The organism is Brevibacillus sp. GCM10020057, assembly GCF_042683565.1.
Lineage (GTDB): Bacteria > Bacillota > Bacilli > Brevibacillales > Brevibacillaceae > Brevibacillus.
In genome coordinates, this window is sequence record NZ_JBHUJW010000023.1 from 227,406 (window position 1) to 285,076 (window position 57,671).

Consider the following 57,671-nt stretch of genomic DNA (forward strand, 5'->3'; position numbering starts at 1 on the left):
CCAGCACTTCACGCTCGTTGTTGAGAATGGTGAGCAAGATTTCCAGCCGCTCCTGAATGTTGGTCGTCTCCAGAATTTCCTGTTTGTCCTTCATTTTCAGCGGCAGATGGGACGCGATTACATCCGCGAAACGGCCCGGCTCCTCAATGTCCTGCACGGAAGTGAGCGTCTCCGGGGATACCTTTTTCGACAGCTTGATGTATTGCTCGAAATGGCTGAGGACAGACCTCATCAGTGCCTCGACTTCGTTTTCCTCGGCCTTTTCTTCCTGCAAATATGTAATGGACACGACGAAGTAATCTTCTTTTTGAAGATATTCCTCGATTTTGGCACGCTGCAGGCCTTCCACCAAGACACGGATCGTGCCGTTTGGCAGCTTCAGCATCTGTTTCACGCGCGCAACGGTCCCGATGCTGTAGATTTGCTCTGCATCAGGTTCTTCTATGTGTACTTCTTCCTGCGTCGCCAGCAAAATCTTGTTATCGTCCACCATGGCTTGCTCCAGAGCGCGAATGGACTTTTCGCGTCCGACGTCCAGATGGAGCACCATGGTTGGGTACACAAGCAAGCCGCGCAGCGGGAGAAGCGGTAATTCTCTTCTACCGGAACGTTCGCCCAAGCGGATGCACCTCTCCTTGTTGATCTATCCCTCTTGCCAAGAGTTTCTGCTCATGAGAAAACACGGCTGCCACGTCGCAGTCGCAGCCTTCGCAACGCTTCTATACTATCGCCTGTCACATACGCGTGAGCTTTTTTGGATAGTACATGCAAAAACGGCCTGCGATAGCCGTTTTTGCCCCCGCACCGCGCTCCCATAGCAAAGTGAGCCTGGCGGGACGGCTCCTCTACTCTTTGCAAGCAGAAGCTTTTTTCCATTGTAGCGCAAACAGATAGCGATGTCTAATCTGCGTGCGCTGGCGAGTGTTACAAGGAAAACGGCGACGAAGCCAAATCATCGGCAGGCAACTGCAGCATGAATCCGGCCGTCTCTGCCTCGCGCTCTGCCGCTTCCGGCATGGCCAGCTCGATGACCTGGGCAACCGTCGAGACCGGAATGATCTCGATTCCTTTCATCTCCGCAAAAATGCTTTGCCAATTCTCCTCCGGGATGAGCACGCGGGTCGCTCCGGCCTGCTTCGCCGCCTCGACCTTCGCCACGACGCCGCCCACCGGCTTCACCTTGCCGTGGATGCTCACTTCTCCGGTCATCGCCAGCAGGTTGTCCACCGGAATGCCGCGAATCGCCGAGTAGATCGCCGTGGCAATCGCGATCCCGGCGGAAGGGCCGTCAACGGGAATACCTCCCGGGAAGTTGATGTGCAAGTCGTAATCATACAGTTGCAGCCCCATGCGCTGCAGCACGGTGAGAACGTTTTCCACCGAACCTTTCGCCATCGACTTGCGGCGGATCGTCCGGCTGCGGCTGCCCACCTCTTCTTCTTCTGCCATCCCGGTAATCGACATGCGCCCCTGTCCCGGCACCATCGCAGGCGTCGCGGTCACTTCCAGCTCCATGACAGAGCCCATATTCGGGCCGTAGACCGCGAGACCATTGACGAGACCCACTTGCGGTGTGTCATGCACCTGCTTTTCTGGACGCGGAGATTTCTGGCTGCTGTGCATCACCCACTCCACGTCCGAGGCAAGGATGTTTTTCCGTTCCTCGGTCAAGGCGATCCCGGCAGCAATCTGCAGCGTGTTGATCGCTTCCCTGCCGTTCGTGGCGTAGCGCTCGATTACGGAGACGGCATCATCGTCGATGGTCAAATCCATCTTCTTCACAGCGGTGCGTACGATGCTGCCGATCTCACTCGGTTTGAGCGGGCGGAAAAAGATTTCCAGGCAGCGTGAACGCAGAGCAGCCGGCAGCTCCTCCGGCAGCCGCGTCGTCGCCCCGACCAGGCGAAAATCAGCAGGGAGCCCGTACTTGAACACATCGTGAATGTGCGACGGAATCTGGCTGTTTTCTTCGCTGTAGTAGGCGCTCTCCAGCATGACTTTGCGGTCCTCCAGCACTTTCAGCAGCTTGTTCATCTGCACGGGATGCAGCTCGCCGATCTCATCGAGAAACAGCATCCCGCCATGCGCCTTGGTAACCGCTCCCGGCTTTGGCTGGGGGATGCCTGCCTGTCCGAGCGAGCCTGCCCCCTGGTAAATCGGGTCATGGACGGAGCCAATCAGGGGGTCCGCTATGCCCCGTTCGTCAAACCGCGCAATCGTCGCATCAATCTCGACGAATTTGGCATCTGCGGTGAATGGAGACAATGGATTCTTCTTGGCTTCTTCCAGCACGACCCTCGCTGCTGCCGTCTTGCCGACTCCCGGCGGTCCGTACACGATCACATGCTGCGGATTCGGCCCGCACAAGGCTGCCCGCAGCGCCCGCAAGCCGTCCTCCTGACCGACGATCTCCTCCAGGGTAGTCGGTCTCGTCTTCTCCGACAACGGCTCTGTCAAGGCGACCATCCGCATCCGACGAATCGTATCCAAATCTTTCCGCGCTTCCTTTTCCGTAGACGTTTTCGTATTCCGCTGCGCTCTCAGCAAGTTCCAAAAATAGGTACCAATTACGATCCCAACGACTACCTCAATGACGGCAATAACCAGTGTCGTATAGTCCATTTGAATCCCTCCCATTGCCCCTATGTACAAGCGTCTCTGAACTATATCCTGTAGTATTGCCCCGCAATCGTAGACGTAAACCATTGACCCTGGTGCCGCCAGCCTTGGCGTGCCCGGCTGAAAAGCGAGCGTTGACGCCTCTCTCGCCGTCCGGACGTGAAAAAAGACTGCCCCGATAGCCCGGAGCAGCCTTTTCCCAAAACTTGCTTATGCCGTTTCCCCGCGAACTTCCCGACCTTCCTTGGTCATGAGCTGCGGCTTCACTTTGTCGCGTACGGTTTCTTCTGTAATGACGCACTTGCTGACGTCATCGCGTGACGGCAGTTCGTACATCATGTCGAGCATGATCTGCTCGATGATGGCACGCAGACCGCGCGCGCCGGTGTTGCGCTTGATCGCTTCCTTGGCGATCTGCAGGAGCGCTCCCTCGTCGAATTCCAGTTCCACGCCGTCGAGGCTGAGCAGCTTTTGATATTGCTTCACCAACGAGTTCTTCGGCTCGGTCAGGATGCGCACGAGCGTCTCCTCATCCAGCGGCTCCAGCGTAGCCAGAACCGGCAGACGACCGACGAACTCGGGAATGAGACCGAATTTCAGCAGGTCTTCCGGCAAAACGTGCTTCAAGTATTCGCCGGCTTTCAGATCGCCTTTGACACCTTCCGTGAAGTCGGCGCCGAAGCCGATGACCTTTTTGCCCAGACGGCGCTTGATGATCTGCTCGATCCCGTCAAAGGCACCGCCGCAAATGAACAAGATGTTGGAGGTGTCGATCTGGATGAACTCCTGATGCGGATGCTTGCGTCCTCCTTGAGGCGGAACGCTTGCCACCGTGCCTTCCAAAATTTTCAGCAAGGCCTGCTGTACGCCTTCTCCGGACACGTCGCGGGTGATCGAAGGGTTCTCCGACTTGCGCGCAACCTTGTCGATCTCGTCGATGTAGATGATGCCTTTTTCCGCTTTCTCTACATCGTAATCGGCAGCCTGGATCAGCTTCAGCAAAATATTTTCCACGTCTTCGCCCACGTAACCGGCTTCCGTCAGGGAAGTGGCGTCCGCGATGGCAAACGGCACGTTCAGGATGCGCGCCAGCGTCTGCGCCAGCAGCGTTTTCCCGCTTCCGGTCGGCCCGATCAGCAGGATGTTGGATTTTTGCAGTTCCACATCCTCGATCTTCGCCCCGGAATTGATTCGTTTATAGTGGTTGTACACCGCAACCGACAGCGATTTTTTCGCCAGATCCTGGCCAATGACATAGTCGTCCAGGATTTTGCGGATTTCAATCGGCTTAGGAATTTCCTTCATGTCGATTTCTTCTTCGGTGCCCAGCTCTTCCTGCACAATTTCATTGCACAGTTCGATACACTCGTCACAAATGTATACGCCTGGACCGGCTACCAGCTTGCGCACCTGCTCCTGGGACTTGCCGCAGAAGGAGCACTTCAGTTGGCCTTTGTCGTCGTTAAACTTAAACATGCGCTTCACCTCACAACGGGTCAGTTTTTGCGTTCAATAATCGCGTCAATCAAGCCATAGGCCTTCGCTTCTTCTGCGCTCATGAAATAATCGCGGTCGGTGTCCGCTTCTACACGTTCATAGGGCTGACCTGTCCGCTCCGACAAAATCGTATTCAACTGGCGCTTGGTTTTCAGAATCCAGTCCGCGTGAATGCGAATGTCCTCTGCCTGCCCCCGCACGCCGCCGAGCGGCTGGTGAATCATGACTTCACTGTTCGGCAAGGCATAGCGCTTGCCTTTTGCTCCTGCCGCCAGAAGGAATGCTCCCATGCTCGCAGCCATCCCTACACAAATCGTGGAGACGTCCGGCTTGATGTACTGCATCGTGTCGAAAATCGCCATCCCCGCTGTCACGGAGCCGCCGGGAGAGTTTATGTACAGAGAAATATCTTTGTCCGGATCTTCTGCCTGCAAAAACAGCAGTTGGGCAACGACCAGATTGGCGACCTCATCATCAATCTCTGTGCCCAAAAGAATAATCCGATCCTTCAAGAGGCGCGAGTAGATATCATAGGAGCGTTCGCCTCTGCTCGTTTGCTCAATGACTATAGGGATCAACATATGTATGTTCCTCCTTTGCCGAAAAGAACCTTGTCAAGGGATTTCGCGGCTGTGCGACCTCGTCTTTGCAGTGAGAAGGCGGATGAAACAGTCTCGGGTGGAAAAACAAGGCACGAGCGTATCGTGCCTTGTGATTTCCTCAAGATGGCAGCCAGGCGAACCCGGCGGCCGGTCAATCATTCACTCTTCCTAAGATTATGCACTTACTTTGTTTTCTGCAACCAGGAAATCTACTGTTTTGCGAATTTGCACGTCGCGGTACAGAGCAGCCAGGCCATCTTGCGCGGAGAAGATTTTGCGCAGCTCGTCAGCAGGGCGGCCATATACGCCAGCCAGCTTGTTCAGCTCTTCGTTTACATCTTCTTCGGTCGCAACGATGTTTTCTGCTTTACCGATTGCTTCCAGCGTCAGGGATGTACGCACGCGGGAGGTTGCGTCTGCACGCAGTTGGTCGCGCAGTTGGCTTTCATCCATGCCGGAGAACTGGTAGTACAGGTCCAGCGTCATGCCTTGGTATTGGAGGCGTTGGCCGAACTCGCTTACCATTTGATCCAGCTCGTGCTCGACCATGACTTCCGGCAGGTCGATTTCAGCGTTTTCCGCCGCTTTCAGAACGAGCTGCTCGCGTACGTATTGTTCTTTGTCTTGCGCTGCTTTTTCTTCGAGTTTTTTCTTGGTGTCCGCTTTCAGCTCTTCCAGCGTGTCGAACTCGCTCACGTCTTTGGCGAACTCGTCGTCCAAAGCAGGCAGGTTTTTGCGTTTCAGGCTGTTCAGCTTCACTTTGAATACCGCTTCTTTGCCTGCGAGGTTCGGAGAGTGGTATTCTTCCGGGAATGTAACGGTGATGTCTTTTTCTTCGCCTACGTTCATGCCGACTACTTGCTCTTCAAAGCCGGCGATGAATGTGCCGGAGCCCAGTTCCAGCGTATAGTCTTCCGCTTTTCCGCCTTCAAACGCTACCCCGTCCTGGAAGCCTTCAAAATCGATGACGGCCAGATCGCCGTTTTGCGCAGGGCCTTCTTCTACGGCAACCAGTTCAGCATGACGCTCCTGCATGCGCTTCAGCTCTGCTTCGAGCGCTTCATCCGTAACGGTGAAGTCTTTTGCTTCGATGCTCAGATTTTTGTAGTCGCCGAGCTTCACTTCCGGCTTCACGGTTACCGTCGCTTTGAAGATCAGGTTTTTCCCTTTCTCCATTTGCGTTACGTCCACTTCCGGACGATCAACCGGCTCGATGCCTGTTTCTTTCACAGCTTGTCCGTATGCAACCGGAAGCAAAATGTCGAGTGCTTCCTGATACAGCGATTCTACGCCAAAACGCGCTTCAAACATTTTGCGCGGAACTTTCCCTTTGCGGAATCCGGGAACCTGAACCTTGTTCACTACTTTTTTGAACGCTTGGTCCAGTGCTGCATCTACTTGCGAAGCATCTACTTCAACTGTCAGGACTCCCTGGTTATTCTCTACCTTTTCCCAATTTGCTGCCACGTAAACTTCCCCTCCTAGATTGGATCAAAGAACACCGTCAGCCGCACGCCGCTTGGGCACTGCGGGCTCGGACGATAATATTCTAGCCATTATAACCATTCTAGTATAGCATAAATCTTTTCTTTTTCAACAAGCAGCTCCATCAGCGCCGCAAAGTGTACGTCCCGCCCAGGCTCGGAACCGCGTTGCCGTGATGATCGTAGAACGCAACCGACACGGTGACGGTCTTCGCAGTCGCACCCGTCTCCTCCAGAATCGCGTAGGTCGGGACGTCAAAGCCGCGCGGCAGCTGCAGGCTGCCCGGGTTGAGGAACAGGATGTCGCGCTGCACGCCGCAGACCGGGACGTGGGAATGGCCGAAGACGACGACGTTCGCGCCCGTCTCCTCCGCACGGTAATGCAGCCGCAAGAGGGAGCTTTTTACCCCGAACAGATGTCCGTGGGTCTGCAAAATGTGCAGATCGCGCCATTTCGTCTGCTGCTCGACCGGCACGTCCCTGGCCGTATCGCAGTTGCCGCGGACGAGCGTCATGCGGGAAAACGGCTCGCGTGAATGGTCGACGCAAAAATCGCCGCAGTGCAAGATGCGATCCACCTGATGTCGGTCAACCGCCTGTTTGACTTCCCGCACCAGGCCATGGCTGTCGCTCATGACGAGAATCCCCATAGCACACTCACTCCCCTGATTTCTCTATCGACGAGAAGCTTTGTTCACCCGCGAAGGATCGCGAGCAATTGCTGCATGGCCTGCGCCCTGTGACTGATCCGGTTCTTTTCCTCCGGCGGCAGCTGGGCCATCATCTTGCCTAGCTGCGGCAGGTAGAACACGGGATCGTAGCCAAAGCCGTTCGTTCCGGCCGGCTCGCGGGCAATGACGCCTTCGCACGCCCCCGCAGCGATCACCGGCTCCTCGCCGGGTACGACGAACGCCAGCGCGCAGCGGAAGCGGGCGGTGCGCTCGGCATTCGGCACGGCATCCAGCTTTTGCAAAAGCTTGCGCCAGTTTTCCTCGTCCGTTGCGTCCTCTCCGGCATAGCGCGCAGAGTAGACGCCCGGCGCGCCATCCAGCGCATCCACTTCCAGACCGGAGTCGTCGCCGAGCGCAGGCAAGCCGAGATATGTAGAAATCGTCACAGCTTTTTTGACCGCGTTGGCTTCAAATGTGTCCCCGTCCTCCACCACTTCGGGCACTCCTTCATAATCGGCAAGGCTGATCCCTTCCCAGCCGAGAGGGGCGAACAGCCGGTTAAACTCTCTTACTTTTCCCTGGTTACGCGTGGCCAGGACCACCTGCTTGCGTTCAGACATGGCTCTCCTCCGCTACGCTGTCCGCAAATGTCAGCGGCACGTCTGCCAGCGCCTGCTTCTGGCTGGCGATGAGCTGGTCGATACCCGATTTGGCGAGCGCGATCATTCTCTGCAGCTGATCGGCGGAGAATGGGGCGTCTTCCCCTGTCCCTTGCAGCTCGACAAACTTGCCTTTGCCTGTCATGACGACGTTCATGTCGACCGTCGCTGTCGAATCTTCCTTGTAGTTCAAGTCCAGCAAAGTGTCTTCTCCGATGACCCCGACCGAAGTGGCAGCGAGAAAATCATGAAGCGGCAGCTGTTTCCATACGCCGCTGTCCACGAGCTTCTGCATCGCGTCGACCATGGCGACGAACGCTCCGGTGATGGACGCGGTCCGCGTTCCGCCGTCCGCCTGGATGACGTCGCAGTCGATCCAGATCGTCCGCTCGCCCATCGCTTCCAGATGAACGACAGAGCGCAGCGCTCGCCCGATCAGGCGCTGGATTTCCATCGTCCGTCCGCCCACCTTGCCTTTGGATGACTCCCGGGCATTGCGCGTTGCTGTCGCACGCGGGAGCATGGAGTACTCGGCAGTGATCCATCCCTTTCCGCCGCCACGCATGAACGGCGGCACCCGATCCTCCAGGGTTGCCGTGCAAATCACCTTTGTATCTCCTACTTCGATCAGGCATGATCCTTCGGCGTGTTTCATGTAGTTGCGCGTAATGGTAACGGGGCGCAATTGGTCATGGGCACGGCCATCCACTCTCATTCCAAGTTCCTCCTAAAATCACTATAATGCACTTTGCTCATTATACCAGACCAAAGAAACGCTCTGCCACCGAACATATGCCCATGCGCTATTTGCCTTTATTGCAAATATTCGCATGAATCGGCAGAAAAAAGCCACGCTCGCAAAACGAACGTGGCCTGGCCGTGCCCCGGGTCAAAACTGGAGCGGATTGAGTTGCACCGGACGGCTCACCGGCTTGGTGTAGTCCCCGTTGGACAGCGGCTTTCCTTCGACCAGCAGCTGGACATTCGGCACGCCGGTCGTCTCCGTCAGGGACAGGACGAGGGATTCGAGGGCGTCCGGGTTGGCTGCCTTGCCGTCGTCGTATTTGAGAATGTCGCTGCTCAAATTGACGGTGAGCAAATCTTTCTCCTGCTTCACATCGAGTACGCGGGTCGTGCGCAACAAGGAACTGAACAGCTGCGAGCCTTCCTTCGGCCCTTTGATCAGTTCCTCTACAGTCGCCTTGGCGATGTCAGCTGTAGCCGGGACCAGTCGGGTGACCGGCACGAAGTACGTGCGGGCATCGTCCAGCTGGCCCTGGAAGAACACGGTGACAGCCGACGTATTGCCGGGGGTGGCGCCATCGGCCAGCTCCAGGTTGATGCCGTGGGCGCGGTCCAGCTGCGTAATCGGCGTGCTCGCCGCCGGCATTTCCTTCAGCGGCGTACCGTTGACCCAAATCTGCACCGTCTTCACGTTGCCAAACTCGGTCAGAGCGCGGGTCACGGCATCGAGAATCCGTTTTTCATCCTGCGGGTCGTACGATTTGAACTCTTTGGAAAAGTCGACGGTCGCCACGCCGTCTTTGATGACGAGCCCTTTGACCTCGGTGCCCTGGGGCAGAACGGCCTTGAAGCCTCCCTGCAGCATGCTCTCCACCGGCCCGCCCTTGACCATGTAGCTCAGCACCTGTTTGGCAACGCCCTCTACTTTGGGCAATGTCAATGAGACAGGCACGACGTACCCGTTGGCATCCAGCAAATAGACCGTGCGCTCCACAGTTGTTGTCACGGCGGGCTCTGCCCCTTGCGCTGGGCTGTCATTCGGCTCGGCGGTATCCGGCAGACCTGCGGCTACTTGCGACTGTGGCGGAGCATCGATACTGGTCGCTTCCTTTTCCGGGCCAAAGAGACCGCAGCCTGACAGCAACAAAGCGCTGACCCCTAGCACAGCTGTCGCTTGGCTAATGCTTCGTATCTTCATTTCCCAGCCCTCCTCGAGACACTTTGTACTACCATGTATACGAGCAGGGCTTGGGTTTATGCGTTGAAAGTCGGAATTTGGCCGGATGAGGCGCAGCTGGCTTCTGCCCTTTACGGCTGATACGTTTTTTCCAGCAGCGAGTGTTGCTCTGCCTGCACCCGGCAGCCGAGCCATTCTTCCGCAATCGAACGGAAGCGGTCCGGGTCACCGCTCGTCACGAACAGGTGCTCCGGTGCCGCCACCCTGGTGCCGGACGGGACTGCGGCCGGTTGCGGCCCAAGCAGCTCAGCCAGTTCGCGCGCCGTCTCTTCGGCGGAGCTGATCAAGGTCACGCGATCCCCCATCACTTCCTGGATGACCGGCGCGAGCAGCGGGTAGTGCGTACAGCCGAGAATGAGCGTGTCCAGTTCCTCGCCTGCGAGCGGGAGCAGCGTTTCCCTCACCACGCGGCGCGCTTCCTCCGTGTCTGCCATATGGTTTTCGACCAGCGGGACAAAGGCCGGACAGGCGAGGCCCGAGACTGTCAAATCCGGGCGGACGCGCAGCAAGGCACGCTCGTACGCCCGTGTGCGGATCGTCGTCTCCGTGCCGATGACCCCAATATGACCGCTTCTGGTCGCCTTGACGGCAGCGCGCGCGCCAGGCTCGATAACGCCGATGACCGGAAGCGGCAAATACTCCCTGACATCTTCCAGGGCGACGGCGGTAACGGTATTGCAAGCGATGACCAGCGCTTTTAGCGGTGTTTTCATCACAAAATCAATCATTTGAAAACTGTAGGTACGAATTTCGTCCGGTGATTTGGAGCCGTACGGACAACGGGCATTGTCTCCCAAGTATACGATCCGTTCCTCGGGCAGCTGACGCATGACTTCCCTGGCTACGGTCAATCCTCCCACTCCTGAATCAATGACGGCTATCGCTCGCTCTCTACTCATGCAAATGTGTCTCCCCTGTTGTGATGAATATAGTACAGCATACCACTCTGACATGTGTGCTACTACCATATGCACAGTTTAAATTTCTTGTACTCCGCGAATGCCGCACACCCGCTGGGCACTTTTCATACGTTGAGAGGGAGAAAGACCTTTGGCAGGAGGAGTTTTCTTGGAAGAGCAAACGAGACAGCTGCTGGATTGGAGCCAGTGGGGCCGCCAATGGATTGAACAACTGCGCGACCGCAAACAATTGAATCGCGAGTTGGAGCGCCATTTGCACAAATTCGAGGAGACGTTTACCCAGTTGGGCAGAATGGCTGCCCGCCTCACCTCCGACAAAGAAAAGGAGGAGCTGCCCCTGTTGATCGCCCGGGCGGAAGAAATTCAGGCCCGGTTTCACCAGTTCCTGCGGCTCGCGCAGTTGCATGAACCGGATGCCGCAGACGCAGTCGCAACGCCGGTCTCATACCCGCAGCAGCGCGAACCGGTTCCCGTCGCCCGCCCGCTCGCTGCGGGAAGGCACACCCTCCCCCCGCTGCCGTACGACTACAACGCCCTCGAGCCGTACATCGACGCCGAGACAATGCGCATCCACCACGACAAGCTGCACAAAAAGTATGTGGACGATCTGAACGCGGCAGAACTGAAGCTGGCGGAGGCGCGGGCAAACGGAAATTTCGACCTGGTCCGCCACTGGGAGCGGGAGCTGGCCTTCAACGGAGCCGGGCATTACTTGCACACGATCTTCTGGCCGTCGATGAGCCCGAATGGCGGAGGGGAACCGGCGGGCGATCTGGCTGAGGCGATCAACCGCTACTTCGGCTCTTTCGCTGCATTTCGCAACCATTTTACGCAAGCCGCAAACAAGGTGGAAGGGCCCGGCTGGGCGATCCTCGTCTGGTCGCCGCGCGCACAGCATCTGGAAATCTTGACGGCGGAAAAGCACCAGAACCTGTCGCAATGGGACACGGTTCCCCTGCTCGCCCTCGACGTCTGGGAGCACGCCTATTTTCTCCCCTATCAAAACCAGCGCGACAAATACGTGGACGCCTGGTGGAACGTCGTGAACTGGCGCTACGCCGAGGAGCGTTTCGATAAGGCCCGCAAGCTGCGATGGCAGCCGTATTGAACGAAAGCCCCTGTCTCTCCTGCGGCCAGGATGGAAGGGGCCTTTTGCGTTCTGGATCAATCCTGCGCCCGATTCCATGTACTGGGCAAACGGGACGGCCGATGGTTTATACCGGCGCAAACCCTGCCTGGCTGACAAACAGCTGATCGGCGGAAAAGCAGCGCGACAGCCGCTCCAGCACGAGGCGGCAGGCCTGTGGATCGTACCATTCCCCCAGCCCCAGCTCCTCGTATTTTCGCTCAATGCCAAGGGTGCGCGTTCGTTTGCCGCCGCTGCCGTCGCCCATGAAATAATCGTCCACGCAGACGCGGCTGACGAGCGGAGCCAGCAACTCCGGAAAGGCTTCTGTGCTCGGCAGCAGCGGAGCGATGGTCGCCTGCGTCGGTATGCCAGCCTCTTTCAGGAGAGCGAGTGTGCGCAGCCTGGCGGCAATCGGGGGTGCCTTGGGAGAAAACTGTTTGCGGATGTCGTCGCGGTCCGTCTCCACGGTCATGCTGACCCGGACGCGATCGCCCAGCTGCTGCAGCAAATCGATATCACGAGCCACGAGCGGGCTGCGCGTCTGCACGAATAAAAAATCGGGCTGCTCCTCTGCCATGACCGCAAGCAGCGACCTCGTCACCTGCTCCCGGTACTCGACGGGCTGGTACGGGTCCGTGCTAGAAGACATGAAGATCGTGACTCTCCCCCTGGCCTTGGTACGGACCAGCTCATTGCGCAGAAGGGGGGCTGCATCTTTCTTGATGTCCACCCACGTCCCCCATTCCTCTGCCCGAAACAACGACACCGGCATCCGCCTCACGTAGCAGTAGGAGCAGCCAAATGTACAGCCCGTATACGGATTGAGCGAGTGGGTGTAGCCTGCCAAATATCCGGTTCCTTTGTTCAGCAGCGTTTTGGGGCGCTTTTCCCCGATCTGCCAGCGCATGCTTGGCTCCCTCACTCCGTGCCTGCCTCTCCCTGCTCAAGCCGCAGCAGCCTTTCCTTCATCGCCAACCCGCCGCGGTAGCCGGTCAACGCCCCGCCTTTCCCGAGCACCCGGTGGCAGGGCACCGCAATCAGCACCGGGTTCGCACCGATTGCCGCCCCGACCGCGCGCACGGCTGCCGGCTTCCCGATTTTCTCCGCAATCTGCGAATACGTCCGCGTCTGCCCGAACGGGATCGTGCAGAGCGCTTCCCACACGGCGCGTTGAAACGGTGTGCCGCAGACGTCGAGCAAAAGCGCCTGCGTATCCCGCTCCCCGCGCAAATACGCGAGCAACGCCGCGACATACGGCTTAAGCCGCTCGTCATCCCGCACCAGCAGACTGCCGGGCATACGGCGTGCCGTCCATGCGGCCAGTTCGTCCAGTGGCATGCCCTGCGAGCCGACGAAGCACAAGCCTCGCTCGGTCGCAGCCACGTGCAGGCTCCAGTCATCCTGATTCAGCACGGTCCAATAAACAGGCATTTTTTTCTCATTTTTCATGAACGAACACCTCTGCAGACGATTGTTTCTGGTTCATTTGGCGATACTCTGTAGGAGTACGCCCTGTAAATTTTTTGAACAGGGTCATGAAGTATGGCGTATTGTGCATCCCGACCATGCTGCTGATTGCAGCGACCGATTCGCCTGTACGCACGAGCAGTTCCTGCGCCGCACGTATTCTCGTCTGCTGCACGTATTCCACCGGCGTGACGCCTGTGATTCGCTTGAAGGTGCGATGCAAGTGGTAAGGGCTTCCGTGGCACGCGTCTGCCAGCATTTCCAGCGTCAGCCGCTCCCGGAAATGGTCGTCGATATACTGCGTGATTTGCTCCACCCACTCACGGTCTGGCAGGCGCTGTCCTGTCGGCTTGCACCGCTTGCACGGACGGAACCGGGCAGCCAGCGCCTGCCGGGCATTCGCAAACACCTGCACATTTTCCCTGTTCGGCGCCTTGGACTTGCAGGACGGCCTGCAAAAGATGCGCGTGGTCTTCACCGCATAAACGAAGCTTCCGTCGTATGCGGCGTCATTGCGAATAATCGCCTGCCATTTCTCCTCCGTCAGCTGCTGGGCCATGCTGTCTGCTGCTTCCATGTTCCTTCCACCTCCACCGTCAGTATAACCGCTGGAAGGGCACTCTGTACGGTTTTCTGGATGGATGAGCAAGATCGCGAAGCTGTGCCAATCCCGCGAAGCGTACCTTGCCGATGGACGGATGGCAAAACTTGCGCTATGTTAGGAAAGAGACAAGATGCTTCGACTCGATGCAGAAAATGAAAGGAATGATTGCCGAATGACAAAAATAGGCTCGCACGTATCGTTCTCGGGCAAAGGACTGCTCAATGCGGCAGAAGAAGCCGTATCCTACGGCTCGAGCACGTTCATGATCTATACAGGTGCGCCGCAAAACACGCGCCGCAAGCCGATTGAAGACCAGTTCATTGCAGAAGGCAAGGCAGTGATGGCCGAGCACGGCATGGATGAAATCGTCGTTCACGCACCGTACATCATCAATCTCGGCTCCTACAAGGATGACACGTACGAACTGGCCGTTTCCTTCCTGCAGGAGGAAATTCGCCGGACGCATTACCTTGGGGTGAAAAACATCGTGCTCCACCCCGGCGCCTACACGGACAAAGACCCGGAATACGGCATCGCGCGCATCGCGGAAGGGCTGAACGAGGTGCTCGGCGGTGTCAAGGATACGGATGTCAACATCGCGCTGGAGACGATGGCCGGAAAAGGGACGGAAATCGGGCGCAGCTTCGAGGAACTCGCTGCGATCATGGAAAAGGTAGACGTCAACCACAGACTCACGGTCTGCATGGACACTTGCCACATTCATGACGCCGGGTACGATGTCGTTAACAACTTCGACGGGGTGCTAGGCGAATTCGACCGGATCATCGGCCTGGACAAGCTCGCCGTCGTCCACCTCAACGACAGCAAAAACTTCCGCGGCGCAGGCAAGGACCGCCATGCGCCAGTGGGGGCGGGGCTGATCGGCTTTGATGCGATGAAGTACATCGTGGAGCACGAGAAGATCCGCCACCTGCCGCTGATCCTGGAGACGCCGTGGATTTCCAGGGAAAAAGGCAACGAACGCCCGATGTACGAAGCGGAAATCGCCCTCTTGAGCGGCAGGGCCGAAGAACGTTTCGGCAGCGATTTCCTCGATCATGTGGAGCGCATTGAGTTTTTCTTTCACAAGCAGGAAGTAGACCGCCGCGACTTCGTCGTGCAAACGTGGGAGCTGTTGAAAAACGACGCCAAAGCCAAGAAAGCGGACGGACGGGAGCCGATGGAGCGGCTGTACGACATGCTCACGGAAGCCAGACTCTTGGAAGGGCTCTCCGAGGAAGAAATCAACAAGCGCCTGATCGCATGGTTCGCAGGGAAGTCCGCTTTTTAAGCGACAGATGATGAAAGAGCAAAACGAGGCCGCCCCTGCTGCCTCGTTTTTTCTGCGTCACGGCGACTTTGCCACCCGCTGCAAATCCGCCTCGACCATCATGTGAATGAGCTGTTCGAGCTTTGTTTTCGGGGTCCAGCCCAGCTCCCGCTTCGCCTTCTCCGGATTGCCCAGCAGAACGTCCACTTCGGCCGGCCGGTACAGGGCGGGGTCGATCACCACATAGTCCTTGTAGTTGAGGCCGACGTAGTCAAACGCGATCTTGCACATCTCCTCGACCGTCGCTGTCTCGCCCGTGGCGATGACGAAATCGCCCGGCTTTTCCTGCTGGAGCATCAGCCACATCGCCTCCACGTAATCGCCGGCAAAGCCCCAGTCGCGCTTGGCAGAAATGTTGCCCAAACGCAGCTCCTTCTGCTGGTTGGAAGCAATGCGGGCTACGGCGTGCGTGACTTTGCGGGTCACGAACTCCAGCCCGCGCAAAGGAGATTCGTGATTGAACAAAATGCCGTTGCAGCAATACATCTGGAAGCTCTCCCGGTAGTTCTTGGTCATCCAGTAGCCGAACAGCTTGGCGACGGCGTACGGACTGCGCGGATAAAACGGCGTCGTCTCCGACTGCCGCGGCTCCTGAATCAGTCCAAACAGCTCGCTCGAAGAAGCCTGGTACATTTTGATGTCCGGATTCGTCTCGCGAATCGCCTCCAGCACGTGCAAAACGCCCATCCCCGTCGACTGCGCCGTCAGGATCGGCTGCTCCCACGAAGATCCGACGAAGCTTTGCGCCGCCAGATGATACACCTCATCCGGCCTGGATGCTTTAATCGCCCTGATCAGCGACGACACATCGAGAATATCCCCGTCCTTGTACTCCACGTCATCCGCAATGTTCAAGTATTCCAGCCGCCACCTGTCAACCGTGCTGCGGCGAGGCACCAATCCTACTACGTGATAGCCCTTCTCCAGCAAAAACTTCGCCAGATAGGCCCCGTCCTGACCGGTGATCCCGGTCACGAAAGCTGTCTTCACGACCACTCACCACCTTCGCGGCATGAAAATCCCTCTCTCCCCTGTATATTTTCCTGGACAGCAGATGGTTCCCCGCTGCGGCGCGGCTGTGGCGACCCTCGTCCCGCAGCTCGGACTGCCCGGGGAAATCAGCTGGATTTGCAGGTACGGACCGCTCCGGCGAGGGTGCCCTCCCTCGTCTGGACCGTAAGCGGGAGGATGATACGCCTGCTTTGGCGTCAATTCCGGAAAGCCGCAAGCGTCCAGCAAGACGCGGCGCACAAAAAAGGCATTGACCCCGTGCGAATCCGTCCCGATCAAGGCGTAGCCCAGCTGTGCCCCCCGCCCGGCCAGCGAGGTCAGGCTCGCCCCGAAATAGGAGGTGCCATCCCAGACGAAGACCGGATCGTAGGGCACGACCATCTTTGCCGGAGGCGGGAACGAGGCGTTGTACTCGATGACGGCGACGCGCGGCTGCCAATCTGACAATGCCCCCCAGACCCAGTAAACGTTGCCGTCGATGTCGATGGACAGAAAATCAAACGCTGCGGGCACGCTATTCGCGCGAAAGATCGCGGCAATGTTTTCCCGTTTGACGCGCTCGTGCACCAGGGACAAGCCCGACATGTGCCCAAACTGCTTGACGAGCTGTTCGTAATGGTACGGGTTTGCCTCGATCATCACACCCGACCAGCCGTGATGCACGAGAAAGTTGCGCGTCATGCACTCCGCCCCCGTAGAGACGCCAAATTCCACGAAAAATTTGCCGCTCGTCCCGATGCGAGCGAACAGTTCCTCGATGATGCCATCCTCACCATTTTGCGAGAATACTCGTTTTTCATAAAAAGACAACGCATCCAATTTGCCTCGCTCCCCTGTGACCCATGCTCTCTAACAGCATATGACTTCATCGGAAAAAAGCTTGGCGGTACTGTCCTCCCTGCGAGAAAAAGGCCATCCTGCTCGATCAGCGCTCCCCCCTTGGCACACGCCGTGACGTCCTCCCGCTGCGGCTCATATCCTGAATATGTTAAACACGACGCTACCCGAAGACGATCCTGTACTGTAGGAGGTTTTCGACCGATGAAAGCTCTGATTACCGGCGTCAGCGGATTTGCCGGAAGCCATCTCGCCGAATATTTGCTCTCCCGGGGAGATGTGGAGGTGTTCGGAACGTACCGCTCGCCGAACCGTCCAGCTTTCCTTGACGGGCTGTCCGAACAGATCCGGCTTGTCCCCTGCGAGCTGACCGACGCGGAAGCCGTCCTGCAGCTCATCCGGCAGATCAGACCTGACCTGGTCTTCCATCTCGCAGCGCAAAGCTTCGTCCCGACTTCGCTGCGCTCTCCGGCGGACACGCTGGTCAACAACCTGGTGAGCCAATTGAATGTGCTTGAGGCGATACGCCAGACCGACACGGATTGCAAGATTCAGATCGCCTGCTCCAGCGAAGAATACGGCATGGTCTTCCCCGACGAGATTCCGATCAAGGAAAGCAATCCGCTGCGTCCGCTCAATCCATACGCTGTGAGCAAAATTGCCCAGGACTTTCTCGGCTATCAATACTATCAGAGCTACGGGCTGAAAATTGTCCGCACACGCGCTTTTCATCATACGGGACCACGCAGGGGAGAGTGCTATGTGACGTCCAACTTCGCCAAGCAAATCGCCATGATCGAACAAGGCTTGCAGCCGCCTCGTGTCTACGTGGGCAACCTGCAAGCCATCCGGGATTTCACTGACGTGCGCGACATCGTACGCGCCTATTGGCTTGCGCTGGCGCTGGGCACTCCGGGGGAAGTCTACAATATTTCTTCGGGAACAAGCGTCACGATTGAGGAAATGCTCCAGACGCTGCTGTCTGTTGCCAACATCCATGTGGACATCCATGTCGACCCGACGCGGCTGCGGCCCTCCGATGTCGACATCGTGCTCGGAGACTCCACCGCTTTTCGGGCACAGACCGGATGGGCCCCGGAAATCTCGTTCCGACAGTCCATGGAGGACCTGCTGAATTACTGGCGCGATGTCATTTCCAGGGGAAAAATCGCGGGAGGTGAGCAGCCATGAGCGCTTCGTCCTTGCCACTGGTCAGCATCATCACGCCTTCATACAATCAGGCCGCGTTTATCAAACAGACCATCGACAGCATCCTGATGCAGGACTACCCCAACATCGAGCACATCGTCGTAGACGGCGCCTCCACGGACAGGACTGTAGCCATTCTCAAAAGCTACGAGTACCTGGGCGACCGGTTCCGCTACGTCTCCGAGCCCGACAGAGGCCAGGCCCACGCCATTAACAAAGGCTTGAAAATGGCCCGTGGTGAGATCATCGGGTGGCTTAATTCAGACGACACGTATTTTCCGGGAGCGGTGCGAAAAGCGGTGACAGCCCTGCTCGCCCATCCCGAATGGGGCATGGTGTACGGAAAAGGCATGCACATCGACGAGTACAACCGGGTCAAATATCCGTACATCTGGATGGAGTTCGATCGGCGGAAGCTGTTTCATCTCAATCTCATCTGCCAGCCCACGGCCTTTTTGCGCAAGCACGTCTTCGAGAGCGTAGGCGGTGTAGACGAGGAGCACGACTGGTGCATGGATTACGATCTGTGGAACCGGATTTCCTTGCATTACCAGATCGGCTGGGTGGAGGAATACCTGGCAAACTCTCGCCTGTACCCGGCCTGCAAAACCATCGCCAATGAAGTGGAGCCGGGGTTTGCGGAAATATTGCGAACGGTCGTCAAACATTTCGGCACCATCTCCAACGAGTGGCTCGGCTACTACGTGACGAAGCATTACAGCCAGGGCATCAACTGGTTCCTAAGCAAGATCAAGAAATACCACGCGTTCGGCCGCGGCCCCGTCCTGCTCACATCGAATCGTTACCCGGATTTATGGGCGCCGCAGCAGCTGCGTCTGTCCGTGGAGATCCCGCCGACTGCTCCGATGCGAGGACTGCTCTTGCACGGAAGAAGCACACTGCTGGACCAGCCGCTGCACTTTCACGTACTCGTAAACGGCACCCTGGCGCATCATTTCCAGATAACCCAGCCCTCCTTCAACATCGTCATTCCGATCATCGCCAGAGGCCCGAACTGCGAAGTGAGCATCATCTGCAACCGTCAAACCGTGAGCCAGCAACCGGATGGCAGCCTTCGCTCGGTCAGCTATCACGCGCTGGGCATCCATCCGCTCTCCTATGAAGAGCATCAATTTGTTCTGGCATTTCTCAAAGGACCCACCCACATCAGTGAGTGGGTAAACAACCGCAAGCCCGTTCCTCGCTACTAAATAGCAGAATGTGAAGGAAGGTGAACTCATGATGAATCTGGCTGAGAAGCGGATTGTCGTCACCGGCGGGGCAGGTTTTTTAGGCAGGCATGTCATTCAAAAGCTGCAGCAATTATCCTGTCAGCACATCTTCGTCCCCCGCAGCCGGGAATACGACTTGCGCAAAGAACAGGACATCTGCCGCATGCTCCAGGACTATCGCCCCGAGGTCATCATTCATTTGGCTGCCGTAGTGGGAGGAATCGGAGCGAATCAGAAAAATCCGGGGAAATACTTTTACGACAACCTGATCATGGGCGCACAGCTCATGGAGCAGTCACGCCTGTTCGGCCTCGAAAAATTCGTGGCCATCGGGACGATCTGCTCCTATCCGAAATTCACCCCCGCTCCGTTCCGCGAATCCGATTTGTGGGCCGGCTACCCGGAAGAGACGAACGCTCCGTACGGACTCGCGAAAAAGATGATGCTTGTCCAGTCCCAGGCCTACCGCGAGCAGTACGGCTTCAACTCCATCTTTTTGCTCCCGGTAAACCTGTACGGTCCCGGCGACAACTTCGACCTGGAAACTTCCCACGTCATCCCGGCCATCATCCGCAAATGCGTAGACGCTGTGCAAAACGGGGACGCATTCATCGTCCTCTGGGGAACAGGCGAAGTGACCCGCGAGTTCATCTACGTGGAAGATGCCGCCGAAGCGATCGTTGCCGCGACGGCCTGCTATGACGAGTCTGATCCGGTCAACATCGGTTCGGGGCAAGAGACCACCATCAAGGACCTGGCCGAGCTCATCAAATCGCTCACCAGTTTTCGCGGGGAGATTATCTGGGATGCAAGCAGGCCGGATGGGCAGCCGCGGCGGCTTCTGGACGTGAGCAAAGCCAAAGAGTGCTTTGGCTTTGAAGCGAAGACGTCCCTGCTCGCCGGACTTCAGCGGACGATCGACTGGTACCGCAATCATTCTCACGAGTGGAAGGGGGGCTCGGCATGAAAATCGGAGTGAGCCTCATCCCGGTCATTCCCGGCAAGATCGGCGGCATGGAGCAATATGTGCGAAACTTGCTCTCCTACTCGACAAACGCAAAGGATGGCCATACGTGGTATCTCTTTCTCGCTGCCCATAATTTCCATACTTTTCAGGCGCAAGGCAACGTCCAAAAGGTCATGATTATGCAAAACGCAAGCATCGATCAGCAACTACACCGCTGGATACAGGGGCTGAGGCTGGACCTGTGGTTTTGTCCGCTGCTGGTGCTCCAACCGGCGGACGTTACAATCCCGAGCGTCATCAACATTCCGGACATTCAGCACGAATACTACCCACAATTTTTTGAGCCAAACATCTTAAAATGGCGGCTGACCAACTACCGCTCCTCTGCCCAGCGCAGCAACGCCGTGCTGACCCTCTCCGAATACTCGCGGCAGACGATCCTGCACAAATTCCAGCTGCCTCCTCAAAAAGTACACACCATTCACCTGGACGCCTCCAAGGAATTTGCCTTGCCGTTCGATGCCGCGCAAAGCGAGCGTGTGCTCCAGAAGTATCAGCTCACTCCCGGCTACGGTTTTTATCCCGCCAATACGTGGCATCACAAAAACCACCTGAATTTGCTGAAAGCGCTCGTCCTGCTGCGGGACAATCACGGCTTGCGCATCCCGATGGTCTTTACCGGCTCCTCCCAGGAGGCGCATGAATCGGTAATGGCCTATATCAGCCAAAACCAGCTGTGGGATCAGATCAAATGGCTGAGCTACGTACCGCAGAACGAAATGCCTTACCTGTACCGCCACGCAGGATTTCTCTGCTTCCCGTCTCTTTTTGAAGGCTTCGGCATCCCCTTGGTCGAAGCGATGCGCGCGCAAATCCCGATCATCAGCTCCAACTGCGGGAGCATCCCGGAAGTCGTTGGAGACGCGTCGCTCCTGTTCGATCCGATCCGGCCGGACGACATCGCCGCCAAGCTCTCCGCCATCCAGCAGCCTGAGATCCGCGAAGACCTGATCGCCAAAGGAAACGCCCAGGCAAAGCGTTTTTCGTGGGAGAAATGTGCCCGCGACACGCTCGCCGTCTTTCGTTCCGTCGCCCGCAAATAGAGCGCCAAAAGGAGGTAGATTGAATGTCGAGATTGCAAGAAATCGTATCGTTCTGGAGAGCGGAGAAACGCATTCCGTACCTGCTGACCGAGCAGGAGACGTGGGATTTCTGGATGCACGAAATGCCGACGATTCAGTTCAAGGTGTCTACGGTGGAAATGCACGCGAGAGGACATGGCCTGCGCACCTTCATCGAAACCGGCACATACAAGGGGGATATGGTTCAGGCCGTCAAGCACCTGTTCACGCAGATGTATTCCATCGAGCTGGACGACGCGCTATGCGAAGCTGCACGGCTTCGCTTCGCCGATGACCCACATATCCAAATCGTCCACGGCGACAGCGGGAGCGTACTGCCAGCCATTCTCGATTCCATCACGGAGCCTTGCCTGTTCTGGCTCGATGGGCACTACGTCCCGCGCTCGCCGGAAACTGCCCGCGGGGACGTCGATACCCCGATTTTGCAGGAGCTGACCGCCATCCTGCAGCACCCTGTTCCCAATCACGTCATTCTCATCGACGACGCCCGCTGCTTTATCGGACCGAATCCGCTGCTGAACGACTATCCGACCATTCAACAGTTGCAGGAATTCGTCCGCAAGCTGCGTCCTGACATGAGCTTTTTCGTGCAAAATGACATCATCCGTATTCATCAATCCGCAGAAGGAGCGACACGCTCGTTGAAAAAAGTACAGTTCCACCTCCCCTTCGACCAAAAATCGTTTGCCGTCTACGGCAGCGAATCGGACGAAAGTGTGCTCCATTTTATCGAAACGGAAGGCGGCTACTATGAGCATTACGTCATCAACGGCTTGAAAAAAGTCGTCAAGCCGGACGCCATCTGCCTGGACATCGGCGCGAACATCGGAACCATCTCGCTCGCCCTCAGTTACCTGGCGGATCGGGGCAAGGTATACGCATTTGAGCCGTCCGCCGTCAATTACCCGTATCTGGTGAAAAACCTCGCCGAAAACCATATCACAAATGTAGAGCCGCTCCAGCTGGGCGTGTACAACCGCACCGGCAACATCCACTTTCACGAAAACGCCAGGGGCGGCGGATGGTCCTACATCCCCCAGGACAACAAGGCTGCGGCAGCATCCAACCAACGGATCAACTGCGTGCGTCTGGACGACTGGATGATCGATAACTCGATTCCTCGCGTGGACTTCATCAAGCTCGATGTGGAAGGCTCCGAGTATTCCGTGCTGGAGGGCGCCGAGAACACCTTGCGCACCTGGGACCCCGACCTTGTCGTCGAATTCAACCTGGATAGCTTGCGGAACAATTTCAACCGGCATCCGCTCGTCCTGTACGTGCTCCTGGAAAAGCTGTACTCCCATATGTACATCCTGAAACGGGACAATACGATCGTGCGAATCAACAATTACAATCAGCTGCTGGAGGAGATGAAGCCGTTCCACGCCGACCTGTTCTGCACGAACAAGACGTTTCTCGACTGACGCGCGAGCATCACGGACAGCGCGCTCCGTCAGCAAAAAGGCTTCAGCCGCACCGGACTGAAGCCTTTTTGTATTTGTCGTCATGCCTCCGTTATGCCATCCCTGCTCAACGCATCCCGGCGTTTCCGCGCAGGGCAGCCGAAATCTCCGGGCGCACCGCCAAAAAATTGCTGTACTGATAGTCCTCATAGGCTGGCACAAATTGCGGCAGCATCAGCAGCCCATCCGGGACAATTTTGTACACGTCGTAGCCATACCTCTGCAAAAAGGCGTACACTTCCTGCAGCGTCGTCCGCGCGTCCAGATAGGTGCCGCCGTATTCAAACTGGATACAGCTGATCCGCCCCTCTGCCAGCAGCGGCTCTGCTCCCCGCAGGACATCGAATTCCCCGCCTTCCGTGTCAATTTTCAGGAAATCGATGCGACCAACCTGCATGTGGCGGCAATAGTCCTGCAGAGTCAACGTGCGGACCGGGAAGGCGACCGGCGCCGGAATACCGTACGCCTTTTCTGCCTGCAGCCTGCGGTGGAGAGTGCTTAGCATCTTCGCGGACTCATAATGATAAAACATCTGCGTCCCGCCCTGGCGAGCAACTGCTGCATGGTTGAAAACCAGCTCGCAATCCGTTTGCGATGAGAAGAACTGCTCCACGAGCGTGCGGTAGGTGGCAGGCACCGGCTCGAACAGATGGATCACCAGCTTTTGTCCGCCGATATGGTTCAGCACTTCCTGCGTCCATCCCCCCACACACGCACCCACGTCAAAGACTACGCTGTCAGGACGTATCAGGTTCTGGATGACCAGCCGCTCTCCGTTGCTCTCGACGTGATGATCCGGCCCACCTGCAGGCAGGGTGCCATCCGGCGGGTACAATCTGATTTTCATGGTCTCTTTCCTCCTATGAACACCTTTTCGCGTAAAACGCATCTCCCCACGAGGAATGATAGGGTGTCGCCGTCTCGATCCGGGTAAACTGGCAGCTCTGCAAAAACGCGTCGATCTGCTCGATTCGCGCACAGTTTTCGTACAGCTCTTCAAAATTCACTTCCGTGTGGATGGCCTCGATGTGCGCAAGAAGGTTTGCCGCCCCCTGCAGAGCAAGCAGTTCCGCTCCCTGGATATCCATGATGAGTACGTTGTAATCGCCATCATTCAGTTGCAGCTCCGTACAGAGCGTGTCTAGCGTTTTGGTCGGGACCGTAATCTGATACTGCTCCGTGATCGACGGATAGATGTGTTTATGCCGCTTCAAGGGCAGTATAGAGCTGCTTTGATCGAAGGACATGACGCGGAGCTGGGCTTTTCCGTTTTGGTTGCTGATCGCTACGTTTACCGTTTTCACGTGCGGTGATGTGCTGACATTTTGACACAGCCGTTGATAGACAACCGGGTTGGCCTCGATGAAGAGGACACGACTGAAGCCGATCGCGTTGTAGCGGGCCAACTCCTGTCCTTCATGGGCACCTACGTGAATGACCCCGCGCGGCTCAATTCCGCACTCTCTGCACAACCTGCCGAGATCCAACATGTGTCGTTCCCTCCTCTCGCAACTTCGACGTACGTCGGTCAGAAATTGCCGCTTGCTGTCCTGTTCGTTCTTTTCCCATGCGATGCGCTCGTTTTTGACAAAGTATGGACATCTGTGCGCGAGCTGTGAAAAGCGGGGGTTCATCGCGCAGGAAAGACACAGTGACGAGTTCCCATCCATCTTCATACAAATATTAAGTCAGTCCCGATCGGGCGCTGACGGCTGATTCTTTTTACAGAAAGGTGAGCTCCGATTGTGATGAACACGCATCCACTGCCTCTGGTCAGCATCATTACACCTTCCTTTAATCAGGGTGCCTTTCTTACGGAGACCATCGAGAGCGTCCTCTCCCAAGACTATCCGTATATCGAGCATATTGTCGTAGACGGAGGCTCTACAGACGATACGCTGGACATCTTGCATCGCTATGCTCACCTCGGCGACGCTCGCTTTCGTTTCGTCAGCGAACCGGATCGCGGGCAGTCTCACGCCATCAACAAAGGGTTTCGCATGGCGGGCGGGCAAATCATCGGCTGGCTGAACTCTGACGACACGTATTTGCCCGGCGCTATCAGCCGTGCGGTCGACGCCCTCCTGCAGCACCCCGAATGGGGCATGGTATACGGCAAGGGGTATCACATCGACGAGCGCGGCGAGATCATAGACGACTTTCCGGTGCGGCCAGATGACGGGAAGGGTCTGTTTGATTTTTGTTTCATTTGCCAGCCTGCTGCTTTCCTGCGCAAGCACGTCATCGAGGCATTGGGCGGAGTAGACGAAAACCTTGACTTCTGCATGGACTACGATTTGTGGATCAGGGTCTCCAAACAGTATGCAATCGGCTATACAGACTGCAGGCTGGCGAATGCCCGCTTGCATCCCGGCTGCAAGTCCGTCGCGCATATCGTCCGGCGCGGATACCCGGAGATCGTCCAGACTTGCATGAAGCATTACGGCGCTCTCTCGAATGAATGGCTGCATGCCTTTTCTCTCAGCTACCAACCGCTCAACGTCCATCAGTTTATGGATCTGTGCAAGCAGGAGGATGTATTTGGGCAGACTCCCCGAATCATCGAGATGAACCGTTCTCCTGCCGGTTGGGTACCCTTGCATTTTTCCTTGCAGATCGCCTGTACAGCGGAGAATCCGCTAGCGGTGCTGCTGCTCACAGGCAGCGTCCCGGCCTTGCTGCAGCAGCTCGATCTGCTCGTCCTTGTAAACCGGCGCCCGGTTCAACGCTACTCCTTGAAAAGCGGACCAATGGAGCTGTCCATCCCCATTCCTGCTGCCCAATCGAATTGCCTCGTCGAGATTCTGGCGAACAAGCAGCTGGTAAACGAGCATGGCACCTACAGTTTTCATGTGGAGCATGTGACCCCCCTGTCTGCCGAGGAACACCTCATCGCTTCGGCTTATCAACAGGGATCTGATTACTTCTCGCGATGGCTGAATGAGCATCGCCATCCATCGCCCGCCATCTGAGGCTGAAGCTCTTTGCCGCCCCGTCACATACAGGAGCCGAAAACCACCCACACCCGGTTTTCGGCTCCTGACCGTCATTCGCCCGACTCTCTATTACATGCGCACTCCATCGTTTGCGAAATTGACCTTCAACACATCGCTGTTCCACGGGTCAAAAGGAACGAGCCTCGCCAGATCGCGGTACGGCCTGACGAAAGCGCCGCGGGTGTTCAGCATGCTTGCCGTAAAGGAAAACGTGCTGTTGGAAATCGCGACTGCCTCGCACTGGGTCAGCACATAGAAGTCCAGATAATAGCTGGCCTCGTGTATCGTGACCCCGAGATCGCGGGAGGTCACGGGTCTGAATTCGGCAAAGTCTGGCAGTACGGCATCCAGGTCGTCACTGGCAATGAACAGCACAGGCGACTGCCAGGAATGCCAATTGGCTTTCAGCCAATCGACATACCATTGGTTCGGCGCAACAAAGCAGTTGTACGCCACGTAATCCGTCCTGCGCAGATGGATGCCAATCACCGTCCTCCCCCGCGAGCGCAGCGCGTTCATCGCAGCCTCCCCCCTTTGCTTGACGTGCGTGACCGGCTGGAACAGCGAGCAAATATAGGCTCTATCGGGGGCGTAATAGCTCGTATGGTATTGAAAATAGCCCCAAAAATCGACGTTCTGGTAGGGGTACGGTGATTTCGCAATCAAGTCTTGCGAGAACAATGGAGACGTCTGTCTGACCATCGGCAGCTTTTTCGTGATCGGCGGATCGTACAAACCGAACAAATATTGACCAATCCAGCTCGGTGTCTCGACTGCCAGCTGATGCTTTTTCGCATGTACTTTCAAAAATGCGTATTGGAACAGTTGATTGCCGAAGCGCCCATTGTGTCCGAGTGTCGACATGGTGATTACAGGCTGCGCAGACGCCATTTGCTCCCTCCTTTTACCCCCGCAGCATATTTGCGAGCATTTGCTGAACATGGGACAGATCCACGGTAATATCGTCCATGATCATGTGGGCGTGCTCTCCCGGTACGTACCCTTGGCCGATCACATATGAATAGTCCAGCTCCATCTGGTTGCTCAGCACATAATAGAGCGGATTGACGTACTTTGGAGAATAGATCTCCAAAACCTTCGTCCCCGGCCTGCAAAAGGTCAGATTCGCCAGCCCTGCCCCGTGGGGAGAGACAATTACCTGTGCAGAGGAGAACAGCTTTGCTTGGTCGTACACGGAAAGCCGTTCGAGCTGGATCATCCGAAAGCCGTATTTCGCCAGCAGGCCGATCAGCTGGGGCTCGTTTTTCACCTTGCGATACCTCGCGTGTGCGCGGCTGATGTACAGCCGTTCAAATCCCGGCAGGGTCGGGACTCTTCGCATCGTCTGCAAGGCTGACTTGATGAAGTGACAGGCCCATTTCGGCGGATGGCCAGAAAATCCAGGCATGGATGAGACAATGAGATTTTCCGCCTGAATAGAGACATTCGGGCGGCATACGATTCGCTGCTTTGGAGCGATGCCGAGAGCGGCGAGCGTTTCTGACTGAAAAGGCTGCTCTCCCGCTCCGTTCAAAATGTACTTGTGAATCGGGATGCCGCTTCGCCGCAGCAAATAAATGCGCGCGATCACGTCGTACAGCCAGTGGTAGTAGTTGTGGCTGGCGTAGGAGGTGAGCACGGCGACGTTGCCCGGAACGTACATTTTCTGCCCCGGAAGCGGATCTGTAAAGACGGAATGCTTTTCCGGTCCCTCCGACTCGATCGACACATCCCAGAGCAGCTTGTTATCCGGGCTGATGACACCTCCCGAGCGGCCCGCTACCCTTCCCATCGGGATCGCAGCTATGAACTGCGGACCCGGCTTTGTATTCATGCACCACTCGAACACCGGATGGAGCTTGGACTCCACGCTTTTGGGCGGCGAGCGGAACACGGTCGGAGCGTACGGGAACGGTACATATCTTTTGGAAAAGGTCGCGTCGTCCAGCGTTTTTCGCGCCCACTCCTGCGTCGTTTCATAATAGCCAGATGGCCGCAGCGAATTGTGCATATCGTTTCACCCTCAATTACTCCGCACCTGCGCAGACGAACCTGACATGCTGCAGAGCGTTTTGTCCTACGATCCTCTATCATCAGACGGCGAAGGCTAGGGCCCCGCCTTTCGCTTCTGTTGGATGGCGCGTATCAGTCCTTCTCGCAAATCGATTTTCGGCTCCCAGCCCAGAATCTCCCTGGCTTTGTCGATCACGGGACAACGACGGCGCGGGTCGTCAATCGGCAGCGGCAAATAGCAGATCTGGCTGGTAGACTCCGTCAGCTCTAACACGAGCCTGGCGACCTCCAGAATGGTGTATTCGGCTGGATTGCCGATATTGATGATTTCCCCTTCCGCTCGATCGTTCTCCATCATCAGCAGCAAAGCCCTGACGGTATCATCCACATGGCAAAAGCAGCGGGTCTGCAAGCCGTCGCCGTAAATGGTGAGATCCTTCCCGCCAAGAGCCTGGGCGAGAAAATTGGATATCACCCTGCCGTCGTCATTTCGCAAGCCTTCCGAATACGTGTTGAAAATGCGAGCAATGCGCACCCTGACCTGAAACAGGTGGTAGTATTCGTAGCAGTACACTTCCCCCAAGCGTTTGGATTCGTCATAGCAGGCTCTGGGACCCCACGTCCTCACCTTTCCGCAGTAATCCTCGGGCTGAGGATGAACCTCGGCATCACCGTACACCTCGCTCGTGCTCGCATACAGGAACTTGGCTCGGTACTTCCGGGCAAGCTCCAGTACATTTCGCGTCCCGATCGTATTGACCAGCATCGTCTCAAACGGATGCATCTGATAAAATTTCGGCGACGCCGGAGAAGCAAGATGGTAGATTTCATCGACCGCCAGCTCGGGGATCGACAGCAGCTCGCCGGTGACCAGATCCAGCTCCAGAAAGCGAAAGTTCGCTTGGCTTTCTAGCTCTTGCACGTTTTTTCTTACTCCTGAACACAAATTGTCAATGCCGATCACTTCACAGTCGGCAGCCACCAGCTTTTTCGCCAGATGAGATCCGATAAAACCGGCTGCCCCTGTAATCAGCACACGTTTTTTCCTTGGCACCGGTTCACTCTCCATTCCATCATCCGTGTTGCGTCCATTTGGAAATTTCATCCCAGGTCATGCCGAGGCGGACGATATCCTCCTCGACGAGCTTTGCCCCCATTTGGACTTCGATGATTTCCATATCACTTACTGCCTTGATTCCGTGCTTGGCGCCTTGCGGGATTTGCAGCACATCGCCCGGTTGAATATGTTGCAGACGACCGTCCAGGACAAAATCGCCCTCGCCCGCGACGACCACCCATACCTCGCTCCGCTGGAGGTGGTACTGATAGCTCAAATTTTTGCCGGCATGGATAAACAGCTTCTTGGTCAGTGTCTCGGTACTATTATCCATTTTTTGGAAATTCATCACCTGGTACCATCCCCATCTGCGCTCCTCGTACATCGGTCGATGCTCGTACTCTTTTACCACTTCTTTTACGAGGTGGCTTTTGGCTTTATTGGCGACGAGTATGCCGTCGTGGCTGACGGCGACCACCGCATTGGGTATCCCGATCGTCACGACGGGAAGGCCCAGTTCATTGATGACGTGTGTATTGGTGCACTCCTCGTCCATATACCCTCTGCCAACGATCCTCGCATTCATTTCTTCCGTGAGTGTATTCCAGGTACCCAAGTCCCTCCAGTATCCTTTGTAAGGGATGACGACGGTCTTTTGCGATTTTTCCACGATCTCCAGGTCAAAGCTGATCTTCGTCAGGCTCTCGTACCGATTCAGCAATAGCTCGTAATCGGTCGGAATGCCTCTCTTCTCCATTTCCCCGAGGAGAAAGCCCAGTTGAAAGGCAAAGACGCCGCAATTCCAGAGGGCCTGCTGCTCGCACAGCTTGCGCGCCTCGGATTCCGTCGGCTTTTCCTTGAAACTGCGGACATTTTGGTATCCCCGTCCATCCCCCGGACAGGTTTCTTCCTCGTCGCGAACGATATATCCGTACTTCGTGGAAGGGTACGTCGGCTCGACGCCAATCAGGGCAAGCTGTGCCCCTGAATCGGCAAGCGCGCCTTCCAATTGCAGAATGTGCTGAAAAAACGGGCTGTCCACGTACGGGTCCACCGGCATGACGGCGATCACTTCCTGATTCGATACACCGCATGCGGTATGCAAATACGCGGCTGCCAGCGCAATCGCGCCAAACGTATCCTTGGATTCAGGTTCAATAATGACAGGGACATCCATCCCTAACTGACTCTGGATCAGGTCAACTTGCGCCTTGCTCGTCGACAGGTACACTTCGTCAAATTGGCCATACGTCTGCAGCTGTCCCCAGATTCGCTGGACCATCGATTCCCATTCGCCGTGTTGATTGCGCAGCATTTTGAGAAACTGTTTGGAGCGAACATCGTTGGATAGCGGCCATAATCGTTTTCCTGAACCGCCAGAGAGTAACACCAGTTTCATCCTATGCACCTCTATCCGGCATTCTTTTAACTCGAATCATCATATGAATGACTGCCATCATTTGCTTAATAACTGGACGAAAATGGTTGAATCTCTCGATGGGTTTGCGAGGGGGCGGCACAAGAAAAACCCGGCAATATGACGATGCCGGGCTTTGGGGGATTACAGGACGCCAGCCTGTTGAATGACGTCGTGCAGATTATCCCAATCAATCCGAATGTCATCTATTATTCTTTGGAATTCGGTCGGATTTTCCAGCTCCGCTTGCTTGCCGATCAGCCGGTAGTATTCGAGCCGGCAATGCGTGCTGATCACCCAATAGGTGTGCCGCACCCAGTTGGGCGAGAACAGCTCGATGACCTTCGTTCCCGGCTGGCAAAACACTAGATTCGTCAGTGCTGCCCCATGCGGTGCAATCACTGTTTTGGCTGAGGAGAAAATGTAGGCCTGCTCGGCAACCGTATACCTGTCGCAATGGATCGTGACAAACCCTTTCTCGGCCAGGTAAGCGTTCAACTCTTGCTCATTGTGCACGTGGCGATGCGTCGCGCCGGCCCTGCTCACATATATTTTTTCGTAGAAAGGGTCGCGCTTCGTGCCTGGCGGCGGTCCCAGCTTTATCCGCAGCAGATCGCAAATCCATTTGGACACTTGACCGGTGTAGGCGACCACAGGGGTCAGAACCAGCTGCCGTGCTTGGATATGCAAGTCCTTGTGGCACTCGATCAGTCTTTCCTCCGGGATTCCAAGGGTTTGCAACGTTTCCCATTGAAAAGACCTGACTCGTTTATTGATCACGTATTTGTCGATCTCTATCCCCTTGCTGCGCCACAGCTCGATGCGGGCCAAAACTTCCACCATCCAGAAAAAATAATTGGCCGCGCTGTTATAGGTCGCATTTCCGAGCGTCAAGGGCATGTATTCGGGCATCGGCAGCTCCGTCTGCCGGAAAATCGGATGCTGCCGCGGCACACACGGCTCTTGGGACATATCCCACACGAGCTTGTTGTCCGGACTGATGACCGCCCCGTTTGGTCCCCAGATTCTCCCCCTGTCCATTTTCGCGATATAATGAGGGACCGCACCTCGATACATCGGCCAGTCGTAGGCAGCTTGCCCCCCATTCGGTTCGTATCGGACATATTCACAAGGAAAAACCTGAATATTCCGACTAACCCCTTCTGGGTTCTTGTATTTTCTGTACACCCAATCTGCCGCCCGGTGATAGATCTCCGCGCCAGGAGGAGGAAAAGCGGCTGCGATACGAACCATCTCCTTTCCTTCTCACAACTCTTCTATACGGTATATGCTCTGTTCGTTCAGGCTGGAATGATACTTTCGCGCAAACACGAATTTTGGCTGAAACTTAAGGAAAATCTACCGTGTCCTCCTTTTTTCCCGAACATATTTTATTATGAAACTTCTTCTCCCTTTGGAGAAAATGTTCGGAAATGGAGTGATCCTGTGTCATCCCTTCAGCGCGATCTCCCTATGGTCAGCGTCATTACGCCCTCCTACAACCAGGGCAGATATATACGAGAAACGATTGAAAGTGTGCTGCGCCAAAACTATCCGCACCTCGAGCACATCGTGGTCGACGGCGGCTCCACCGATGAGACACTCTCGATCTTGCAGCACTACGCCAGTACCGATCCCCGCTTCCGCTACGTCTCCGAGCCGGACAGAGGGCAGTCCCACGCCATCAACAAAGGACTAGCCATGGCAAGAGGTGAGATCATCGGCTGGGTAAATTCCGATGATACGTATTTGCCAAGGGCGATCGAAAAAGCGGTGCAGGCTCTGCGGCTGCACCCTGAGTGGGCGATCGTCACCGGGAACGGCTACATCATCGACGAGAACAGCAAGATTCAGTACCCCGTCCACTATTGGCAGACAGACGTCAAGCAGCTGTACCACTCCTGCCCTGTGATCCAGCCCACTGCCTTTCTGCACAAAAGCGTGTTCCAGCAGCTTGGCGGGGTAGACGAGAGCCTTCGTTTTTGCATGGACTATGATTTGTGGATTCGCCTTTCCAAAAACCACGCCTTCGGTTTCATCCGGGACTATTTGGCCAACGCCCGGGTCCACAGCACGTGCAAATCGGCAACCCAGTGGAACACCATCGGCTTTCCCGAAGTGCTGAAGACGGTCGTCAAGCATTACGGGAGCATTTCTACAACATGGATGGGCTATGCCAGGAAGCTCGGCATTCCGTACATCATCCACCAGTGCAAATCCAATGCCCTGTTTGGCAACTCTCCCAAAATCGCCGGGATGAACCGCTTCCCCGACCTGTGGGTTCCTCCCCGGTTCACGATCACCGTAGAGTCCGATCCCGGCTCGCCTGCCATCTCGCTGCTCATCCGGGGCGCGGCGCTCCTGCAGGGTCCTGCGCGGAAATTCATTAGCATGGCGACGGTCAATGGACAATCCTGCGGTACTTTCGAGACGACCTTACCCAATTTTACCTGGGAGATCCCGCTCGACCGAAGCCGCACGCAAAACGTAGTCACGCTGTTTTCCTCGCAGTTTACGATGAACCAGGCACATGAGCAAAACACAAAGCGTGCGGTCAGCTTCATGGCCCAGGAAGTCGTCCCGCTGTCCGCCGAGGAAGCTGCGTTTTACCGGATTTTGCTGCAGGTGCCTTCGCTGAAACAGGGATGAAGACGCTTTTGGGCAAAAATTGGGAGCAAATTCATGTTCCTATACCGGTTCAAGCAGGGTTGCCTGAACGTACCGTATAAGTAGCCGAAAATTTCCTACCAAATCTCATCGGGCAAAGACCGAAAGAGGGGGAATCGATCCATTGGGCAGGCATTGGACAAACGAAGAGATTCTGGCAGAAGTTGCGAAACGCAGATGGTATCACAAAATCGAGCTGCGGCCTGGCATCGTGACTCCGGGCATCGACGCGCTCACTGCACTCTGGAACATGACGCGCGAGTCGCGCTCGCATATCTCCTACGCTGGCAAGCGCGTGCTCGATCTCGCCAGCTTTGACGGCATGTGGTCTTTTGAGGCAGAACAGCTGGGAGCTGGCCTGGTCGTGGCGACCGACTGTTTTCACCCGCTTTACAGCAACTTTGAGTTTTGCAAAAACATTTTGCAGAGCAAAGTCATTCCGATGTACAACGTCTCTCCTTACAGGCTCTGGGAAGGCTTGCAGGTGCTCCTGATGGACGACGGCACCACACCCCTGCCTTTTCCGCGGCAAATTTTCCACAACAAACTTGACATCGTGCAGCATCTCGGCCTGCTCTATCATCTCCGCGATCCGATGTGGACACTGTCCCAGAGCAGGAGCGTCCTGAAGACTGGCGGTCACCTGCTGCTCGAAACGGCCTGCATTTTGGACATGAATCAGTCGATGATGGTGTACAACGGCCCTCCCGGCGCAATGAACCGGATCTACAACGATTTTACGACCTGGTGGGTGCCAACCGTTCCTTGTGTGATGGAGATGCTCCGCAGCACGCTGTTTGAGCCGATTCCCGATTCCATCCGCACGATTCCGTCCGGCAATCACGGGGGTTACGAAGCTGGACGAATCAGCCTCGTCGCGAAAGCCGTTCCAGGCAGCGCCATCGATCGGGAAGCGTACGCCGAGTTGCTCCGGGTATACCGCAATCCCGGGCTCATCCCCGATTATTTGTAGCTGGCAACCGCAAAAGGTGCACCCGGTATCGCCGCCCGGTGCACCTTTTTGTCTGGTTGACGATGCCGCCTGACGAAAAATCGGGCGAACGTCCTGATGCATGGGAAAGCCCTTGTACATACGCTGTTCGTAGCACTTTTCCTGTTTCCAAAGACTTCACGCAAAGGAGTGTTGTACGTTGTCACGATCTGCGCTGCCTTTGGTGAGCGTCATTACCCCCTCCTACAATCAAGGAAAGTTTATCCGAGAGACGATCGACAGCATTTTGAGCCAGGACTACCCGAACCTTGAGCACATCGTCGTCGATGGCGGTTCAACCGATGAGACGGTTTCCATCTTGCAAGAGTATGCCAGCAAAGACCCGCGCTTTCGCTACGTATCCGAGCCGGACAACGGGCAGTCGCACGCCATTAACAAAGGCTTGGCCATGGCGAGGGGCGAAATCATCGGCTGGCTGAACTCGGACGACACGTATTTGCCCGGGGCGGTGCGCAAAGCGGTGCAGTACCTGCAAAGCCAGCCCGCTTGCGGCATGGTTCACGGGCAATGCGAGGTCATCGATGAAGCAGGCGTCCCTTTCAGCACCTTCGCCAGCGAAAAAGCCGACGCCCAGAATCTGTATCAATCCTGTGTTGTCTGCCAGCCATCCGCTTTCATCCGCACGCATGTCTTTCGGCAAATGGGCGGCGTGGATGAAAAACTGAATTTCTGCATGGACTACGATCTCTGGATGCGCATCGCCAAAGTGCACACGATCGGCTTCATCCCGGACTTTTTGGCGAATACCCGTCTGCACGGCTCCTGCAAATCCGCGACACAGTGGCATTCCGTCGGGGTGCCGGAGGTCTTGAGATCCCTCGCGAAAAACTACTCGTCGATCCCGTCCCACTGGGTCTCCCACTTGTCGCAATACCGGAGCATGGGCGTGATCGATCTGCTTCGGCAGCTCAAGACGCTCCGCTCCAACTCATCGCGGATCACCGGCATGAATCGTTACCGCGACCTGTGGGCCCCGCCGATTTTGCGCGTCACCCTGGAATCCGAATCGACAGCTCGTGCCCAGCTTCTGCTGGTGAAAGGCAAGGTTCCGGGCGCCCCGATGCAGCTGCCCAAAGCCTTTTCCTTGACGGCGCTGGTCAACGGCAGGCTGGCGAAGACGTTCACTGTCACCAAAGCGCAATTCGCGCTGGAAATCCCCCTGGACACGGCAAACCAGGTGAATCGGATCGATCTGGCTTCGACGAGCATGATCCAGCCTGCCGTCCCCCAGATAGACGGCTTGCGCGTAGGAGGCTACCTGGCAGAAGAGGTGCTGCCCCTCAATCACGAGGAAGCCATCATTTACCAGGCCTTTCGCCAGTGATTCTAGCCCATGTACATTTTCGTCTCGATGACGGCCGCCGCTCCTGCGATGGCGAGCAGGAGGATGACCGGATAGGCGGCCGGTACATACAGGTACATGAGGACAATGGCGAGTGCCGCCCAGATGCCGACACACCAGTAGCAGCTAAGCAACCGTCCGATCCAGCGGCGGAATTTGCCGCCCTTGAACTGGACTTGGCGCAGCACCTGCCCCGAAGCGTCCGTCTCGTATGTGATGGCAATAAATGGGCTGCGCAGAGGCTCAGTGATTTCGTCAAACACGATCAAATGGGTGAGACGGAAGCTGGCCAGCACGAGAATGGTCAGGTCCAGCCAGGATAGGTCAAACATGCGCTCTCCATCCCTTTCCAATATTTATAACTTTCCCTAAGTCGTGACAATTTGTTACCATTGGTCACGACAAACCAGAGAAAGGCGTGATGACATGAATCGCCATGTAACGAAGATTGCAGCTATCCTTTCCCTGTCCGTCGCCTTCACCATGATCGGACAAACAGCAGATGCCAAAACAGCGAAGTTTGTGTCTCTGAAAAAAGGAATGAACAGCGCGAGAGTCCTCGAAGTGGAAAAGATGCTTGACGCATTGAAGTTTGACTACAAGCTGAAAGTGGACAGGCTGTACAACGCCAACACGGTGTACAACGTCAAACGGTTTCAGAAAAAGTACGAGCTGAAACAGACGGGCGTAGTCAACCTGACAACTTATAACAAGCTGAAGCAGGTCTACAATGCTTCCAAAAAACCGACGACGAAGCCCGAGTCAAAGCCTGGCACACCGTCCAAGCCGTCGGATCAGACGACGAGCACCGCGACGCTCAAGCTCGGCTCCGCAGGCGAGCGCGTCAAAGAATTGCAAAACATGCTTGCGGCTCTCGGATACAAAGTAACGGCGACAGGAACCTATGACGACTCGACCCGTTTTGCCGTCATGCTGTTCCAATCCCGCAACAAACAGACGCTCACTGGGGAAGCCGATGCGAAAACGTACGCAGCCATCACGGATGCCTATAAAAACCACAAGGACGATTCGACGAAGCCAGGCACGACAACACCGGCTCCTGCTACTCCGCCTGCTTCCAACAACGATTCTTCCCAAAATTCAGGCTCGGGCCAAAATTCCAACGCCAATGTGCCGCTGCCGTCTGAATTGACGGCGGATGAAAAGGAAATGGTGCAGCTGGTCAACAAGGAGCGCACGAGCAAAGGCCTCGCTCCTTACCAGGTAGACATGCAGCTGACGAAGGTCGCCCGCATCAAAGCACAGGAGATGGTCGATAAAGGCTATTTCAGCCATACCTCTCCTACGTACGGCTCGCCGTTCCAAATGATGGAGACGTTCGGGATCAACTACATCGCTGCTGCTGAAAACATCGCCCAAAACCAGACGGTAAGCGGTGCCCACCAGATGTTCATGAACTCCTCGGGACACAAAGCCAACATCATGAGCAGCACGTACGACTATATAGGGATCGCCGTCGTCAATGGCGGCCCGTACGGCAAAACGTTTGTACAAATGTTCCTGAAAAAATAATATGCAAGCGCAGCCCCCATCATTTCCGCTGGAGATAATGGGGGTTTCTCATTCAGAACGTAATGGCAATCCGGTTGCTTGCGGAGAAGTTTACCTCCTGGTTGTTGCAGAGCACAATGCCTTCCACGGTGACGGCCTGGCCGGACGGCTGCTTCATAAAGGAGATCTGGAAGTTCTGGAATGACTCTGTCGCCTTGGGCGGGATCAGGACTGGCTGAATAGGCGCGATCCAATATTCGCCGCGCTCCTTCGCCTGGCTAAACCAATCGTCATCTAAGTACCTCCATCCTCTTACGCCGGCCATCCCCTGCACGGCCATCGTATCGACCAGCTTCGGCGGCAGCACCTGTCCCCCCATTTTGATGGAATCCGTCGGGGTGACGCGCAGGCAGACAATCGGATTGTACAAGTCCGCCGTCCCCGTATTTTTGACCTGCAAAGTTCCCACCAGAAGGTATGGCCGGTCCTGCGAATCCGAGTGAATCAGCGTGTAGTCAAAAAACACTTCGGCCTCCAGCCTTTGTTCAGGTTGATCCGGCACTTGGACGGGATGGTGGACGATCGGCTCCGCGGCTGGCGCTGTTTCTGTCGCCTGAGCTGTTTCTGTCGCCTGAGCTGTTTCTGTCACCGGAGCTGTTTCTGTCACCGGAGCTGTTTCCGCTCCTGGCGCTTCCGTCACAGCCTGCTCCGCTTCTGCCACCGCTTCGCCCGTCACGTCGTGAATGGTCAGCACCAGTTGGTCTTCTCCGCTTTCCACGTGCTCCTCCAGCTCACCTTGCTGCTTTTGCTCCTGCGGGACTGCGGCATCCGCCTGCTCCTGCCTGCACTCCCCAACATGCCCCGACTCCGTTTGCGCCTGCAGCGACTGTCCCTGTATGACGTTGTCGAGAAACACTTTGAACAGATTGGGCGGCAAGCAAGCGAGCGGTTGAATGCGCAAATCTTCCTGGAAGTAATTCAAAATGCCGGATGCCAGATAGAACGCGACCTTTTCCCCGTACAGCCTGCGCTTGTAAATTTCCGTAAACTGCGGAATTTGCAGCTGCAGGTGAACGGCTCCACTTCCCGATTTTCCCGCCGCCTTGCTTGCTTTGATCACGCACGGAATCCCCGTCTGCTTCAATTCCGATTGCAGCGACCGCACCAGCTCCCGGCGGTCGTCCGGCTGGAAGAGAACCAGCTTCGGCTTTTCCAGCAGCCTCAATTCCTTGACGCTGATGCGAATGGCTATATCCGCATGGCTGACTTGCGCGGCGTTCCTGGAGCCGTAGACGACCTCCATCCGGTATTCGGAAACGAACTGCTGTACCTTCTCCGCGATTTCCTTTTCAATGGCAAGCTCCTGAGCCGACGCTCCCGTGTACAGAACACAGACCTTCCCCTTCAAAAGCGAGTCCAGATCCACCCGCTTGTTTTTCGGGTCCCATTTGAGCTGGAAACCATTTTGCCTGCAAAACAACCGAAAGGCAGGCAGAGCCGTATAGGGCATGGTTCCTCCGCGCCGCCCGCCGTAATACACCTCGACATCCATCCCAGTCACTCCTTCCAAGCACTGACAGTATCCGCCTTATTGTATGAATGCCCAGCGCTATGAGTGAAGCGTGCCTGGCGAGATTTTGGGTTCCGGGCGTTCCGCCATGTCGCAAGCGGCATAGCATGACAGGGAGAGGAGTGGTGATATGTCTGTACAGCAAACGCCTTTGGTCTCGATCATCATCCCTGTGAAAAACGAAGGAGACAATGTGCGTTCCACGATCATGTCCCTTTTCAATTGCCGTACCCGATATGCATACGAGGTCATCGTGGTTGACGATGCTTCTACTGATAATTGCTGCCTTTTTTTGCAGCAGCTCAAGTCTCCGCAGATTACGCTGATTACGACCAATGGAATCGGCGCTGCCGCAGCGCGCAATTTGGGTGCGGAGCATGCCAAAGGGAAGTATTTCATCTTTTGCGATGCTCATTTGCAGTTTGAAAACTTCTGGATCGACCAGCTGATGGAGGTCGTGCTCACCCGGCAGGCAGACGGTGTCGCCCCGGGCATCGCGTCCATGACCGAGCCACACGTGATCGGCTACGGCCAAAGTCTGGATCAGAAGCTCGGCGTGATCTGGAACCCTCGTCCGCCCAAGTTGGCACCCGTCGCGATCCTGCCGGGAGGGTGCTTTCTCGTGTCGCGGGAAGTGTTCCAAAAAGTAGGGGGCTTTGACCGCGGGTTTCGCGTCTGGGGATATGAGGACATCGAGTTTTCCATCAAAATGTGGCTGTTCGGGTATACGTGCATGGTCCACCCTTCCGTCAAAATTTTACATCTGTTCCGCAAGGCGCACCCGTACACCGTCGTCCACGAGCACGTCTATTACAACATGCTGCGCATGGCGTACAGCCACTTCAGCGAGCCGCGCATCGAAGCATGCAAGAAGCTCATCGTCTATGCGAAAGCGTCGGAGATCGAAGACGACGTCCTGACACACGGCGCAGCCGCCCAGCGCATGCGCTATTTCGCCCATAGAAAATACGACGACAACTGGTTCTTCCAGCGTTTCCGCATTCCTTTTTGAGCCTTCCAATACCAAAAATAGGCATTCGTTGACAAGCAAATTTCCCATTGCCCACATAGTATGTAACTGCAAAGCAAATCCTCTAGGAAAGGAAGGATTCATACGGTGAATCATGTGAAGCCCATCAAGGGTCGCCAGCTCCCTACACCTTCCCCCACACCAACCGCTACCCCTCCGATCTCGAACAACCTGCAGCCGGAGTGCATTCGCGTCAACAAGGTGTATGACTGGGTCGTTCTCGCTAACAGCTACCGAAACAAGATTGCCCTTCCCGACGATTGTCGAGCACTGGTGGACGCAGCGATTCGTGCCGGCCAGGATATCACCATCTCCTGCGTAGAGCCGATGGCACCCGGTCCTACCTGCAACGTCGTCAGTATTCGCCGTGAGAACATCATCGTCGGCGGAAACACTGTTCGCGTCGGTGTCGTTCGGTTCGTGTTTGGGGCGACTGTACTGGTGCGCGTATTTGCCGACAACACGCCTCTGTGCGAATTTTCGACCACCGTCCAGTTCGACCAGGAAGTCGTGCTGTGCCTGCCTGAACCGCTTGATGAGAACAACATCGTCTGCCGCATCAGCGCCATTGAATGCAACCCTGTCGGTAACGTCCTTCTCGGAGGCATGGTCCAGCTCGACGTCATTGTGTGCGTAGAGATCCAGGTAGAAGCGGAAGTCAAACTGGAAGTTCTCGCCAAATTCTGCTCGCCGCGTCCGAACAGCATTCCTGTACCATCCCCGACACCATCCTTCCGCTGCCCGCCGATCGCGTTCCCGCCGCAATGCCCGCCGATCTTCCCAGTGGCGAACTGCGATTGCCAGGCATCTGTGAATGCCCTTGTGCCTAACATTTCTGTATCTATCGGCATACCGCTTACCGCCGCAATTGGTACGATCCAACTCATCGCCGATATCTGCCCGTCCTGCGATCCATCCAGCAGCTCGTTTACCTTTAACTTCTTTGATAATGTCCTGCCTGATGTACTCCCTGGCGATCAAAGCTTCAGCTTCTCGCCGACGTCCATCAGCTCGCCTACTTGCATCGACATACTGCCTGGCCTGACTATCTTGGCAGGTCTCGTCGTCACCGGTACAGGTGTACGCACCTTCACGTCGTCCGGCGTACAAGAAACGATGACCTACTCGCTGACGCTCGCGGAAACGGGCCTTGGCCTGCCAGACGTGATCATCCTGACCTTGAACGACGTCAACGGTGTGCTCGTGTTCTCCGCAACAGTCGCTGTCGTTCCGGACGAACAACTGCTCGTTGCCGATTGCGTCACCTTCGGGGATATCGTCATTACGACTCCGTAAACTTTGCGAAATTCAATCATTCCGCATACGACGGGAGGAGGCCATGGCTTCTCCCGTCTTTTCTTTCCCGAGCCGGCCCGCGCCGAAACAGGCACCAATCCATGTACGCTACATATGTCTATAGAGGATACCTACATGAAAAAAGGAGGACAACACTATGCTCAAAAAAAGGACCTCCACCGCGAGCAGCGTCACGAGCACCAGTACGAGCAAGGGAAAACGCGGAAATGAAAAGCTCCAGCTGTTGAAAAAACAGGCGTATTACTACGAAGCCAAAGCATCGCAATACAGTGAGGAAATCAATCAGCTACAGGAGCAGCTGCAAGCGTTGCTGGAACGCGAGCAAGCACATCAGGAAGCCGTAGGGCGATACGAAGAGACGCTCTCTTCCTTGCAGGCAAAGGAACAAGGGTGGAAGCAGATGCTTGCCCAGACCCAGTCTCGCCTCGCACAACTGGAAGACAAGGTGCAACAGCAGCAAGACGTCCTGGAGCAGCGGGAAAAAGCCCTCTTTGCCTACAAGGAGCGGGAGGCGAAATGGAAGCAGACGACGGATGCGCTGAAGGCAGAATTGCTCGAAGCCAAAAACGCAGCCAAAACCGACGACACTTCCTTGCAGGAGCTGCGTGAGGAATTTGCCAATGCCCAGGCCAGCTGGCAGCAGAGCGCTCAGCAATGGCAGCAGCAACTGACTGAATATGAGAGCCGGCTCGCAGCCTCCGAGCAGCAATGCATGGAAAAGGATGAAACCATCGCCCGCTACCAGGAGCAGGAAGATGTACTGCGGCAGGCACTAGAGACGCTCCGCCGAGAAATGGAGGGTCTTGATGCGTCCTCCGAACAATGGAGAAAGCAGCATGAAGCTACCCGGACGCAGCTCGAGTCTACCCTGCAACAGTTGGAAGCAGCCGAGCAACGGCTCGCAATCACAGAACAGCAACTGGAGGCTTCCCAGACGCAGTTCGAGTCTACCCTGCAACAGCTGGAAGCGGCGGAGCAGCGGCTCGCAGTCACAGAACAGCAACTGGAGGATTCTCAGGCGCAGCTGGAAGCAGCGCAGCAACGGCTTGCGGTCACAGAACAGCAACTGGAGGCTTCCCGGACGCAGCTTGTAGCAGCGCAGCAGCGACTTGAGGTAACGGAACAGCAGCTGGAAGCAGCAGAACAGCAGCTCGAAGCTGCCAAACAGCAATTGACAGAATCCCGCCAGCGGCAGGAAGACACAGCGCAGCAGCTGAATGCCTCCCAAGAGCGGCTTGAATCGGCAGAGCAGCAGCTCGAGGAGTCCAGTCAGCAACTCGCAATCGCGCTCCAACAGCAAGAGGCTGCGGAAAAGCAGCTGGCCGACGCCAGGAAAAAAGAAACGGAGCTCATCCAACTCATCGCCGACCAGGAGTACAAAATTCAACAACTGCAGGAGCATGAGCGGCAATGGAACGCAAAGCTTGAAGCTGCCCAGCAGCAAATTTCCGCCGCCGGACAACGTGAAGCCGAACTGCTTCGCGAACGATCGCAGCTGGAGGAATCCCGGTTCATGTGGGAACAACGGGCACAGGAACTTGCACAAACCATCGAACAGCGCGAGCAGGAGCTGCAACACGCCCTCACTTCACAGGCGGAAGCGAGCAAGCAGCTGAAGGAGCTCGTCAAGCAACTGGAAAGCGAGCGAGAAAAAGCCGCCGCGTATGAGAAAAAGCTCGAACAGCTTGAGCAATCGCTCGCAGCTGCCAAGGCAGAGCAGGAAAAGTATCAGCGTTCCCTCGCCCAGGTCGATTCGATCGAACAGCAGTACAAGAAGCAGGCAAGTGAACTGGCCAAGGAGCTGGAGCGCATCTCCACCCAGGAGAAAGTGCTGAAAAAAACGGTAGATGGTCTGAAACAGCAGATCAAGGAGCTTCAGGACAAAGAGGAGAAATACCGACAAGCGATCAAGGATTTCACGTTAAAGGAAGCCCGCGCGAACAAAGTGCTCAGTCAGCTGCCCTCGACGCTCTCGTCGCAGAGCCCTTCCGTAACCGCGCAGCCCATGCAAAACCTTCAGCAGACCTCCAACTCCATTCCCGCCACCTTCACGCTCCCTCCAAAGACCAATCCCGGGAACACATTCAATCCGTTCAAATGACCTCCCCCGATGTGCGGGTGCCGTTCCCACACAGCGGCACGCTGAATACAACATAGTACAGTAAAGAAAGGGAGGGAATACCATGACACCTGAACAACTCCGTGCACTCTATCAACAGCGCCACCAAATGGCCGTCCGCCAGATGCAGCAGCGGCCTGCGGCAAGGCCCCTGACGCCTCTGCCCAAATCGGGTCCTGTTCACAACGTCAAGCCGTACGTCCAGCCAAAAAAATCGGGAGGCTGCTGCGGCAGGCGCTGGCAAGGCTGAATTTCACGAACAACCTTTCTTGATGTCCCGCACTGTCTGGCACGAGATGGTCAGGCATTGCCTGGAGGAACGCCCTATGGAGGCTTGCGGATTACTTTCAGGCAGAAACGGTTGCGCGGAAACCCTCTGGAGAATGGAAAACATCGAAAAGAGCCCAGTGGCCTTTGCCATGGACTTACGTCACGTTCAAAAAGTCTTGCAAAAAATGGCGCTGAAGGGAGAGACGCTTGCGGGAATCTACCACTCCCATCCAACGGCTCCCCCCTTGCCATCCCTTGAGGATATAGCGTACGCCCACTACCCGGAAGCGGCTTACCTCATCGTATCCTTGTCTTCATCAGAACCGGTCATCGGCTGCTACCGGATCGTCGGGACGCGCGTCTTTTCTTTGCCCTACTCTCTGCGTTAGCCGCCGACAGCCGGATGCCGGATATAAAGCAGCGGGAGCTATCCTAACTCCCGCTGTTCTTTCGCTTCTTCCAGGCGCAGCAGCTCTATCTTCTCCCAGCTGACAAACTCATCTTCCCACAAGACATGGCAGCGGCCCTCCTCGACGCGGATGACAATCCCCCGCACCCCGTCCTTCAAAAATACGACTTTGTCGCCCTCCTGGATCATCGCGCTTCCCCGCCCATTAACCGAGTCTGAATATGATTCCGTGACCGCCTTTCGGGTATTCCCACTTGATGTTTTCAAATGGACAGCCGATCCGGCAGCTTCCGCATTCGTGACACCCTTCGTATCCCACATGCATCCGCACCTCTTCCCATTTGTAGACTTCGGCCGGGCAAAAGATCGTGCACAGCTTATCCGGGCACTTGGTCGCACAGATGTCTGCGTCAAGCACGTGAAGATGGGACTGCGTGTCGGCTTTGAACCGGACCAGGTATTGCTTTTCTTCGATCGGCTGCCCTTTGGGGATCGTCGCCATCACTTCATCACCCTCCATGCATTCATCAGATCGCGGGCCATCTTCCACTTGTCCCTAGCCGTGCCGAGCTCGCTCCAGATCTTTTTCTGCTTGTTCCATTTGGAAGTGCCGTCTACCGTGAACATCTGGCTGGCTGCCTTGTTCATCATCGGGATGTACTGCTCAAAATATTGCGGGTACTTCTCGAAGTGATGGGTCGCGTCCTTGTACTTCTTCAGATCCTGCCCGACGAAGCTGTCCAAAAGGCTGATGCGGTACGAATCGAGCATGCGCTCCGAGAAATCTTTGGCCTCGCGAGCACGGATGATCGTCTCCGCCGCCATCACCCCGGAAGCCATCGCCATGTTGGAGCCTTCCCGATGGATCGCGTTGACCAGCTGGGCCGCATCGCCTACGACAATCACCCCGTCTCCGACGAGTTTGGGCATCGACCGATAGCCTCCCTCGGGAATCAGGTGGGCCAGGTATTCCTGCTGTTCGCAGCCCTGTATATAGGGGCGGATCATCGGGTGATTTTTTACATAATCCAGCAATTCATACGGTTTGATCTTGTTTTTTATCAGGCCCGAGAGCATCGTCCCGACCCCGATGTTCAAGCTGTCCTTGTTCGTGTACAGCCAAGCCGTGCCCAAAATTCCTTTGGTCGAGTCACCGAAAATCTCGATGGTGCAACCGTGGTCGCCTTCCAGATTGAAGCGATCCTCGATGATTTTCCGGTCCAGCTTTAGCACCTCCATGACGGCCAGCGCTACTTCGCCAGGACGGAATTCCTTGTGGAAGCCGAGCGATTTGGAGAGCAGCGAATTGACGCCGTCTGCCAGCACGACGACGTCCGCGTACACGTCGCCATCCGGACGGTCCGTGCGTATCCCGGTGACTTTGCCGTTCTCCACGATGCACTCCAGCGCCACTGTCTCATTGAGCAAAAGCGCACCTGCCTGCACCGCCTTGTCCGCGAACCACTGGTCGAATTTGGCGCGCAGAACGGTGAAGTTGTTGTACGGCTCCTGCGCCCACTCCAGCCCTTTGTAGCTGAAAGTGAGCGCCGATTCTTTGTCCAGCATCATGAAGCGCTGCTCGACAATCGGCCTCTCCACGGGTGCTTCCTTGTAAAAACCGGGGATGATGTCCTCCATCGTCTTGCGGTACAGCACGCCGCCCATCACGTTTTTCGAGCCGGGATATTCCCCCCGCTCCATTAAGAGGACGTTCACTCCTTGTTTGGCGAGAGTGTACGCACAGGCCGTCCCCGCCGGACCTGCTCCGACTACAATGACATCAAACTTTTCCGCCATATTGTACCTCCTTGTCCGGCACCTTCTGAAACGCCTCCATCAGCAAAGGCACGATTTCAAAGGCGTCCCCGACGATCCCGTAGTGGCATGACTGAAAGATGAGCGCGTTTGGGTCCTTGTTTATGGCAATAATCATGCCGGAGTTGCGCATCCCGACCAGGTGCTGGATCGCTCCCGATATACCGATGGCAAAGTAGATTTTCGGCGTCACCGTCACGCCTGTCTGCCCGACCTGGTGTTCATGCCCGATCCAGCCTGCCTCGACCGCATCCCGGCTCGCCCCCACGGTGGCGCCGATCTTTTCCGCGAACTGGTGGATCAGCGCAAAGCCTTCCTTGCTGCCCAGCCCTTTTCCCCCCGCCACGATGACATCCGCCTCGTCCAGCCGCACTTTTTTCCTGGTCTCGCGGACGATTTTCAGCACTTTGGTGCGAATGTCTTGCTCGCGCAGCGCGATGCTCTCCTCGATGATCTCGCCTGTGCGGGCAGGGTTCGGTTCCAGCGCACGCATCACCTTCGGGCGGACCGTAGCCATCTGCGGCCGATGCTTTTTGCAAAGGATGGTCGCCATGATATTGCCGCCAAAAGCCGGTCGGCTCGCTTCCAGAAGACCGGTCTCGGCATTGACGTCGAGCATCGTCGTGTCGGCGGTCAGCCCTGTCTCCAGGTCGGTCGCCACTGCCGAAGCCAGGTCCTTGCCCGTAGAAGTCGCCCCGTACAGGATGATTTCCGGCTTGTGTTTGTTCACGCATTCGATCACGGCGCGCATGTACGACTCCGTGCGGTAATAGTGAAAGATCGGGTCGTCATACACATAGACCTGGTCTGCGCCATAGGAGAAGAGCGTCTCCGCCAGCTGCTTGACGCCATCCCCGATCAACAGTCCCGCGAGCGGCACGCCCCGTTTGTCCGCCATCTGACGTCCCGCACCGAGCAGCTCCAGGGAAACCGGCGCGATCCTGCCGTCCTTCACCTCCGCGTACACCCAGATGCCGCGATAATCCTCCAGATTCATGCCTGCCCCTCCTTCACCCGAAACAATCCTTTTTTCTCCTGCAAAATCTCCATCAGCCGCGCGACTTGCTCCCGCGGCGTCCCTTCCAGCATGTCGCCGCCTTTTGGCTTTTCCGGAGGCCAGACCTTCGCCACGACCGTGGGCGAGCCTTTCAGTCCCAACTGCGAGCGGTCGATGTCTCCCAGGTCGTCCACACTCCAGACGACAGGATCGTAGCGTGCGGCACGCAGCATGTTCGGCAGCGGCGAATACGGCACCTCGTTGATCTCCTTCTCCACGGAAAAGAGACAAGGCAAGGCGGATTGCACCACTTCATAGCCGTCCTCCAGCTTGCGGTGGACGATGCAATACCCCTCCGCCTTGTTCACTTCCACGACCTTTTTAACGTTGGTCAGCGGCGGAATATCGAGCCTGCGGGCGATGCCCGGACCGACCTGCCCCGTGTCGCCGTCGATCGTCATTTTGCCGCAAATCACCAGATCAACAGGCTGCGTCTGGGCGATTTTCTCGATTGCCTTGGTGATCGCGTAGCTCGTCGCCAGCGTATCCGCCCCGGCGAAAGCCCTGTCCGTGATGAGGTATCCAGCATCTGCTCCGATCTCGACGCATTTGCGGATCGCCTTGACCGCCGGTGGAGGACCCATGGTCACGACAGAGACGATCCCTCCGTACCGCTGCTTCAGCCGGACTGCCTCCTCAACGGCATGGGCATCATACGGATTGAGGATCGCGGGTGCGCTCGCCCGGTCCATCGTATTGGTCTTGGGATTCATCTTGATGATTTTCGTATCCGGCACTTGCTTGATGCAAGCGACGATGTGCAGCATCTACCATTCCCCCCTTGCTGCCGGGCCGCGAATCTCATCTTAGTACGGTTGACATGGTTGTCTCTTTTTCGCGCGATCCTTCAGGCAGCTTGTCGTTCATTGATATAACGTATTGCCGTTTCGCTCCGCTTAGACCAGCAAACAGGGAGAAACGCCGCACCGCAGCTCTGCGCTGCTGGTCCGTTTTCTTGCCACTTGGCACGAAACTTTTCCAGCATTCTCGCACGATCGGCCACATAGCGCGGCCGCTTCCGCCTTTTCCCAGCTGGCACAGATCATGCAACCATACGTTTTACCAATATTCCGAGAGGTGATTTTCCCATGACTTTCAACCAAGCGATGAACAAAGAAAAACAGCGGGGACTGTCCACGACTGCCATCCATGCCGGCTATCACTGCGATCCTCTGACCGGTGCGCTCGCCACCCCGATCTACCAGACCTCGACCTTTGTGTTTTCTTCCACAGAAGAGGGCGCTCGCCGCTTTGCCGGTGAAGAGGCCGGCTACATCTACTCGCGTCTGGGAAATCCGACAGTCACTGTTCTGGAGGAGAAAATGGCGGCTCTGGAGAAAGCGGAAGCGGGTCTTGCCTTTGCCTCGGGAATGGCAGCCGTCTCGGCCATCCTGCTCGCGCTCGTGAAGACGGGCGACCACATCCTGGGGACAAAAGGCTTGTACGGCTGCACATACGGCCTGCTCAACCTGCTGCAGGACCGCTTTCAGGTGAGCTACTCGCTCTGTGACATGACGGATGAAGCCTCCATCCGCCAAATGCTCCAGCCGACAACCCGCGTCATTTACGTGGAAACGCCGATCAACCCTACCATGGAGCTGGTCGACTTGCAGCTGGTCGCCAAGATTGCCAGAGAGATCGGCGCTGCTGTCGTCGTGGATAACACCTTCATGTCTCCCTATTTGCAGCGCCCGATCGAGCATGGCGCAGACATCGTCATCCACAGCGCCACCAAGTTTATCGGCGGGCACGGAGACGTCATCGCCGGTGTCGCTGTCGGGCCAAAGGCGATCATGGACAGCATCCGCCTGACCACGCAAAAGGACATCGGCGGCATTCTCGCTCCCTTCGATGCCTATTTGCTGATCCGCGGACTGAAGACACTCGGGGTGCGGATGGACCGCCACTGCGAAAACGGCATGCAGGTCGCCCGGTTTTTGCACAGCCACCCGAAAGTCGCGGCGGTGTACTATCCCGGCCTGCCTGATTTTCCCCAATACGACCTGGCTTGCCGGCAAATGGATGGCTTTGGCGGGCTGCTCGCCTTTGAACTGAAAGGCGGCATGGAAGCAGGTATCCGCATGATGAACAACGTACATTTGTGCAAGCGCGCCGTGAGCCTTGGAGACGTCGACTCGCTCATTCAGCACCCTGCCTCGATGACACACTCCGTCGTCCCTGCCGAAGAACGCGCGAAGATGGGGATTACCGATGGACTCGTTCGCTTGTCTGTCGGAATCGAGGACATCGCGGACATTTTGGAAGATCTCGACACGGCTCTGTCTTTTGCCTAAGCCGCAACACTTGCCCGGGTGCGTACCGCGCCGGGCTTTTCTTTGCAACTTGGCTTGCGCCTGATGCTTGGCGCAGCCAAGTTTTCTCTTTATGATGGAAAATAAAGAAAGCAAAAGACGGTATGAATGGCGAGGAGGGCTTTCATTGAAGGGGATTACGTTGGAGATCAAAGGCGAAAATCGGGTCGGGATTACGCACGAAGTCCTCTCGTGCCTGGCGGCAGGCAAGCTCGACATCGTCGGCATGGAGGTCGTGCCTCACTACATTTATGTAAAAATCCCGTATGTGCCGCACAGCCAGCTCGCGCCGATTACGAAAATGATCCTGCAGGTAAACGGCATCAAGCAGGTCAGGCTAATCACCTGCCTTCCTGCAGAAGAACGCGAAAATCGCATCCAGACCATCCTCGCCACCGTCTCGGAAGGCATACTGCTGCTGGACGACCAGCTGCGCGTCACCAATATGAATCGCGCTGCCGTGCAGATGTTGCAGATAAAACCCGAGCAGCTTCTGAACGACTCGATCGAAAAGCTGTGGGGTGAAGCTGCCCGCGAGATCAGACGCTGCCTGCAGGATGCGGTGGAGCTGCCCAGCGTGCAGGTCAGCCTGATGGCGGCCGGGCGCCAGCTCCCCATGCGCTATGTCTGCAGCTATCATCCCATCCTTCCCGCCGAAAGCGGCGAGCGCAATGGCGTAGTCGTCGTGCTCCGCGACCACAAGCAAATCCAGGAGCTGCTATCGACCGTACAGAAAAGCAATCGCTTTACGTTTGAAGAAATCGTGCAGCAGAGCGACAACATGAGGCAGTGCATCGAGACGGCGAGGCGGGTCGCAGGCAGCGAGGCGACTGTGTTTTTGCAGGGCGAAAGCGGTACGGGAAAAGAACTGTTCGCCCGTGCCATTCACGGCGAGAGCCACCGCGCTGCCGGGCCCTTTGTGCCGATCAACTGCGCCGCCATTCCCGATGCTTTGCTGGAAAGCGAGCTGTTCGGGTACGAGCAGGGCGCATTTACCGGCGCGCGCAAAGGGGGAAAGCTCGGTCTGTTTGAGATGGCCAAGGGCGGCACGCTGTTTCTCGATGAAATCGGCGATCTCCCCCTCCACCTGCAAGCCAAGCTGCTTCGCGTCCTGGAAGAACGCGGGGTCCGCAGAGTGGGCGGGAGCAGGACCATTCCCATCGATGTGCGCATCATCGCTGCCACCAACCGGAATTTGCAAGACATGACGAGCAAAGGGCAGTTCCGCGAAGACTTGTACTACCGCCTGCATGTGATTCCGATCGTCATTCCGCCCCTGCGCGAGCGCAAAAGCGACATCCCCATGCTGGCCCAGTTTTTTGTGCAAAACGTATGCCGCTCGACAAACCGGCCGGTCATGCAGCTGACGCCAGCCGCCATTCACGCGCTGCAACGGCATCATTGGCCCGGCAACGTGCGCGAGCTGCAAAACGTGATGGAACGAGCCGTGTACCTTTGTCCCGGCGCGGAAATTCACCCGCAGCACTTGTATCTGGACCTTCCCCCGGAAGCGTCCGGGCCGCCCTCCGCCGCAGCATCAGCACTGCCTTCCTGCCGCCTCCGCGAGCAAATGGAAGCGTATGAAAAGACGCTGTTGCTCCGAGCCTTGCGCGAGCACAGCTCCATCAGGCAGGCGGCGGCCTCATTGGGCATCAGCCACACCGCCGTTTTGCAAAAGATGAAAAAATACAAGCTTTGAGACTCCCACGGCTAAAGCCGCAAGCCGACACCTTCGGTATCAGTGGGATTCTTGGGTGGTAGTCGGAAGTGCATTTCTGCTATCCGTAGTTCCCCCAAGTTCAGGGCTGTCTCATCAGCCCGTCCTAAGACAGTGCATATAGCATCTTAGGCTGACAGACTGTTACCATCTGCCACAGGTTGACGCATGATATTGATCGCTCCAACCCGATCACGATGAGCGTTGAATCCGCATGAACATTCGTATCTTCTGCCTCTCGCTTTGTTCTTCTCCCCACAGGCAGGGCAAGATTGAGAAGTGTAGGCAGGATGAACCTCCACAACCCTTATGCTGACAAGGCTTGCCTTGTAGGATATGAATTGTTGCAGCTGATAGAACGTCCAACCATGCAGATTCTTTGCGTTTTTACGGCTTGTTCTTGCCGTCTTGCGAATCGTCTCTAGTCGTTCAAGCTTGATGATGGACACGCCTTCTTGAACGGCTGTATTTACAATTTGACGACTAATCTTATGATTTTGGTCTTTCATCCAACGTTGTTCCTTGTTACCAAGTTTCCGAATGGCAGACAACTTTTTGAGTTTACCTAATGTACGCCTCCGTTGCTGGTACTTTCTGCGTATGTACTTGTTCTGTCTACCATTTCCAAAAAATCTGGTTTTCCCTGTGGATGTCACAGCAACAGCAGGAACTTTCAGACCAAGGTCAATACCCATCATGTATTCACCGTTCGATTCGGTTGTGGGAACTACTAACGAAATTTGAGCGTACCATTTTCCTGATTTTTCAACGATTCGCATCAGTCCAGGCTTGGCTTGACGTAACAACTCCATGTCTCGATTCGTTGGAATAGCAAGAAAGGTTGTCTTCTTTGTCTTCCCATCAACGCCGATCGGGAAAGCCACCGTATTTTCAGATAGGGAATAGTTTTGATTGTTGATGAAATAGACAGGTTTTTTAAGAATGGGGCGAGTGCCCAACTTCTTACTTTTTCGGTACACACTCTTGGCATCACGAATGGCTTGATTACAGACGGCAGAGGGAAGGCGGGATTCTACATCTTTGGTTGTCACTTTCGGAAACACTCCAAGTTGTTCCGCCTGTTCACTCAGTTGGTTCACTACCCGAACATACTCTTTTCCTAATTGGCGGAGAACATCTGGATGATCAGGAAAAATTCGGACTTTTACCGTTAAAGCTTGCATGAGCTCACCCCCTTTTCTTTTGTTCTTCGACATAGCGTTTGACTGTTTCGCTTGATACGTTTCCTGCTGTACTGACGAAGAAAGAGCGTGTCCATAGACTAGGCAAATGAGCATGATGTTTGAATTCTTGCCTCAATATTCGAGAAGTCACTCCTTTCACTTTTGCCATAACGTCTGATGGAGAATCGGTGGGAAGACCATTCAGGAATAAATGAACATGATCTGGCATCACTTCCATCGCCACAATCAGCCAGTCATTCTGTTGTCATATTTCAGTTACTAGTTCCTTGAATCGAACTTCCACCTGTTCCACTAATACTTTTCTTCGATAACGAGGGCAGAAAACAAAATGATAGTGGATCAGAGATACTGTGGTAGCTGTCCGTCTGTATTCTTGTCCCATATCATGATGGGATCAGTTTTACAATGAAACTGCAACAGACGAACAAAAAGAAATGCACTCGCACACATGCTGAGTGTTTGCCCTGCCCATCCCATACAGGGATGTTCGGGCAAAGCCGTCTTTCATCCCACGATGAAAACCGTGGGCTTTCAGTCGGCAATTAATCCGACCAGTTGCAAAAACCGGACACAAACAGGCAAAGAGCGGCGATCCCTCCCCCTCACACTGACGGGGGAGCGAAACGCCGCTCTTTTTTTCATGCGCTTGTTCACTTCACTGCTGCAAGAGACATGGGCACTTTCGCACTACTTGTCAATCGAGAACTCGACTCTGGCACTCGTGAATTTTTTCGATACAGAAGCCAGCTTGATCTGCAGACCGATCTTTGGCAGCACTTTCCCGATTTCCGGCACTTCCGGCATCGTGTAATCGTCACTGTCCTTGAAGATCGTCACGCCTTTTAGCGGCTTGTAATCCATCGTGCCCAATGTGTAGTCGAGCTTCATGCCGGATGTTTTTGCCGGGCTGAACGCCGCGTCGTTGACCTGGTAGCGGGAGTCGGCAATGGCATCTTTGTTTCCTTCGTCATTATTCCAGTAACGGACCTGCTGGTGGGCATCCACTACGCCCAGCATGCCGTAGCCTGGATGGTTGCTCGTATTGTTGTCCTGCGTTTTGCCGTAGCGTCCATCGTAGTACCAGATCACCATACCGGGATCGTACGTAAAGAACGTGTCGTTGCGGCGGAAATATTTCAGGCCCGCGTCCACGCCCTCATGGGAGCGCAGCTCGACGAGGTAGTACGCATCGTACATTTTGCCTTCGCCGTCGAAGTGGATGAAGCCGTCCAGATCGAACTTTTGCTCGCCCTCCGCATCGTCGGAGAAGACGACTTCCCCGTCTGCTTTGACCTCGAAGTTGTCCAGGTAGAAGCCGGACTTCGCCAAGCCGCCGTCAGTCACGTAATTGAATTCGACCTGGATTTTCTTGCCGACAAAGTCGTTCAGGCTGATTTCTTCCTTATCCCAGCCTTTGGTCTCGTCGTCGTACGCTTTGACTTCCTTGCTCTCGCCCGTGTCCGCGTCGATGACGTTCACGTACAGGTAGTCGTAGCCCGTCTCGATCTGTCTCCAGGAGTCGAAGCTCATGGAAGCGGAGCTGGCACCTGTCAGGTCGATGACTTCGGAGGTCATCTTCGTGTTCAGGTTGTCGCCTTCATCGGAAAAATACGAATAGTCCCCGTCTTTTGGCTGCACCGGAGGCGTCTTCTCGACTTGCGGCATGTTCAGCTTGACCACTTTCCCTCTCTTGTCGATACTGCTGGCGTCGATGAGATTAACGGACTTTTTCCGTTTTTTCAATGCCTGGTAATCGATGACCTCCGGCTCAATCCATCTGCCGCCGTACATTTGCTGCAGCATCAGCTTGGACCACGGGTCGAAGCCCGTTGGCTGCGTCTGGAACACATAACCGGTGTGGCTTCCCGAGGACATCAGCGACCAGGCGCCTACCGGCGAATCGTGCCCGCCGTAGGATGTGTCGTACAGATCAGGCAGGCCGAGGTTGTGGCCGTACTCGTGCGCGAATACCCCAGGTGCGCCGTCTTCCGGCTGAATCATGTAGTCGTACGCTAACAGATCTGTGCCCGGAATTTCCGTCGGCTTTTTCAGCGTCCAGCGATGGGACCAGATCGCATCCGGATCTTCGCCCGTCTCTTCCCCGATGCCGGCATGAACGATCATCAGGTTGTCCAGCATCCCATCCGGCTCCATCAGGTCGCCGTCGCCATCGAGATCGTACGGGTCGCGCTGGTCGTACTCGTCCTCGTGTCCTGCAATCGCGTCGCCCACCGCTTCCAGCGTCTCGACGACGAGGTCCCGCGGATTGCTGTCATTGTCATTTTTATCGTTGCCGCCGTAGTATTTTTTCTCTTTTTCCGCAGTGAGCCATGGCGTGACGACGCCGTCTACCGTCCACGTGTTGCCGGACTGTTCAGAGTAGTACTTCGCCATCGTGGTCATGCTGATGCCTTCAGGCGTCGTGTAGCCTTTTGGGTCAAACAGCATTTTCTCGTAGTGCTTTTGGTTAAAATCTTTCGTCCACAGAGAGTCGCTCTGCTTTGGCACCTCGTTGTGCGGCAGATCAGGGTATTCCACCAGCGCAACGACCAAATGATCCGTATGTAACCTGCTGGATGCCCGCACCTGGCTGCCGTCCTTCAGCTTGGACACTTTGCCAGCTGCCTTCGACACAGCCGCAAGCTGCGATTTGCTCGCCTTTTTCCCGAAGGAGCTGGAATCGTCAATGCCGTGGGGCACCTTTTTGCCTTTCAAAAACCTCTCCACCGCGCGATCGATTTCTGCCTGATCCGCATCCTCATCGATCTCGCCTTGCTCCATCAAGGATTTCACCAGGCGCTCGATGTTGACCGTGGACAGATCAACCTCGAGCGGAGGCTTGTCCTTCGATTTCGCCATCCCGGTCGCTGGTGCCGCCACAATGCTGCTCAGCACCAGTGAGGAAGAAAACAGGACCGATAGTAGCTTCTTTCCTTTCTTCACTGCGCTCACCCTCTTCTATTTCTCTTGGTTTGCCGGACTATTTTCTATCCCCAGTTCCGACTATTCACAATTATCACACGCCGCGTTGTCATTACCAATTAATTTTTTTCGACAAAAAAACCCTTCCCGTCTTGAATTGGAGAAGGTTTTCCTGCGCATCGGCCCCTGCCGGCATACCAGAAGTGGCAACAGGATGGCGTCAGTGCCAACTCGCAGGCAAGAGCGCCATCACATGCGAATATTTGCTCCCATTGAAAAACCGGACAAAGGAGCTGCTGCGGCTCTCTGCCCGGTTTTCGCGCGCTTCTTTTCAGAAAAAGTTCATGCTCAGGTAGCGTTCGCCCGTATCAGGCGCGATGCAGACGACCCTTTTCCCCTCGCCCAGCCGCTTCGCCACGGTGATGGCAGCGAATACCGATGCCCCCGAGGACGGCCCAAGGAGCAGGCCTTCTTTGGCGGCGAGCAGCCGCATCGTCTGCAACGCTTCCTCGTCGGCGATTTGTATGATCTCGTTGTAAATGCCGGTGTTGAGAATCTTCGGGACGAAACCGGGACTGGTACCCACCAGCTTGTGCGGGCCGGGCTTGCCGCCTGACAAGACAGGCGAGCCTTTTGGTTCGACGACGGCGATGTACAGCTTTGGCAGCTTCTCCCGCAACGCCTCGCCCGTTCCCGTGATCGTCCCGCCCGTTCCCGCCGTGGCGACGAACGCGTCCAGCCGTCCTTTTGTCTGCTCGTAGATTTCCTGCGCTGTCGTCACGCGGTGGATATCGGGATTGGCCCTGTTCTCGAACTGCTGGGGAATGAAGCTGCGCGGAATTTCCTTTTGCAGCTCCTCCGCCTTGGCGATTGCACCCGGCATGCGCAGCTCGCTCGGCGTCAGCACGACCTCGGCACCGTACGCTTTGAGCAGGTTGATTCTCTCTTTGGACATGTTGTCCGGCATGACGAGAATCGCCCGATAGCCTTTGGCCGCGGCGTTCATCGCCAGCCCGATCCCCGTATTTCCGCTGGTCGGCTCGATGATCGTATCGCCTGGCTGAATCAGCCCGGCCTGCTCCGCTGTCAAAATGAGGTTGTATGCCGCCCGGTCCTTGACGCTGCCAGACGGATTGAACTTTTCCAGCTTCACAAACACCTCTGCCGCACCCGCCGGAACGATCCGGTTGAGGCGAACGAGAGGGGTATTGCCAATCAACTCGGTTATATTTTGATAGACGCTCATAGAAACCTCCTGGGAAGACGCGATCAGCTCGCAGCCGCTTGTCTTTCCACTAGGATAATACAAGTAAGTCTATATGAAAACCCTATTTCCTGTGAAGCTTTCGCGAGCGAATGGCCATTCCTCAACTCAGGGCCATCTTTGGCAAGCAGCAAAAAAGAAACCCTCTCGCCTGCCAGCATCCGGCAGCAAAAGGGTCCTGGTGCCATCTTATTTCGGTTCGGACTTGCCCAAGAGCGCATTGGCTTCGCTGTACATCTGTGCCGCCTTCTGCCCGGCGGACGACTGCTGCTTGTCGATGGCAGCCATTCGCTGCTTCGCCTGGGCGATCGCTTCGGAAGCGGTGCTCAATGCCTTGTCCAGCGCCTTTTGGCGTTCATCGGGCTTCGGCACCCCCTTGTTCCTGATCTCCTCCCAGGTCGCCTTCACGTCTGCCAGGTCGGTTTCCAGTACGCTCATAATGTCCGTCATGCGCTGCTTTTTGCCTTTCACGGAAGTATCCGTCGCCTTTATGCCGTCCACGAGAACCTTCATGGCACTCACATGCTCCTTCATGACCGCATACTCGGCCTGCTGCAAACCCGGTTGCCCGGCGTACAGCCTGACTTCTTCCAGCAGCCCCTGCAGCTCCGCCACCTGTTCCTGGTACAGCGAGGCTTCATCCGCAAATTGCAGGTCTGTCAAATACTGTGCATTTTCCACGAGGTCCGCGACCAGCCTGTCCGTCTTCTCGACTTTCTTGGCAAACTCTACCCGCGCCGCTTCCTTTGCCCGCTTCTCCGCCAGCTCTTTTTTCTTCCCTTCGGCCAGCTCGTTGATGCGCGCGGTCATAGCCGCAAGCTGCTTCTGATAGGCTGCGTCCTGGCTCGCCGCCAGCTTCGGGAGAGCTTGTCCCCCTTCCTGCAAAGGCCCCAGGAAGACCAGCTCATCCGCCGTGACAGTCGCTGCGACCGGCTTGCCCGGCTGCTGCGCGGACGTGAGTGCCAGTTTGCCGTCCTCTGCGCTTCCCGTATAGACGCTGGATGCCGTCTTGAGGACGGGAACGCTGTCTTCCTCCTCCACATACGTGTCGGTGACATCTACCTTCACCTGACCTTGCTCCTCGCCAGGAGTTACTTTGGCGTAAATCATGCGGTTTTCTTCCTCGTACAGGTAGCCTTCTGCATACGAGACTCCGCCGAAAAGCCGGCTGATCGCGAAGCCTGCCGCCGCGATGACGACGAGTGCGGCCACGATAAACGCGAACCTTTTGTTGTTGCTCATACGGTGACTCCAACCCTTCCTCTGTCTCCCCACCCGGCCATTTTCTTGCCAAATGGTGCCATGTCACCATCATACATGATAAGCACCGGGAAACCCTATGAGTCGAAAGGCCAATAATCGGGACGGCACTCATCCGTCCCAGACCATCTGCCAGCGGGGAGCGCAGATATCCATTTGGGTCAGATCGCCTGCTGGGCCTCGCCGTTTTGCGAAAACTGGCTGTTGTACAGATCCGCGTAGAATCCGCCTTTGGCCAGCAACTCCTCGTGATTGCCCTGCTCGATAACCGAGCCCTGATTCATGACGAGGATCAGGTCGGCGTCGCGGATCGTAGAGAGCCGATGCGCGATGACAAAACTCGTGCGTCCTTCCATCAGGCGCGCCATCGCCTGTTGGATCAAGAGCTCGGTCCGCGTGTCGACGCTGCTCGTCGCCTCGTCCAGAATGAGGATGGTAGGATCGGCCAGAAATGCCCGCGCAATCGTCAACAGTTGCTTTTGCCCTTGGGATATGTTCGACGCTTCCTCGTTCAGAACCGTCTCGTAGCCATCCGGCAAGGTGCGTATGAAATGATCGGCGTGT

53 protein-coding genes and 1 pseudogene (2 of these 54 cut by a window edge) are annotated in these 57,671 nt (G+C 56.2%); 19 read left to right on the top strand and 35 right to left on the bottom strand.

All coding sequences use genetic code 11. The features are described from left to right. The 10 genes from lon to racE all read right to left on the bottom strand — a co-directional run. Positions 1–619, bottom strand: partial view of an endopeptidase La gene (lon, locus tag ACFSO0_RS08025; protein ID WP_376878714.1) — the 5' portion only. It extends 1,721 nt beyond the left edge of the window; 619 of the gene's 2,340 nt are visible here — the first part of the coding sequence; the start codon lies at positions 617–619; its stop codon lies beyond the left edge, outside the window. A 305-nt stretch (positions 620–924) separates the two neighbouring features. Continuing rightward, positions 925–2,622 carry an ATP-dependent protease LonB gene (lonB, locus tag ACFSO0_RS08030; RefSeq protein WP_376878716.1) on the bottom strand — a complete coding sequence of 566 codons (1,698 nt, stop codon included), beginning with the start codon at positions 2,620–2,622 and terminating at the stop codon, positions 925–927. 207 nt (positions 2,623–2,829) lie between these two features. After that, positions 2,830–4,095: an ATP-dependent protease ATP-binding subunit ClpX gene (gene clpX / locus ACFSO0_RS08035; protein ID WP_376878718.1), complete on the bottom strand. Its 1,266-nt coding sequence runs from the start codon at positions 4,093–4,095 to the stop codon at positions 2,830–2,832. 20 nt (positions 4,096–4,115) lie between these two features. Then, positions 4,116–4,697, bottom strand: coding sequence for an ATP-dependent Clp endopeptidase proteolytic subunit ClpP (clpP, locus tag ACFSO0_RS08040; RefSeq protein ID WP_376878720.1), 582 nt, complete (start codon positions 4,695–4,697; stop codon positions 4,116–4,118). Between the two features lie 195 nt (positions 4,698–4,892). Further along, positions 4,893–6,185: a trigger factor gene (gene tig / locus ACFSO0_RS08045; protein WP_376878722.1), complete on the bottom strand. Its 1,293-nt coding sequence runs from the start codon at positions 6,183–6,185 to the stop codon at positions 4,893–4,895. 142 nt (positions 6,186–6,327) lie between these two features. Continuing rightward, positions 6,328–6,852, bottom strand: a complete 525-nt coding sequence (locus ACFSO0_RS08050; protein ID WP_376878724.1) for a metallophosphoesterase — start codon at positions 6,850–6,852, stop codon at positions 6,328–6,330. Positions 6,853–6,896: 44 nt separating this feature from the next. Beyond that, a complete protein-coding gene (locus tag ACFSO0_RS08055) occupies positions 6,897–7,493 on the bottom strand; it encodes an XTP/dITP diphosphatase (RefSeq protein WP_376878726.1) in 597 nt (198 codons plus the stop codon). After that, positions 7,486–8,247 (bottom strand): ribonuclease PH, encoded by a 762-nt coding sequence (rph, locus tag ACFSO0_RS08060; RefSeq protein WP_376878728.1) that lies wholly within the window; start codon positions 8,245–8,247, stop codon positions 7,486–7,488. Before rph ends, ACFSO0_RS08055 begins: the two co-directional genes overlap by 8 nt. A gap of 174 nt (positions 8,248–8,421) precedes the next feature. After that, positions 8,422–9,474, bottom strand: coding sequence for a GerMN domain-containing protein (locus ACFSO0_RS08065; protein ID WP_376878730.1), 1,053 nt, complete (start codon positions 9,472–9,474; stop codon positions 8,422–8,424). Positions 9,475–9,584: 110 nt separating this feature from the next. Further along, positions 9,585–10,412: a glutamate racemase gene (racE, locus tag ACFSO0_RS08070; protein WP_376878732.1), complete on the bottom strand. Its 828-nt coding sequence runs from the start codon at positions 10,410–10,412 to the stop codon at positions 9,585–9,587. 169 nt (positions 10,413–10,581) lie between these two features. Between racE and ACFSO0_RS08075 the strand changes: the two genes are divergently transcribed. Further along, positions 10,582–11,541, top strand: coding sequence for a superoxide dismutase (locus tag ACFSO0_RS08075; protein WP_376878734.1), 960 nt, complete (start codon positions 10,582–10,584; stop codon positions 11,539–11,541). Positions 11,542–11,647: 106 nt separating this feature from the next. Here ACFSO0_RS08075 and ACFSO0_RS08080 read toward each other — a convergent pair whose 3' ends face one another. From ACFSO0_RS08080 to ACFSO0_RS08090, 3 genes are read right to left on the bottom strand one after another with little or no spacing between them, the layout of a single operon-like run. Next, positions 11,648–12,469, bottom strand: coding sequence for an SPL family radical SAM protein (locus tag ACFSO0_RS08080; protein ID WP_376878736.1), 822 nt, complete (start codon positions 12,467–12,469; stop codon positions 11,648–11,650). Positions 12,470–12,480: 11 nt separating this feature from the next. Next, the gene (locus tag ACFSO0_RS08085) at positions 12,481–13,011 is read right to left on the bottom strand and encodes a methylated-DNA--[protein]-cysteine S-methyltransferase (RefSeq protein ID WP_376878737.1); all 531 of its coding nucleotides are present in this window, start codon (positions 13,009–13,011) and stop codon (positions 12,481–12,483) included. Continuing rightward, entirely contained in the window at positions 13,001–13,606 is a 606-nt protein-coding gene (locus tag ACFSO0_RS08090) for a bifunctional transcriptional activator/DNA repair enzyme AdaA (RefSeq protein WP_376878738.1), read from the bottom strand. Before ACFSO0_RS08090 ends, ACFSO0_RS08085 begins: the two co-directional genes overlap by 11 nt. Positions 13,607–13,805: 199 nt before the next feature. On the opposite strand from ACFSO0_RS08090, the gene ACFSO0_RS08095 reads away from it, so the two are divergent. Then, complete coding sequence (locus ACFSO0_RS08095) at positions 13,806–14,924, top strand: deoxyribonuclease IV (protein ID WP_376878740.1); 1,119 nt, start codon at positions 13,806–13,808, stop codon at positions 14,922–14,924. 57 nt (positions 14,925–14,981) lie between these two features. Here the strand turns inward: ACFSO0_RS08095 and gmd are convergent, their stop codons facing one another. Together gmd and ACFSO0_RS08105 are read right to left on the bottom strand one after the other, a co-directional pair. Then, on the bottom strand, positions 14,982–15,953 hold the full coding sequence (gmd, locus tag ACFSO0_RS08100) for a GDP-mannose 4,6-dehydratase (RefSeq protein WP_376878742.1): 972 nt from the start codon (positions 15,951–15,953) through the stop codon (positions 14,982–14,984). 6 nt (positions 15,954–15,959) lie between these two features. Beyond that, on the bottom strand, positions 15,960–16,793 hold the full coding sequence (locus ACFSO0_RS08105) for a hypothetical protein (protein WP_376878744.1): 834 nt from the start codon (positions 16,791–16,793) through the stop codon (positions 15,960–15,962). Positions 16,794–17,015: 222 nt separating this feature from the next. Between ACFSO0_RS08105 and ACFSO0_RS08110 the strand changes: the two genes are divergently transcribed. The 5 genes from ACFSO0_RS08110 to ACFSO0_RS08130 are packed head-to-tail and all read left to right on the top strand — an operon-like array spanning position 17,016 to position 22,785. Beyond that, on the top strand, positions 17,016–18,002 hold the full coding sequence (locus ACFSO0_RS08110) for a GDP-mannose 4,6-dehydratase (protein ID WP_376878746.1): 987 nt from the start codon (positions 17,016–17,018) through the stop codon (positions 18,000–18,002). Continuing rightward, a complete protein-coding gene (locus tag ACFSO0_RS08115) occupies positions 17,999–19,231 on the top strand; it encodes a glycosyltransferase family 2 protein (RefSeq protein ID WP_376878748.1) in 1,233 nt (410 codons plus the stop codon). The genes ACFSO0_RS08110 and ACFSO0_RS08115 overlap by 4 nt, the downstream gene beginning before the upstream one ends. A 28-nt stretch (positions 19,232–19,259) precedes the next feature. Continuing rightward, positions 19,260–20,219: a GDP-L-fucose synthase family protein gene (locus ACFSO0_RS08120; RefSeq protein ID WP_376878750.1), complete on the top strand. Its 960-nt coding sequence runs from the start codon at positions 19,260–19,262 to the stop codon at positions 20,217–20,219. Next, entirely contained in the window at positions 20,216–21,322 is a 1,107-nt protein-coding gene (locus tag ACFSO0_RS08125; RefSeq protein ID WP_376878752.1) for a glycosyltransferase family 4 protein, read from the top strand. The genes ACFSO0_RS08120 and ACFSO0_RS08125 overlap by 4 nt, the downstream gene beginning before the upstream one ends. 23 nt (positions 21,323–21,345) lie before the next feature. After that, positions 21,346–22,785: an FkbM family methyltransferase gene (locus ACFSO0_RS08130; protein ID WP_376878754.1), complete on the top strand. Its 1,440-nt coding sequence runs from the start codon at positions 21,346–21,348 to the stop codon at positions 22,783–22,785. 106 nt (positions 22,786–22,891) lie between these two features. Here the strand turns inward: ACFSO0_RS08130 and ACFSO0_RS08135 are convergent, their stop codons facing one another. Together ACFSO0_RS08135 and ACFSO0_RS08140 are read right to left on the bottom strand one after the other, a co-directional pair. Next, entirely contained in the window at positions 22,892–23,671 is a 780-nt protein-coding gene (locus ACFSO0_RS08135; protein ID WP_376878756.1) for an FkbM family methyltransferase, read from the bottom strand. Positions 23,672–23,684: 13 nt separating this feature from the next. After that, complete coding sequence (locus ACFSO0_RS08140) at positions 23,685–24,314, bottom strand: FkbM family methyltransferase (protein WP_376878758.1); 630 nt, start codon at positions 24,312–24,314, stop codon at positions 23,685–23,687. 258 nt (positions 24,315–24,572) lie between these two features. On the opposite strand from ACFSO0_RS08140, the gene ACFSO0_RS08145 reads away from it, so the two are divergent. Further along, the gene (locus ACFSO0_RS08145) at positions 24,573–25,796 is read left to right on the top strand and encodes a glycosyltransferase family 2 protein (protein ID WP_376878760.1); all 1,224 of its coding nucleotides are present in this window, start codon (positions 24,573–24,575) and stop codon (positions 25,794–25,796) included. A 93-nt stretch (positions 25,797–25,889) separates the two neighbouring features. On the opposite strand, the gene ACFSO0_RS08150 is transcribed toward ACFSO0_RS08145, so the two are convergent. The 5 genes from ACFSO0_RS08150 to ACFSO0_RS08170 form a co-directional block, all read right to left on the bottom strand. Beyond that, the gene (locus tag ACFSO0_RS08150) at positions 25,890–26,711 is read right to left on the bottom strand and encodes an alpha-1,2-fucosyltransferase (protein WP_376878762.1); all 822 of its coding nucleotides are present in this window, start codon (positions 26,709–26,711) and stop codon (positions 25,890–25,892) included. Between the two features lie 13 nt (positions 26,712–26,724). Continuing rightward, the gene (locus ACFSO0_RS08155; protein WP_376878764.1) at positions 26,725–27,831 is read right to left on the bottom strand and encodes a glycosyltransferase family 61 protein; all 1,107 of its coding nucleotides are present in this window, start codon (positions 27,829–27,831) and stop codon (positions 26,725–26,727) included. Positions 27,832–27,927: 96 nt separating this feature from the next. After that, positions 27,928–28,887 carry an NAD-dependent epimerase/dehydratase family protein gene (locus ACFSO0_RS08160; protein WP_376878766.1) on the bottom strand — a complete coding sequence of 320 codons (960 nt, stop codon included), beginning with the start codon at positions 28,885–28,887 and terminating at the stop codon, positions 27,928–27,930. 19 nt (positions 28,888–28,906) lie between these two features. Further along, on the bottom strand, positions 28,907–30,289 hold the full coding sequence (locus ACFSO0_RS08165; protein ID WP_376878768.1) for a sugar phosphate nucleotidyltransferase: 1,383 nt from the start codon (positions 30,287–30,289) through the stop codon (positions 28,907–28,909). Between the two features lie 162 nt (positions 30,290–30,451). Further along, positions 30,452–31,384, bottom strand: coding sequence for a glycosyltransferase family 61 protein (locus ACFSO0_RS08170; RefSeq protein ID WP_376878770.1), 933 nt, complete (start codon positions 31,382–31,384; stop codon positions 30,452–30,454). A 369-nt stretch (positions 31,385–31,753) separates the two neighbouring features. Here ACFSO0_RS08170 and ACFSO0_RS08175 point away from each other — a divergent pair, with 369 nt between their 5' ends. The 3 genes from ACFSO0_RS08175 to ACFSO0_RS08185 all read left to right on the top strand — a co-directional run bounded on the left by ACFSO0_RS08175 (position 31,754) and on the right by ACFSO0_RS08185 (position 35,310). Next, positions 31,754–32,956 (top strand): glycosyltransferase family 2 protein, encoded by a 1,203-nt coding sequence (locus ACFSO0_RS08175; protein WP_376878772.1) that lies wholly within the window; start codon positions 31,754–31,756, stop codon positions 32,954–32,956. Positions 32,957–33,098: 142 nt separating this feature from the next. Then, positions 33,099–33,947 carry a DUF1698 domain-containing protein gene (locus ACFSO0_RS08180; protein ID WP_376878774.1) on the top strand — a complete coding sequence of 283 codons (849 nt, stop codon included), beginning with the start codon at positions 33,099–33,101 and terminating at the stop codon, positions 33,945–33,947. A gap of 178 nt (positions 33,948–34,125) precedes the next feature. Next, positions 34,126–35,310: a glycosyltransferase family 2 protein gene (locus ACFSO0_RS08185; RefSeq protein WP_376878776.1), complete on the top strand. Its 1,185-nt coding sequence runs from the start codon at positions 34,126–34,128 to the stop codon at positions 35,308–35,310. A gap of 2 nt (positions 35,311–35,312) precedes the next feature. Here ACFSO0_RS08185 and ACFSO0_RS08190 read toward each other — a convergent pair whose 3' ends face one another. Continuing rightward, on the bottom strand, positions 35,313–35,660 hold the full coding sequence (locus ACFSO0_RS08190) for a DUF1360 domain-containing protein (protein ID WP_376878778.1): 348 nt from the start codon (positions 35,658–35,660) through the stop codon (positions 35,313–35,315). 94 nt (positions 35,661–35,754) lie between these two features. Between ACFSO0_RS08190 and ACFSO0_RS08195 the strand changes: the two genes are divergently transcribed. Then, positions 35,755–36,861 carry a peptidoglycan-binding protein gene (locus tag ACFSO0_RS08195; RefSeq protein ID WP_376878780.1) on the top strand — a complete coding sequence of 369 codons (1,107 nt, stop codon included), beginning with the start codon at positions 35,755–35,757 and terminating at the stop codon, positions 36,859–36,861. Positions 36,862–36,913: 52 nt separating this feature from the next. Here ACFSO0_RS08195 and ACFSO0_RS08200 read toward each other — a convergent pair whose 3' ends face one another. Continuing rightward, positions 36,914–38,392, bottom strand: coding sequence for a hypothetical protein (locus tag ACFSO0_RS08200; RefSeq protein ID WP_376878782.1), 1,479 nt, complete (start codon positions 38,390–38,392; stop codon positions 36,914–36,916). 148 nt (positions 38,393–38,540) lie between these two features. Between ACFSO0_RS08200 and ACFSO0_RS08205 the strand changes: the two genes are divergently transcribed. The 5 genes from ACFSO0_RS08205 (at position 38,541) to ACFSO0_RS08225 (ending at position 43,535) form a co-directional block, all read left to right on the top strand. Further along, a complete protein-coding gene (locus tag ACFSO0_RS08205) occupies positions 38,541–39,422 on the top strand; it encodes a glycosyltransferase family 2 protein (RefSeq protein ID WP_376878784.1) in 882 nt (293 codons plus the stop codon). A gap of 105 nt (positions 39,423–39,527) precedes the next feature. After that, the gene (locus tag ACFSO0_RS08210; protein ID WP_376878786.1) at positions 39,528–40,736 is read left to right on the top strand and encodes a BMQ_0737 family morphogenetic spore coat protein; all 1,209 of its coding nucleotides are present in this window, start codon (positions 39,528–39,530) and stop codon (positions 40,734–40,736) included. Between the two features lie 157 nt (positions 40,737–40,893). Then, on the top strand, positions 40,894–42,858 hold the full coding sequence (locus tag ACFSO0_RS08215) for a hypothetical protein (RefSeq protein WP_376878788.1): 1,965 nt from the start codon (positions 40,894–40,896) through the stop codon (positions 42,856–42,858). Positions 42,859–42,940: 82 nt separating this feature from the next. Continuing rightward, complete coding sequence (locus tag ACFSO0_RS08220) at positions 42,941–43,126, top strand: hypothetical protein (RefSeq protein ID WP_376878790.1); 186 nt, start codon at positions 42,941–42,943, stop codon at positions 43,124–43,126. 22 nt (positions 43,127–43,148) lie between these two features. Beyond that, on the top strand, positions 43,149–43,535 hold the full coding sequence (locus ACFSO0_RS08225; RefSeq protein WP_376878907.1) for a M67 family metallopeptidase: 387 nt from the start codon (positions 43,149–43,151) through the stop codon (positions 43,533–43,535). A gap of 38 nt (positions 43,536–43,573) precedes the next feature. Here ACFSO0_RS08225 and ACFSO0_RS08230 read toward each other — a convergent pair whose 3' ends face one another. The 5 genes from ACFSO0_RS08230 to ACFSO0_RS08250 are packed head-to-tail and all read right to left on the bottom strand — an operon-like array spanning position 43,574 to position 47,194. Further along, positions 43,574–43,744 (bottom strand): hypothetical protein, encoded by a 171-nt coding sequence (locus tag ACFSO0_RS08230; protein ID WP_376878792.1) that lies wholly within the window; start codon positions 43,742–43,744, stop codon positions 43,574–43,576. Positions 43,745–43,760: 16 nt separating this feature from the next. Beyond that, entirely contained in the window at positions 43,761–44,057 is a 297-nt protein-coding gene (locus ACFSO0_RS08235; protein WP_376878909.1) for a ferredoxin family protein, read from the bottom strand. Further along, positions 44,057–45,352 carry an FAD-dependent oxidoreductase gene (locus ACFSO0_RS08240; RefSeq protein ID WP_376878794.1) on the bottom strand — a complete coding sequence of 432 codons (1,296 nt, stop codon included), beginning with the start codon at positions 45,350–45,352 and terminating at the stop codon, positions 44,057–44,059. The genes ACFSO0_RS08235 and ACFSO0_RS08240 overlap by 1 nt, the downstream gene beginning before the upstream one ends. Further along, positions 45,336–46,367: an electron transfer flavoprotein subunit alpha/FixB family protein gene (locus ACFSO0_RS08245; RefSeq protein ID WP_376878796.1), complete on the bottom strand. Its 1,032-nt coding sequence runs from the start codon at positions 46,365–46,367 to the stop codon at positions 45,336–45,338. The genes ACFSO0_RS08240 and ACFSO0_RS08245 overlap by 17 nt, the downstream gene beginning before the upstream one ends. Then, the gene (locus ACFSO0_RS08250) at positions 46,364–47,194 is read right to left on the bottom strand and encodes an electron transfer flavoprotein subunit beta/FixA family protein (protein ID WP_376878798.1); all 831 of its coding nucleotides are present in this window, start codon (positions 47,192–47,194) and stop codon (positions 46,364–46,366) included. Before ACFSO0_RS08250 ends, ACFSO0_RS08245 begins: the two co-directional genes overlap by 4 nt. 339 nt (positions 47,195–47,533) lie before the next feature. Between ACFSO0_RS08250 and megL the strand changes: the two genes are divergently transcribed. Both megL and ACFSO0_RS08260 read left to right on the top strand, forming a co-directional pair. Next, on the top strand, positions 47,534–48,721 hold the full coding sequence (megL, locus tag ACFSO0_RS08255) for a methionine gamma-lyase (RefSeq protein WP_376878911.1): 1,188 nt from the start codon (positions 47,534–47,536) through the stop codon (positions 48,719–48,721). Between the two features lie 145 nt (positions 48,722–48,866). Next, a complete protein-coding gene (locus ACFSO0_RS08260; protein ID WP_376878799.1) occupies positions 48,867–50,438 on the top strand; it encodes a sigma 54-interacting transcriptional regulator in 1,572 nt (523 codons plus the stop codon). A 146-nt stretch (positions 50,439–50,584) separates the two neighbouring features. On the opposite strand, the gene ACFSO0_RS08265 is transcribed toward ACFSO0_RS08260, so the two are convergent. From ACFSO0_RS08265 to ACFSO0_RS08290, 6 genes and pseudogenes are all read right to left on the bottom strand, one after another. Further along, a complete protein-coding gene (locus tag ACFSO0_RS08265; RefSeq protein ID WP_376878800.1) occupies positions 50,585–51,640 on the bottom strand; it encodes an RNA-guided endonuclease InsQ/TnpB family protein in 1,056 nt (351 codons plus the stop codon). 4 nt (positions 51,641–51,644) lie between these two features. Then, positions 51,645–52,043, bottom strand: a pseudogene (gene tnpA / locus ACFSO0_RS08270) (IS200/IS605 family transposase). A gap of 305 nt (positions 52,044–52,348) precedes the next feature. Then, positions 52,349–54,604 (bottom strand): immune inhibitor A domain-containing protein, encoded by a 2,256-nt coding sequence (locus ACFSO0_RS08275; RefSeq protein WP_376878802.1) that lies wholly within the window; start codon positions 54,602–54,604, stop codon positions 52,349–52,351. Between the two features lie 310 nt (positions 54,605–54,914). Next, the gene (gene cysK / locus ACFSO0_RS08280; RefSeq protein WP_376878804.1) at positions 54,915–55,829 is read right to left on the bottom strand and encodes a cysteine synthase A; all 915 of its coding nucleotides are present in this window, start codon (positions 55,827–55,829) and stop codon (positions 54,915–54,917) included. Positions 55,830–56,036: 207 nt separating this feature from the next. After that, positions 56,037–57,089, bottom strand: coding sequence for a hypothetical protein (locus tag ACFSO0_RS08285; RefSeq protein WP_376878806.1), 1,053 nt, complete (start codon positions 57,087–57,089; stop codon positions 56,037–56,039). Between the two features lie 179 nt (positions 57,090–57,268). After that, on the bottom strand, positions 57,269–57,671 hold the final stretch of the coding sequence (locus ACFSO0_RS08290) for an ABC transporter ATP-binding protein (protein WP_376878808.1). It continues 1,502 nt past the right edge of the window; 403 of the gene's 1,905 nt are visible here — the last part of the coding sequence; its start codon lies off the right edge, out of view — the gene reads right to left on this strand; its stop codon occupies positions 57,269–57,271.

Excerpts from the sequence above, each read along its gene's own strand:
- lonB (WP_376878716.1), bottom strand. The coding sequence starts at position 2,622 with ATGGACTATACGACACTGGTTATTGCCGTCATTGAGGTAGTCGTTGGG.
- clpX (WP_376878718.1), bottom strand. The coding sequence starts at position 4,095 with ATGTTTAAGTTTAACGACGACAAAGGCCAACTGAAGTGCTCCTTCTGC.
- clpP (WP_376878720.1), bottom strand. The coding sequence starts at position 4,697 with ATGTTGATCCCTATAGTCATTGAGCAAACGAGCAGAGGCGAACGCTCC.
- ACFSO0_RS08050 (WP_376878724.1), bottom strand. The coding sequence starts at position 6,852 with ATGGGGATTCTCGTCATGAGCGACAGCCATGGCCTGGTGCGGGAAGTC.
- ACFSO0_RS08055 (WP_376878726.1), bottom strand. The coding sequence starts at position 7,493 with ATGTCTGAACGCAAGCAGGTGGTCCTGGCCACGCGTAACCAGGGAAAA.
- rph (WP_376878728.1), bottom strand. The coding sequence starts at position 8,247 with ATGAGAGTGGATGGCCGTGCCCATGACCAATTGCGCCCCGTTACCATT.
- ACFSO0_RS08065 (WP_376878730.1), bottom strand. The coding sequence starts at position 9,474 with ATGAAGATACGAAGCATTAGCCAAGCGACAGCTGTGCTAGGGGTCAGC.
- racE (WP_376878732.1), bottom strand. The coding sequence starts at position 10,412 with ATGAGTAGAGAGCGAGCGATAGCCGTCATTGATTCAGGAGTGGGAGGA.
- ACFSO0_RS08080 (WP_376878736.1), bottom strand. The coding sequence starts at position 12,469 with ATGCGCTGGCAGATCGGGGAAAAGCGCCCCAAAACGCTGCTGAACAAA.
- ACFSO0_RS08085 (WP_376878737.1), bottom strand. The coding sequence starts at position 13,011 with ATGAAAAATGAGAAAAAAATGCCTGTTTATTGGACCGTGCTGAATCAG.
- ACFSO0_RS08090 (WP_376878738.1), bottom strand. The coding sequence starts at position 13,606 with ATGGAAGCAGCAGACAGCATGGCCCAGCAGCTGACGGAGGAGAAATGG.
- ACFSO0_RS08095 (WP_376878740.1), top strand. The coding sequence starts at position 13,806 with ATGACAAAAATAGGCTCGCACGTATCGTTCTCGGGCAAAGGACTGCTC.
- ACFSO0_RS08110 (WP_376878746.1), top strand. The coding sequence starts at position 17,016 with ATGAAAGCTCTGATTACCGGCGTCAGCGGATTTGCCGGAAGCCATCTC.
- ACFSO0_RS08115 (WP_376878748.1), top strand. The coding sequence starts at position 17,999 with ATGAGCGCTTCGTCCTTGCCACTGGTCAGCATCATCACGCCTTCATAC.
- ACFSO0_RS08120 (WP_376878750.1), top strand. The coding sequence starts at position 19,260 with ATGATGAATCTGGCTGAGAAGCGGATTGTCGTCACCGGCGGGGCAGGT.
- ACFSO0_RS08125 (WP_376878752.1), top strand. The coding sequence starts at position 20,216 with ATGAAAATCGGAGTGAGCCTCATCCCGGTCATTCCCGGCAAGATCGGC.
- ACFSO0_RS08130 (WP_376878754.1), top strand. The coding sequence starts at position 21,346 with ATGTCGAGATTGCAAGAAATCGTATCGTTCTGGAGAGCGGAGAAACGC.
- ACFSO0_RS08135 (WP_376878756.1), bottom strand. The coding sequence starts at position 23,671 with ATGAAAATCAGATTGTACCCGCCGGATGGCACCCTGCCTGCAGGTGGG.
- ACFSO0_RS08140 (WP_376878758.1), bottom strand. The coding sequence starts at position 24,314 with ATGTTGGATCTCGGCAGGTTGTGCAGAGAGTGCGGAATTGAGCCGCGC.
- ACFSO0_RS08145 (WP_376878760.1), top strand. The coding sequence starts at position 24,573 with ATGAACACGCATCCACTGCCTCTGGTCAGCATCATTACACCTTCCTTT.
- ACFSO0_RS08150 (WP_376878762.1), bottom strand. The coding sequence starts at position 26,711 with ATGGCGTCTGCGCAGCCTGTAATCACCATGTCGACACTCGGACACAAT.
- ACFSO0_RS08155 (WP_376878764.1), bottom strand. The coding sequence starts at position 27,831 with ATGCACAATTCGCTGCGGCCATCTGGCTATTATGAAACGACGCAGGAG.
- ACFSO0_RS08165 (WP_376878768.1), bottom strand. The coding sequence starts at position 30,289 with ATGAAACTGGTGTTACTCTCTGGCGGTTCAGGAAAACGATTATGGCCG.
- ACFSO0_RS08170 (WP_376878770.1), bottom strand. The coding sequence starts at position 31,384 with ATGTATCGAGGTGCGGTCCCTCATTATATCGCGAAAATGGACAGGGGG.
- ACFSO0_RS08190 (WP_376878778.1), bottom strand. The coding sequence starts at position 35,660 with ATGTTTGACCTATCCTGGCTGGACCTGACCATTCTCGTGCTGGCCAGC.
- ACFSO0_RS08195 (WP_376878780.1), top strand. The coding sequence starts at position 35,755 with ATGAATCGCCATGTAACGAAGATTGCAGCTATCCTTTCCCTGTCCGTC.
- ACFSO0_RS08200 (WP_376878782.1), bottom strand. The coding sequence starts at position 38,392 with ATGGATGTCGAGGTGTATTACGGCGGGCGGCGCGGAGGAACCATGCCC.
- ACFSO0_RS08205 (WP_376878784.1), top strand. The coding sequence starts at position 38,541 with ATGTCTGTACAGCAAACGCCTTTGGTCTCGATCATCATCCCTGTGAAA.
- ACFSO0_RS08215 (WP_376878788.1), top strand. The coding sequence starts at position 40,894 with ATGCTCAAAAAAAGGACCTCCACCGCGAGCAGCGTCACGAGCACCAGT.
- ACFSO0_RS08220 (WP_376878790.1), top strand. The coding sequence starts at position 42,941 with ATGACACCTGAACAACTCCGTGCACTCTATCAACAGCGCCACCAAATG.
- ACFSO0_RS08225 (WP_376878907.1), top strand. The coding sequence starts at position 43,149 with ATGTCCCGCACTGTCTGGCACGAGATGGTCAGGCATTGCCTGGAGGAA.
- ACFSO0_RS08230 (WP_376878792.1), bottom strand. The coding sequence starts at position 43,744 with ATGATCCAGGAGGGCGACAAAGTCGTATTTTTGAAGGACGGGGTGCGG.
- ACFSO0_RS08235 (WP_376878909.1), bottom strand. The coding sequence starts at position 44,057 with ATGGCGACGATCCCCAAAGGGCAGCCGATCGAAGAAAAGCAATACCTG.
- ACFSO0_RS08240 (WP_376878794.1), bottom strand. The coding sequence starts at position 45,352 with ATGGCGGAAAAGTTTGATGTCATTGTAGTCGGAGCAGGTCCGGCGGGG.
- ACFSO0_RS08245 (WP_376878796.1), bottom strand. The coding sequence starts at position 46,367 with ATGAATCTGGAGGATTATCGCGGCATCTGGGTGTACGCGGAGGTGAAG.
- ACFSO0_RS08250 (WP_376878798.1), bottom strand. The coding sequence starts at position 47,194 with ATGCTGCACATCGTCGCTTGCATCAAGCAAGTGCCGGATACGAAAATC.
- megL (WP_376878911.1), top strand. The coding sequence starts at position 47,534 with ATGAACAAAGAAAAACAGCGGGGACTGTCCACGACTGCCATCCATGCC.
- ACFSO0_RS08265 (WP_376878800.1), bottom strand. The coding sequence starts at position 51,640 with ATGCAAGCTTTAACGGTAAAAGTCCGAATTTTTCCTGATCATCCAGAT.
- cysK (WP_376878804.1), bottom strand. The coding sequence starts at position 55,829 with ATGAGCGTCTATCAAAATATAACCGAGTTGATTGGCAATACCCCTCTC.
- ACFSO0_RS08285 (WP_376878806.1), bottom strand. The coding sequence starts at position 57,089 with ATGAGCAACAACAAAAGGTTCGCGTTTATCGTGGCCGCACTCGTCGTC.